General features: G+C 61.4%; 60 protein-coding genes, 1 tRNA gene and 1 pseudogene (2 of these 62 cut by a window edge). 42 read left to right on the top strand and 20 right to left on the bottom strand.

Translation table 11 applies throughout. From position 1 onward, the window contains the following. The 11 genes from ACILSR_RS03825 to ACILSR_RS03775 form a co-directional block, all read left to right on the top strand. A protein-coding gene (locus ACILSR_RS03825; protein ID WP_395748400.1) for an O-antigen ligase family protein crosses the window boundary here: on the top strand, positions 1-118 show its 3' end. The gene continues 2,471 nt to the left of window position 1, outside the view; only the last 118 of its 2,589 coding nucleotides appear in the window; its start codon lies beyond the left edge, outside the window; the stop codon is at positions 116-118. 631 nt (positions 119-749) lie between these two features. Continuing rightward, positions 750-926, top strand: coding sequence for a transposase (locus ACILSR_RS03820; protein ID WP_395748399.1), 177 nt, complete (start codon positions 750-752; stop codon positions 924-926). Between the two features lie 437 nt (positions 927-1,363). Beyond that, positions 1,364-1,669: an SMI1/KNR4 family protein gene (locus tag ACILSR_RS03815; protein WP_395748398.1), complete on the top strand. Its 306-nt coding sequence runs from the start codon at positions 1,364-1,366 to the stop codon at positions 1,667-1,669. A 157-nt stretch (positions 1,670-1,826) separates the two neighbouring features. Then, complete coding sequence (locus ACILSR_RS03810) at positions 1,827-2,033, top strand: hypothetical protein (protein ID WP_395748397.1); 207 nt, start codon at positions 1,827-1,829, stop codon at positions 2,031-2,033. 107 nt (positions 2,034-2,140) lie between these two features. Further along, a complete protein-coding gene (locus ACILSR_RS03805) occupies positions 2,141-2,605 on the top strand; it encodes a GNAT family N-acetyltransferase (RefSeq protein WP_395748396.1) in 465 nt (154 codons plus the stop codon). An 81-nt stretch (positions 2,606-2,686) separates the two neighbouring features. Then, positions 2,687-3,031 carry a hypothetical protein gene (locus ACILSR_RS03800; RefSeq protein WP_395748395.1) on the top strand — a complete coding sequence of 115 codons (345 nt, stop codon included), beginning with the start codon at positions 2,687-2,689 and terminating at the stop codon, positions 3,029-3,031. 7 nt (positions 3,032-3,038) lie between these two features. Beyond that, the gene (locus ACILSR_RS03795; RefSeq protein ID WP_395748394.1) at positions 3,039-4,667 is read left to right on the top strand and encodes a PrsW family glutamic-type intramembrane protease; all 1,629 of its coding nucleotides are present in this window, start codon (positions 3,039-3,041) and stop codon (positions 4,665-4,667) included. 60 nt (positions 4,668-4,727) lie between these two features. Beyond that, entirely contained in the window at positions 4,728-5,225 is a 498-nt protein-coding gene (locus tag ACILSR_RS03790) for a hypothetical protein (protein ID WP_395748393.1), read from the top strand. A gap of 355 nt (positions 5,226-5,580) precedes the next feature. Then, positions 5,581-7,026, top strand: coding sequence for a cardiolipin synthase (cls, locus tag ACILSR_RS03785; RefSeq protein ID WP_395748392.1), 1,446 nt, complete (start codon positions 5,581-5,583; stop codon positions 7,024-7,026). Between the two features lie 57 nt (positions 7,027-7,083). Further along, a complete protein-coding gene (locus tag ACILSR_RS03780) occupies positions 7,084-7,230 on the top strand; it encodes a hypothetical protein (RefSeq protein WP_395748391.1) in 147 nt (48 codons plus the stop codon). 103 nt (positions 7,231-7,333) lie between these two features. Further along, entirely contained in the window at positions 7,334-7,711 is a 378-nt protein-coding gene (locus tag ACILSR_RS03775) for a rhodanese-like domain-containing protein (protein ID WP_395748390.1), read from the top strand. Positions 7,712-8,117: 406 nt separating this feature from the next. Here ACILSR_RS03775 and ACILSR_RS03770 read toward each other — a convergent pair whose 3' ends face one another. Then, positions 8,118-9,254, bottom strand: coding sequence for an ROK family protein (locus ACILSR_RS03770; RefSeq protein WP_395748389.1), 1,137 nt, complete (start codon positions 9,252-9,254; stop codon positions 8,118-8,120). 68 nt (positions 9,255-9,322) lie between these two features. Between ACILSR_RS03770 and ACILSR_RS03765 the strand changes: the two genes are divergently transcribed. From ACILSR_RS03765 to ACILSR_RS03745, 5 genes are all read left to right on the top strand, one after another. Further along, positions 9,323-10,474 (top strand): LLM class flavin-dependent oxidoreductase, encoded by a 1,152-nt coding sequence (locus ACILSR_RS03765; RefSeq protein ID WP_395748388.1) that lies wholly within the window; start codon positions 9,323-9,325, stop codon positions 10,472-10,474. 79 nt (positions 10,475-10,553) lie between these two features. Further along, on the top strand, positions 10,554-11,597 hold the full coding sequence (locus ACILSR_RS03760) for a Gfo/Idh/MocA family protein (protein ID WP_395748387.1): 1,044 nt from the start codon (positions 10,554-10,556) through the stop codon (positions 11,595-11,597). A 112-nt stretch (positions 11,598-11,709) separates the two neighbouring features. Next, positions 11,710-12,501 (top strand): GxxExxY protein, encoded by a 792-nt coding sequence (locus ACILSR_RS03755; protein ID WP_395748386.1) that lies wholly within the window; start codon positions 11,710-11,712, stop codon positions 12,499-12,501. A gap of 159 nt (positions 12,502-12,660) precedes the next feature. After that, entirely contained in the window at positions 12,661-13,551 is an 891-nt protein-coding gene (locus ACILSR_RS03750) for a hypothetical protein (protein ID WP_395748385.1), read from the top strand. 376 nt (positions 13,552-13,927) lie between these two features. Further along, complete coding sequence (locus ACILSR_RS03745; RefSeq protein ID WP_395748384.1) at positions 13,928-15,160, top strand: PQQ-binding-like beta-propeller repeat protein; 1,233 nt, start codon at positions 13,928-13,930, stop codon at positions 15,158-15,160. Here the strand turns inward: ACILSR_RS03745 and ACILSR_RS03740 are convergent. Then, positions 15,131-16,165 carry a non-reducing end alpha-L-arabinofuranosidase family hydrolase gene (locus ACILSR_RS03740; protein WP_395748383.1) on the bottom strand — a complete coding sequence of 345 codons (1,035 nt, stop codon included), beginning with the start codon at positions 16,163-16,165 and terminating at the stop codon, positions 15,131-15,133. The genes ACILSR_RS03745 and ACILSR_RS03740 overlap by 30 nt on opposite strands. Positions 16,166-16,291: 126 nt before the next feature. Between ACILSR_RS03740 and ACILSR_RS03735 the strand changes: the two genes are divergently transcribed. The 14 genes and pseudogenes from ACILSR_RS03735 (at position 16,292) to ACILSR_RS03670 (ending at position 25,448) form a co-directional block, all read left to right on the top strand. Then, positions 16,292-16,921 carry a TetR/AcrR family transcriptional regulator gene (locus ACILSR_RS03735; protein ID WP_395748382.1) on the top strand — a complete coding sequence of 210 codons (630 nt, stop codon included), beginning with the start codon at positions 16,292-16,294 and terminating at the stop codon, positions 16,919-16,921. Between the two features lie 33 nt (positions 16,922-16,954). Then, positions 16,955-18,250 carry an RNA polymerase sigma factor gene (locus ACILSR_RS03730; protein WP_395748381.1) on the top strand — a complete coding sequence of 432 codons (1,296 nt, stop codon included), beginning with the start codon at positions 16,955-16,957 and terminating at the stop codon, positions 18,248-18,250. A 111-nt stretch (positions 18,251-18,361) separates the two neighbouring features. Then, positions 18,362-18,754 carry a YciI family protein gene (locus ACILSR_RS03725; RefSeq protein ID WP_395748380.1) on the top strand — a complete coding sequence of 131 codons (393 nt, stop codon included), beginning with the start codon at positions 18,362-18,364 and terminating at the stop codon, positions 18,752-18,754. Further along, positions 18,751-19,149 (top strand): YciI family protein, encoded by a 399-nt coding sequence (locus ACILSR_RS03720; RefSeq protein WP_395748379.1) that lies wholly within the window; start codon positions 18,751-18,753, stop codon positions 19,147-19,149. The genes ACILSR_RS03725 and ACILSR_RS03720 overlap by 4 nt, the downstream gene beginning before the upstream one ends. Positions 19,150-19,195: 46 nt before the next feature. Further along, complete coding sequence (locus ACILSR_RS03715; RefSeq protein WP_395748378.1) at positions 19,196-19,672, top strand: VOC family protein; 477 nt, start codon at positions 19,196-19,198, stop codon at positions 19,670-19,672. A 39-nt stretch (positions 19,673-19,711) separates the two neighbouring features. After that, on the top strand, positions 19,712-20,251 hold the full coding sequence (locus tag ACILSR_RS03710) for an SRPBCC family protein (RefSeq protein ID WP_395748377.1): 540 nt from the start codon (positions 19,712-19,714) through the stop codon (positions 20,249-20,251). Between the two features lie 31 nt (positions 20,252-20,282). Beyond that, positions 20,283-20,753: a GyrI-like domain-containing protein gene (locus ACILSR_RS03705; RefSeq protein WP_395748376.1), complete on the top strand. Its 471-nt coding sequence runs from the start codon at positions 20,283-20,285 to the stop codon at positions 20,751-20,753. Then, a complete protein-coding gene (locus tag ACILSR_RS03700) occupies positions 20,750-21,511 on the top strand; it encodes a DUF899 domain-containing protein (protein WP_395748375.1) in 762 nt (253 codons plus the stop codon). The genes ACILSR_RS03705 and ACILSR_RS03700 overlap by 4 nt, the downstream gene beginning before the upstream one ends. Before the next feature lie 55 nt (positions 21,512-21,566). Continuing rightward, positions 21,567-22,052 carry an SRPBCC family protein gene (locus tag ACILSR_RS03695; RefSeq protein WP_395748374.1) on the top strand — a complete coding sequence of 162 codons (486 nt, stop codon included), beginning with the start codon at positions 21,567-21,569 and terminating at the stop codon, positions 22,050-22,052. Between the two features lie 127 nt (positions 22,053-22,179). Next, a complete protein-coding gene (locus ACILSR_RS03690) occupies positions 22,180-22,632 on the top strand; it encodes a VOC family protein (RefSeq protein ID WP_395748373.1) in 453 nt (150 codons plus the stop codon). Between the two features lie 24 nt (positions 22,633-22,656). After that, a pseudogene (locus ACILSR_RS03685) lies at positions 22,657-23,142 on the top strand (VOC family protein); the annotation flags it as partial. Further along, positions 23,116-23,574: an SRPBCC family protein gene (locus ACILSR_RS03680; protein WP_395748526.1), complete on the top strand. Its 459-nt coding sequence runs from the start codon at positions 23,116-23,118 to the stop codon at positions 23,572-23,574. The pseudogene ACILSR_RS03685 and the gene ACILSR_RS03680, both read left to right, overlap by 27 nt. A 105-nt stretch (positions 23,575-23,679) precedes the next feature. Continuing rightward, the gene (locus tag ACILSR_RS03675) at positions 23,680-24,054 is read left to right on the top strand and encodes a hypothetical protein (RefSeq protein ID WP_395748372.1); all 375 of its coding nucleotides are present in this window, start codon (positions 23,680-23,682) and stop codon (positions 24,052-24,054) included. 122 nt (positions 24,055-24,176) lie between these two features. Further along, positions 24,177-25,448: a Gfo/Idh/MocA family protein gene (locus tag ACILSR_RS03670; RefSeq protein ID WP_395748371.1), complete on the top strand. Its 1,272-nt coding sequence runs from the start codon at positions 24,177-24,179 to the stop codon at positions 25,446-25,448. 72 nt (positions 25,449-25,520) lie between these two features. Here ACILSR_RS03670 and ACILSR_RS03665 read toward each other — a convergent pair whose 3' ends face one another. After that, positions 25,521-25,862: a YkgJ family cysteine cluster protein gene (locus tag ACILSR_RS03665; RefSeq protein ID WP_395748370.1), complete on the bottom strand. Its 342-nt coding sequence runs from the start codon at positions 25,860-25,862 to the stop codon at positions 25,521-25,523. Positions 25,863-26,037: 175 nt separating this feature from the next. On the opposite strand from ACILSR_RS03665, the gene arsD reads away from it, so the two are divergent. Both arsD and arsA read left to right on the top strand, forming a co-directional pair. Further along, positions 26,038-26,370 carry an arsenite efflux transporter metallochaperone ArsD gene (gene arsD / locus ACILSR_RS03660; RefSeq protein WP_395748369.1) on the top strand — a complete coding sequence of 111 codons (333 nt, stop codon included), beginning with the start codon at positions 26,038-26,040 and terminating at the stop codon, positions 26,368-26,370. Then, on the top strand, positions 26,367-28,196 hold the full coding sequence (gene arsA / locus ACILSR_RS03655) for an arsenical pump-driving ATPase (protein WP_395748368.1): 1,830 nt from the start codon (positions 26,367-26,369) through the stop codon (positions 28,194-28,196). Before arsD ends, arsA begins: the two co-directional genes overlap by 4 nt. On the opposite strand, the gene ACILSR_RS03650 is transcribed toward arsA, so the two are convergent. After that, entirely contained in the window at positions 28,177-28,776 is a 600-nt protein-coding gene (locus ACILSR_RS03650; RefSeq protein WP_395748367.1) for a class I SAM-dependent DNA methyltransferase, read from the bottom strand. The genes arsA and ACILSR_RS03650 overlap by 20 nt on opposite strands. A gap of 184 nt (positions 28,777-28,960) precedes the next feature. On the opposite strand from ACILSR_RS03650, the gene ACILSR_RS03645 reads away from it, so the two are divergent. The 5 genes from ACILSR_RS03645 to ACILSR_RS03625 all read left to right on the top strand — a co-directional run bounded on the left by ACILSR_RS03645 (position 28,961) and on the right by ACILSR_RS03625 (position 33,081). Continuing rightward, a complete protein-coding gene (locus ACILSR_RS03645; RefSeq protein ID WP_395748366.1) occupies positions 28,961-30,229 on the top strand; it encodes an MFS transporter in 1,269 nt (422 codons plus the stop codon). 115 nt (positions 30,230-30,344) lie between these two features. Further along, complete coding sequence (locus tag ACILSR_RS03640) at positions 30,345-31,082, top strand: alpha/beta hydrolase family protein (protein WP_395748365.1); 738 nt, start codon at positions 30,345-30,347, stop codon at positions 31,080-31,082. Further along, positions 31,079-31,621: a DUF3833 family protein gene (locus ACILSR_RS03635; protein ID WP_395748364.1), complete on the top strand. Its 543-nt coding sequence runs from the start codon at positions 31,079-31,081 to the stop codon at positions 31,619-31,621. The genes ACILSR_RS03640 and ACILSR_RS03635 overlap by 4 nt, the downstream gene beginning before the upstream one ends. A gap of 76 nt (positions 31,622-31,697) precedes the next feature. After that, positions 31,698-31,967, top strand: coding sequence for a MoaD/ThiS family protein (locus ACILSR_RS03630; RefSeq protein WP_395748363.1), 270 nt, complete (start codon positions 31,698-31,700; stop codon positions 31,965-31,967). Between the two features lie 7 nt (positions 31,968-31,974). After that, entirely contained in the window at positions 31,975-33,081 is a 1,107-nt protein-coding gene (locus ACILSR_RS03625; protein ID WP_395748362.1) for a WD40/YVTN/BNR-like repeat-containing protein, read from the top strand. 86 nt (positions 33,082-33,167) lie between these two features. On the opposite strand, the gene ACILSR_RS03620 is transcribed toward ACILSR_RS03625, so the two are convergent. From ACILSR_RS03620 to ACILSR_RS03585, 8 genes are all read right to left on the bottom strand, one after another. Next, positions 33,168-34,202: a hypothetical protein gene (locus ACILSR_RS03620; RefSeq protein WP_395748361.1), complete on the bottom strand. Its 1,035-nt coding sequence runs from the start codon at positions 34,200-34,202 to the stop codon at positions 33,168-33,170. Positions 34,203-34,228: 26 nt separating this feature from the next. Then, on the bottom strand, positions 34,229-37,000 hold the full coding sequence (gene fdhF / locus ACILSR_RS03615; RefSeq protein ID WP_395748360.1) for a formate dehydrogenase subunit alpha: 2,772 nt from the start codon (positions 36,998-37,000) through the stop codon (positions 34,229-34,231). Positions 37,001-37,141: 141 nt separating this feature from the next. Beyond that, complete coding sequence (locus ACILSR_RS03610) at positions 37,142-37,318, bottom strand: hypothetical protein (RefSeq protein WP_395748359.1); 177 nt, start codon at positions 37,316-37,318, stop codon at positions 37,142-37,144. 107 nt (positions 37,319-37,425) lie between these two features. After that, positions 37,426-37,968 (bottom strand): hypothetical protein, encoded by a 543-nt coding sequence (locus tag ACILSR_RS03605; protein ID WP_395748358.1) that lies wholly within the window; start codon positions 37,966-37,968, stop codon positions 37,426-37,428. After that, positions 37,965-39,635: an NADH-ubiquinone oxidoreductase-F iron-sulfur binding region domain-containing protein gene (locus tag ACILSR_RS03600; RefSeq protein ID WP_395748357.1), complete on the bottom strand. Its 1,671-nt coding sequence runs from the start codon at positions 39,633-39,635 to the stop codon at positions 37,965-37,967. Before ACILSR_RS03600 ends, ACILSR_RS03605 begins: the two co-directional genes overlap by 4 nt. Positions 39,636-39,760: 125 nt before the next feature. Further along, positions 39,761-40,030, bottom strand: coding sequence for a GlsB/YeaQ/YmgE family stress response membrane protein (locus ACILSR_RS03595; protein ID WP_395748356.1), 270 nt, complete (start codon positions 40,028-40,030; stop codon positions 39,761-39,763). A gap of 47 nt (positions 40,031-40,077) precedes the next feature. After that, the gene (locus ACILSR_RS03590) at positions 40,078-40,521 is read right to left on the bottom strand and encodes a rhodanese-like domain-containing protein (protein WP_395748355.1); all 444 of its coding nucleotides are present in this window, start codon (positions 40,519-40,521) and stop codon (positions 40,078-40,080) included. A 14-nt stretch (positions 40,522-40,535) separates the two neighbouring features. After that, positions 40,536-41,264 (bottom strand): DUF1573 domain-containing protein, encoded by a 729-nt coding sequence (locus ACILSR_RS03585; protein WP_395748354.1) that lies wholly within the window; start codon positions 41,262-41,264, stop codon positions 40,536-40,538. A gap of 79 nt (positions 41,265-41,343) precedes the next feature. Between ACILSR_RS03585 and ACILSR_RS03580 the strand changes: the two genes are divergently transcribed. The 3 genes from ACILSR_RS03580 to ACILSR_RS03570 all read left to right on the top strand — a co-directional run bounded on the left by ACILSR_RS03580 (position 41,344) and on the right by ACILSR_RS03570 (position 46,034). Further along, positions 41,344-42,159, top strand: coding sequence for a sugar phosphate isomerase/epimerase family protein (locus ACILSR_RS03580; RefSeq protein WP_395748353.1), 816 nt, complete (start codon positions 41,344-41,346; stop codon positions 42,157-42,159). A 129-nt stretch (positions 42,160-42,288) separates the two neighbouring features. After that, the gene (locus tag ACILSR_RS03575) at positions 42,289-44,571 is read left to right on the top strand and encodes a glycosyltransferase family 4 protein (RefSeq protein WP_395748525.1); all 2,283 of its coding nucleotides are present in this window, start codon (positions 42,289-42,291) and stop codon (positions 44,569-44,571) included. Continuing rightward, positions 44,568-46,034 (top strand): glycoside hydrolase family 130 protein, encoded by a 1,467-nt coding sequence (locus ACILSR_RS03570; RefSeq protein ID WP_395748352.1) that lies wholly within the window; start codon positions 44,568-44,570, stop codon positions 46,032-46,034. The genes ACILSR_RS03575 and ACILSR_RS03570 overlap by 4 nt, the downstream gene beginning before the upstream one ends. Before the next feature lie 87 nt (positions 46,035-46,121). On the opposite strand, the gene ACILSR_RS03565 is transcribed toward ACILSR_RS03570, so the two are convergent. From ACILSR_RS03565 to ACILSR_RS03545, 5 genes are all read right to left on the bottom strand, one after another. Then, entirely contained in the window at positions 46,122-46,946 is an 825-nt protein-coding gene (locus tag ACILSR_RS03565) for a hypothetical protein (protein ID WP_395748351.1), read from the bottom strand. Between the two features lie 82 nt (positions 46,947-47,028). After that, positions 47,029-48,357: a dipeptidase gene (locus ACILSR_RS03560; protein ID WP_395748350.1), complete on the bottom strand. Its 1,329-nt coding sequence runs from the start codon at positions 48,355-48,357 to the stop codon at positions 47,029-47,031. Positions 48,358-48,511: 154 nt separating this feature from the next. Continuing rightward, a complete protein-coding gene (locus ACILSR_RS03555) occupies positions 48,512-49,042 on the bottom strand; it encodes a hypothetical protein (RefSeq protein ID WP_395748349.1) in 531 nt (176 codons plus the stop codon). 82 nt (positions 49,043-49,124) lie between these two features. Further along, the gene (locus tag ACILSR_RS03550) at positions 49,125-49,760 is read right to left on the bottom strand and encodes a hypothetical protein (RefSeq protein WP_395748348.1); all 636 of its coding nucleotides are present in this window, start codon (positions 49,758-49,760) and stop codon (positions 49,125-49,127) included. 20 nt (positions 49,761-49,780) lie between these two features. Next, a complete protein-coding gene (locus tag ACILSR_RS03545; protein ID WP_395748347.1) occupies positions 49,781-51,016 on the bottom strand; it encodes a nucleoside permease in 1,236 nt (411 codons plus the stop codon). Positions 51,017-51,116: 100 nt separating this feature from the next. Between ACILSR_RS03545 and def the strand changes: the two genes are divergently transcribed. Beyond that, a complete protein-coding gene (gene def, locus ACILSR_RS03540) occupies positions 51,117-51,680 on the top strand; it encodes a peptide deformylase (RefSeq protein WP_395748346.1) in 564 nt (187 codons plus the stop codon). A gap of 246 nt (positions 51,681-51,926) precedes the next feature. Here def and ACILSR_RS03535 read toward each other — a convergent pair whose 3' ends face one another. Beyond that, positions 51,927-53,336 carry a DUF1501 domain-containing protein gene (locus ACILSR_RS03535; RefSeq protein WP_395748345.1) on the bottom strand — a complete coding sequence of 470 codons (1,410 nt, stop codon included), beginning with the start codon at positions 53,334-53,336 and terminating at the stop codon, positions 51,927-51,929. A 209-nt stretch (positions 53,337-53,545) separates the two neighbouring features. Further along, a tRNA-Thr gene (locus ACILSR_RS03530) sits at positions 53,546-53,620 on the bottom strand. Positions 53,621-53,712: 92 nt separating this feature from the next. On the opposite strand from ACILSR_RS03530, the gene ACILSR_RS03525 reads away from it, so the two are divergent. Continuing rightward, positions 53,713-54,483: a TrmH family RNA methyltransferase gene (locus ACILSR_RS03525; RefSeq protein WP_395748344.1), complete on the top strand. Its 771-nt coding sequence runs from the start codon at positions 53,713-53,715 to the stop codon at positions 54,481-54,483. A gap of 152 nt (positions 54,484-54,635) precedes the next feature. On the opposite strand, the gene ACILSR_RS03520 is transcribed toward ACILSR_RS03525, so the two are convergent. After that, on the bottom strand, positions 54,636-54,860 hold the 3' portion of the coding sequence (locus tag ACILSR_RS03520; protein ID WP_395748343.1) for a Gfo/Idh/MocA family protein. Its footprint extends 1,074 nt past the window's final position; the window shows 225 of its 1,299 coding nt (coding positions 1,075-1,299); its start codon lies off the right edge, out of view; its stop codon occupies positions 54,636-54,638.

Genomic DNA, 54,860 nt, shown 5'->3' with positions numbered 1-54,860 from the left:
CTCCAACGCCCCCGCCTACATCCGCCAGGAGGTCGCCTCCCTGTATATGATGAAGCAGGACTACCGCCGCGCCTGGGAAGCCATGCGCGAAGCCATCGAGGCGATGCAGAAGAGGTAGGGGCGGTGAGGTTAGACCAACTCTCAAAAATCTTGTCACATTGCCCGGGCGGCGGAGCGGCCCCATTGGCTGCGTTGGTCGCTTGCCTGTTATTTTCAAATAGCAGGCGGCGCTCCCGCCTTGCCACTGGGGCCGCTGCGCTCGCAGGTCAAAATGACAATCTTTTCGAGAACTGGTCTAGTTCTGCATTTCTCACACCACTGGGAATCTGCGAACAGCGTGTTGCAAGCTTGGATGTAGCTCGGTATTCCGATACCGAGTCGGCACCTTCGCGGAATCGGAATTGCCTTCGGCTGTCTGACGGCTCCGCGCTACATCGCCGCGTGTCAACGTTGGGAGTGTGAGAAGTGCAGGCTAGTTCTGCAGCATCTTTGTGACTGCGGTCATGCAAACACAGGGTCACGTATTGCCTCCCGGAGGGAGGACGGAAGGTAGCCGGTGGTGAAGGGAGCGTAGCGACCGGGAACCACCGGACCCGCCGAGCATCCCCCTCGCATCCGAAGGTTGCGCCCCGGCAGGGGCGCGAGAGGTTGTCCAATGCCCTCGACGCATCTTTCGCTGCACTACCCGTTCGTTTTCAGCACGAAAAACCGTGAGCCATGGCTGGCCCCATCCTCACGAAAGCGAGTTCATGAATACGTGGCAGGAAGGTTATGGCGCGTTCACGTTCGCAGCGCCGGATTTGGAGGCAGTCCGGGCGTATGTGCTCCATCAGGAAGAGCATCATCGTGTAAAGACATTTCAAGAGGAATACACGGCCATGTTGCGTCGCGGCAGGTTGGAATACGACGAACAGTTTCTGTGGTGAGCGGAAACGCTGCACCGTTCGGACCTTTCTCGCGCCCATCCAGGGCGCACCCTTCGGATACGAGGGACGTTTGTGTGACGCAAGTCCGGTGGTTCCCGGTCGCTACGCTCCCTCCACCACCGGCTAATATCTCTGCTCCCTCCGGGAGCCCGTGCGGCGTGCCAATGCTAGCGCCCGAAGTTGAGTGCCCTCTTAGACCAACTCTCAAAAATCTTGTCACATTGCCTGGACGGCGGAGCGGCCCCATTGGCTGCGTTAGTCGCTTGCCTGTTATTCTTCAATAGCAGGCAGCGCTCCCGCCTTGCCACTGGGGCCGCTGCGCTCGCCGGTTCAATATGACAATCTTTTCGAGAACTGGTCTAGTACCCAGCTCATGCTCGCTGGCCGCAATCCTTTGTCCTTGAGGACCGTCTGGCCGCGTTTTAGTGTTACACATCATGGATCTCCCTCCACAATACACAGGCTATTTTGCTGGTGTCGGGCCGAAGGAGGGGGGGCTGAGCGTCGAGCCTGGTTGGTTTCAGTTATGGCCGCCAGACGAGGTGCCTCAGTGGAATCACGAGTATCAGGTTCATGAGTTCGCCCCTGGATTTCTCGGCTTTGGATCAAGTGGTGGCGGAGAGTTGTTAGCCTTTGATTCAGAAAGCAGGATCGTGATGATTCCATTCATCGGCATGTCCGCTAAAGAAGCGAAGCCAGTGGCCGCTTCCTGGGGTGAATTTGTAGAAAAAATCGAACCATGACTGGCATGGCAAGAAGGCTCAATCATCTTCGAAACAGAGCCAGCGTAAGGCCATGAGCACATCGACCTCATTCATTCCATCCACGCCATCACCCGAGGTGCTCCGACTGCTGCAAGAAGCAGTTCATGAGCTCCGGCAATCTCCAAACGAAACCATCATGTCTTCCCGTTTTCAAACCTCCCATGACGTGGCCGATGACCTGGAGCGTCTCAGCCGCCAGTTGGTGGACGGAGACAGTGCCGCAGGGCGCGAACTTTATGCCGCCTTCTGCGCCACCAGCGTCTGGGACGAAGCCTGCGGTTCGCATTACCTGGGCAATCAGCTTTGTGAAGCACTGCAGCCCTATTGGCCAGGTGCCCGCTAAACGAGGCTGTCCGCACGGTCACCACCCCAAATAAATCAGGTTTTCCCTAAGCAAGCGTGGGCGCATCCTGCGTTGCCTTTGTTCATCAGCCCGTTATTCTACCGGCCATGTCCGCTCCTGACACCGAACCCCACATCGAACCTGCCACCATCGAAGACCTTCCACAGCTGGTGGAACTGCTCATGGCGCTGTTCAGTGAGGAGGAGGACTTCAAGCCGGACCGCGCCAAGCAGGAACACGGCCTGCGCCTCATTTTGGAGCAGCCGAACCGCGGCCGCATCTTTGTGCTGCGCACGGAGCACAAGGTCATCGGCATGATCAATCTGCTCTTCACCATCAGCACCGCGGAGGGCGGGCTGGTGCTCATCATGGAGGACGTCATCGTGCATCCGCAGCACCGGCGCCAGGGCTATGGCGGGCGGCTGCTGGAACACGCCATCGAGTTTGCAAAGGAGAAGCGCTTCCGCCGCATCACACTGCTGACGGACCGCATCAGCGCGGACTCGCAGGCCTTCTTCCAGCAGCACGGCTTCCAGTTCTCCAAGATGATCCCCATGCGCCTCGTCTTTTGACGCCCACGCAGGGAACGCACGACGCACGAAGCACGACACACCCGTTTCCACGTTCCACGCACGCCCCGCACGCTCGCTCTCATGCACACGCAGCTCCTCGTCCTGCTTCCCCGGCCCCAAGGCGATACGGCCCAGGTGCCGCGGCAGCTGCTGGAGGCCTCCGACTGGGCGGTGCTCTTCACCCTCGGCACGCTGCTCTTTCTGCTGGGCGCCTTTGCCATGTGGGCCTGGCTCATCTGGCGGCGCACCACCCGGCCGGAGCCGCATGTGAAGCTGCTCATGGAGCTGGAGGAAGAAGCAGCGGAGGCAGAGGAAACCGGACGCAGGGCCTCCACCTCGTCATCCGCACCTGAAGAGGAGTCCAGCCCCCCCAAGACAGCGCCCTGGGAGCAGTCCGCCGACTGGTGGAAGAAAGCGGACTCTTGATGCCTGCATGAGCGAGAATCCTTCTGTCTTTCACGGTCTGCGCGCACGCACGCACTACCTCACGCGCAACCGCCGCTTCCTGCTGCGCACCGCCGCATGCATCATCGCCATCGGCACCATCATCGCCAGTGCCATCGTCATCGGCAGTCCGCAGCGCGAGGAGTCGGACCTGCCGTTCATGGTCAGCGCTGTGCTGAACCACGTGCGGGAGGACTATCAGCACCTGGACCGCGAGACCTCCCCGCAGCCGCGCGAGCTCGCCGTCTGGCTGCGCATGCTCGTGGCGCAGATCCCGCATCTGGTCAAAAGTGGCGACGAGGCGGTTTATCAAGGCTTCGTGCAGAAAGGGCGGATCGGCAGCTATGACGTGGAGCACCTCATCCAGCGGCACGCCACCTCAGACGCGCCTGCGGGGCTGTTCCGCAGTTATCTGGCGGCCACGCTGGACGCGGATGCGGCGGCGTACCGCCAGCTGCAGCAGAAGGCCGCTGCCATGCCCCCGGAGATGCTCGCGGCGGAGCTGTTCGGCAGCGTGGAAAAACGACGCGACAATATCCCGGCGGCGATCCAGGCCTTTTACACCGAGGGCCTGCACTTCGCGGATGCCAGGTCCTCGCGCGAGGAGGCCCTGCACCAGGCGCTGATTCAGCGGGATCTGGACACGCTGCGAGCCATCGCCGCGCAGCCAGGCTGGATCGATGAAGCCCCCCCGCTGCTGCAGCATCTTGCAGGCGCGCTGCTGGGCGATGTGTGGATGCAGTGGCACGGCCTGCTGCGCCACCGGCTCGATGAGATCCCGTATGGCGTCCTCGCTCTGGCCCTCTTTGCCGCAGGGCTCTGGTATTTCATATTAGTGCTGCACAGCGACCACGAGCGCTGGCGCTGGGTGCGCCCGGTCGCCGCGCTCACGGCGGGCATCGCCAGCGTGTGGCCCACGCTCACCCTCGTGGCCTTTCAGGATTACCACCAGGGCATGTCCTCTGACGCCCCGTTTCCCTATGACGTGCTCTACTATGTGGGCGGCGTGGGGCTGCGAGAGGAGGGGTGCAAGCTGGCGCTGTTCTGCCTCTTTCTGCCCTGGCTGCTGTGGCGGCGCACCCCCGGCCTGGCCCTGCTCACGGGTGCCTTCGTGGGCCTGGGTTTCGCGATGGAGGAGAACATCGGCTACTATCAGGATCACCTCGGTGCCGTCGCGTGGACGCGCTTCGTGTCTGCGAATTTCCTGCACATTTCCCTCACCGGCATCTGCGCCCACAGTTTGTACCGCATGCTGCTCACCCGCTTCGCCCGCGCGGAGGAGTTTCTCGCCACCTTTGCCCTGGCCGTGGTGGCGCATGGCATGTATGACTACAAATGGGACGAAAAGGTCGATAACGTCGGATGGATTTCCTCCGTCATCCTCATCCTCACCGCCGCGCGCTTCATCGACCTCCTCTCCCAGGAGACGCGTCCGGCGCGGCTCACCATCTCGCCGCGTGCGGTCTTCATTTTTGGCGCCGCCACGCTGATCGCCATCTCCGTCGTCATCGGTGCCTGGACCACCCGCACCATGGCCGGTGTTGCGGAGGCAGGCGAAGGCTGCCTCAGCATGGTCCCCATCGCGATGCTGTACTGGCGGAAGTTTGAGAATGCGTAAAACGACCGCCTTGGCAAAACAGTGACAATAAAGGACGCACTCCCGCCGTCAAAAGCAGGCATGACCATGCTCCGATATGTGCTCCTTCTCCTCTGCGCCCTCGCGGCCACGCTCGCGCAGGCTGCGGAGCCGCTCACTGTATCCATGAAAGTCTCGGGCTGGTTTGCCAAAGGCTACTCATGGCAGCTCGCCCTCGCCGAGGACGGCGCGGCGAAGCTCACCGTGGAGAAACCCGGCGCTCCGGTGCATGACTCTCTGCAAATCCCGCCCGCCAAGCTCGAAGAACTCCGTGAGCTGCTGCAGCGCGAGCGCTTTTTCGACCTCGGCGCGAGCTACGGCGTTGTCGTTCCCGATTCCAGCACCACCACCCTCAGCGTTCGCGTGGGCAAGCGCACCCGCACCGTGGAGCTGCAGTACCTCCGCACCGATGACCCGCACATCGAGGAAATGCGCCGCGCTCTCCGAGTCTCCATCTTTCTCCGCGGCCTCTTTCAAAACCCCGACGCCGTGGACCTGCGCCGCTATGAAGAGGCGATGCTCAAGGATTCCGCCAAGTAGCCCCTGCCCCGCGTTCTAATACCACAGACCATTGAAAACAGGTCTTGGCCTGTCCTTGATGGGCTTGCACCAACACGAGACGCCGGGTGATCGCGCAGCGCTGAGGGATCAAGATGATCCCTCTCCTCCAAGGCATCCGCGCGGCGAAGCTCTGGCAGGAGCGGGACCATCTTGGTCCCGTAACGCTCCGCAAAGTCTGCCATTTTTATTCCTACCCGTAGCCTCAGCGGCAGTGAACGTCCAGACCTCTTTTCAACTGTTCGTGATCTAAAGCGAGAAGGATGATCTCTCCCCACGAGCCACTCCTCACCCTCGAAGCGCTTGGCAAGGTCCCCTGCCCTGCGCATGCTGTGGCATGAGCTGGTTCATACATTCCTTCTGGTCAGACACGCTCGCGCTCCTCTCCATCGTCGGGTCCATCACCGCGCTGCTGCATCTGTTTCTGCGGCACCGGGACTACCGCTCCGCGGCGTTTTGGACGGCCATGATCGTGCTGGAGCCGCTCTTCTCCCCGCTGCTGTACCTGCTGCTGGGCATCAACATCCTGCGGCGCAGCGGGCGGCGCTACCGCAGCGGCATCAATGAACCCTGGCGCGATCCCGTGCCGGACCAGCCGCTGCCGTTTTCTGACACGGACGGCTGCGCCGCGCAGGAGCATCAGCAGCTGGCGCGCACGCTGGACCGCATCTCCCGCTTCAGCCACACGCATGGGAACCGCCTCGAAATCCTGCACAACGGGGACGAAGCCATGCCGCGCATGCTGGAGGCCATCCGTGGCGCGAAGGAGAGCATCTCGCTGGCCAGCTACATCTTTGAGGCCACCGGCATCGGCGCGGACTTCGTGGCGGAGCTCTCCGCCGCCGTGAAGCGCGGCGTGCAGGTGCGCGTGATGGTGGACGACGCCGGCACCCGCTACTCCTGGCCGCCCGTGGTGGATGCCCTGGCCAAAGCCGGTGTGACCGTGCGGCGCTTCATGCCCAGCCGCATGATCCTGCGCATCATCACCATGAACCTGCGCAACCATCGCAAGATCCTCGTGGTGGACGGCCGCACCGCCTTCACCGGCGGCATGAACATCCGCGAGGGAAACATGGTCTCCCGCAAGCCCCCGCACGCGGTGCATGACCTCCACTTTGAAGTCACCGGCCCCTGCGTGGCGCAGATCCAGCGCGTCTTCGCGGAGGACTGGGCCTTTTGCACCAACGAGCTGCTGGAAGGTCCCCTGTGGTTCCCGGATCTCAGCGCCACCGGCACCACCACCGCCATCGGCATCGTGGACGGTCCGGACGAGGACATGGAAGTCATGCCCGCGGCGTTTTTTGCCGCGCTCAATGCCGCGCGTGAGGAGGTGAAAATCGTCACCCCTTACTTTCTCCCGAATGCCGTGCTCATGGCCGCGCTGCGCCTCTGCGCCGTGCGCGGCGTGAAGGTCACCATTCTCACCCCGGGGCAGAACAACATCCCCATCGTCGGCTGGGCCGCGCGCACGCTGTACCCGGAGCTGCTATCCGTGGGCTGCCGCATCTTTGAGTCCGCGCCGCCGTTTGACCACACCAAGATCTTCCTCATCGACGGCGTGTGGTCCTTCCTCGGCTCCACCAACTGGGACCCCCGCAGCCTGCGCCTGAACTTTGAGTTTAATCTGGCCTGCCACGATGCGGAGCTCTTCCAGCGGCTCTCCGCCGAAATGGACGCCAAGCTCGCTCACAGCAAGGAGATCACCCAGGAAATGCTGGAAAACGCGCCCCCTCTGCAGCGCATCCGCAACGGCTTTGTGCGCCTCTTCATTCCCGTGCTCTGAGAAAATTTGCAGCTTTGGCCAAATCAAAACGTATCTAGGGACGTTCCATTCCCTGCCATGATGCGCCCAGCCCCCTCCTCCATTTCCCGTACCAGCCGCGGCTGGCGTGGAGGCCTGCATGATTTTTCCTGGAATAAACCCGCCGCGTCGTGCGTCGTAATCGGGGCCAAGGCACAGACACCGGACGCCACCGACCCTCATTGACTTCTCAACCCTTTGCCCCGGAAGACGGGGCCGCTGCCGCGCACAGTCCCAACGCGCTCAACTCTACTCCACTCAACTCAACTCAAACAATCCTGACCCAATCATGAAGAAACTCATCGCACTCGCCTTCGCTCTCGTCGCCTCCGTCGGTTTCGCCGCCGAATTCCCGGACATCAGCATCGCCGACCTCAAGCAGGCCATCGCTGACAAGAAGGTCACCGTCATCGACGTGAACGGCGCAGCCTCCTACAAGGCCGGCCATGTCCCAGGCGCCATCGACTTCGCAAGCAACGGAGACAAGCTCGCCAGCGTGCTCCCAGCCGACAAGAACGCCCTCGTGGTGGCCTATTGCGGTGGTCCTGCCTGCAGCGCCTACAAGGCTGCCGCCAACGCCGCCAACAAGCTCGGCTACACCAACGTGAAGCACCTCTCCGCCGGCATCTCTGGCTGGAAGGCAGCCAAGGAATCTCTCGAGAAGTAATCCTTCCTCCGACTTCCACCCACCGGGTGCGCGGGCTTCATCCCCGCCACCCGGTTTTTTTGTGCCCGTAACTCAGCCTTCATGAATCCAGCAAGGCCAAAAGTTTTCCGCGCTCTGACCCTGAATTTTTTACCCACTTTCGAAAACAAACCGTCTCTGCACACGCACAGAAGACAGCGCTGGCTTGGACCCATGTTAGCGCCCCGGATGCCCGTGATGAGGGTAAAAAAATGAAGGGTAAAAAGATTTCTCCGATCCTCCGGATTCCGAATTTTTTTACCCTGAATTTTTTTACCCAATTCCGAAAACGATCAGTCTATGCAAACGCACAGACAGCGCTGGCTTGGACTCTGATCTGCGGCACAGACGGACCAGGCTAAGGGAAAAAGCCCCCCACACGCACCCATCACGCCGGAGCCCATGCTTCCATCGCCAGGCTCGCCGCGCCCAGGGCACCAGCATTGTCCCCCAGCGTGGAGGGCACCACCTTCATGCCCGTGCTGCGCAGCGCTGGCATGAGCGCGACCGCCTTCTCCACGATCGCCGAGCAGAAGCGCTCTCCCAGCACCGTCAGCGGACCGTGCAGGATGAACACACCGGTGTCTGTGATGAGCTGCAGCAGGCCGATCACCCGCGCAAAATCGGTGCACACCGCCTCCCATTCCGGACCTTCCGTCGCTGTCACGGCTGAAAGCCCTGCACGCAGATCTTCCGGCAAACTCGTCTGCGCTCCCACGCCGGCCAGCCGCCGCCACGTCGCGGGCGCGCTGAGCGCATGGTGCAGCTCCTGGCTCCGCCCGCCGGGTGCGTCCATCAGCGGCCACGGCCAGCGTCCCACCTCCCCGGCGGCATGGTGCGCGCCTTCGATCACTCTTCCATCCTGCACGATGGCGACGCCGAAGCCACTGCGAGGTCCCAAGATGACATAATCATTCAGCTCGTGCCCCAGGCCAAACCAGCGCTCCGCATGCGCGATCGCCCGCAGATTGTTCTGCAAAGTCACCGGCACCCGGAGCTGGGTGCTGATCTTCTCCACCACCGGCACCTGATTCCAGTCCGGGATGAACGCGTAATGAATGCCCACTCCGGCATGGGCGTCCACCAGCCCCGGCACGCCCAGCCCCACGGAAAACAGCGGCCCCTGCATCGTCGCAGCCAGCCGGGACACACAGCTCAGGATGGATTTGATCACCTGGTCTGCGATCACCTCCGCCGGCAGCGGCAGCTCCACCGAGGCCCGTACCTCGCCGGAAAAATCCACGCCCACAGCCTGGATGCGCTGCGCATTGAATTCCACCCCTGCAAACCACCCTGCCTCCGCCTGCGTGGTCAGCACACGCCGCGGCCGCCCCATCGGCCCTTGGTTCAGGCCGGATTCATTGAGGAATCCGTCAGCGATCAGCTGATCCACATACAGCCCGGTGGTGGACGGAGAAATGCCCAGCATCTTCGCCAGCGTGGTGCGCGATGTGGCCTTGCCGCTGCGGACGTGCAGTACTGCGGCTCCTAGGGTTTCACGTTGAAAAACAGGGTTTTTTCGCATTCGAATAAAAGACCTCTTGCTCCTTCATCTGTCCAGCAGGATCAATGCAGCCGCATCAACATTTTCTCATGAGTGAAATTTCCATCCGCACCCCGGGTCGCAAGTGTGAAGTCGCATGGTTCTCTGCTCTCTGTTCGGACGATTACGAATTTCTCGGCATCCCGGACGGCTCCATTCGCTCCAATTATGAGCACTGCGGCGACATCGTGAAAAAAGCCGACGCCCTCGGCTACCAGAACATCCTGCTGCCCTCGGGCTGGATCGCCGGGCAGGACGCGCTGGCCTTCGCCGCAGCCATGGCCCCGCAGACCGCGCAGATCAATCAGCTCGTCGCATTGCGCATGGGCGAAGTCTGGCCGCCCATGCTCGCCCGCGCGCTGGCCACCGTGGACCACATTGCCAAAGGCCGCCTCTGCATCAACATCATCTCCTCAGACATGCCCGGCATGAAGGAGAGCAACGAAGTGCGCTACGCCCGGGCCAGCGAGATCATCCAGATCCTGCAAGGCCTGTGGCGCACCGACGGTCCCTTTGAGTGGAAAGGCGACTTCTACAACATCAGCCTGCCCACCACCGAGCCCGCCAAGCCCTACCAGCAAAACGGCGGCCCCCTGCTCTACTTTGGCGGCATCTCCCCCGCCGCGCAGGATCTCTGCGCCAAGCACTGCGATGTCTTCCTCATGTGGCCGGAGACCGAGGACCGCATCGCCGAGACCATGCGCGTCATGTCCGAAAAAGCAGCCGCCCATGGCCGCAAGATCGACTTCGGCTTCCGCGCCCACGTCATCGTCCGCGAGACCGAAGCCGAAGCCCGCGCCGCCGCCGACCGCCTCATTTCGAAACTCACCGCCGAAAAAGGCGCCGAGATCAAAGCCCGCTCTCAGGACAGCCAGAGCGCCGGCGTGAAGCGCCAGGACGAACTCCGCGCGCAGAGCAGCGACCTCTACATTGAGCCCCACCTCTGGAGCGGCATCGGCCTCGCCCGCAGCGGCTGCGCCAGCGCCATCGTGGGAGACCCCGATCAAGTCCTCGCCAAACTCAACCGCTACATGGACCTCGGCATGCGCGCCTTCGTCCTCAGCGGCTACCCCCACCTGGAAGAGTGCGATCTCTTCGCCAAACACGTCCTGCCCAAACTTCCCACCTGCCGCTTGAATGAGTTGCAGGGAAGACTCGTGAAGGATCCCATAACACCACTCACCACTGCTCCGCGTCGGTAAACAGAGTCAACGGTCAAGCATGGTCAAGAATCGAGCCTTGACCAACTCTTGACCTCTCCCCTTCTCCTCATTCCTTCCTATGAATCCCGTCCGTTTCGCACTCGCCGGTTTCGGCGCCTGGGGCAAATTCCACGCCCAGTCCATCGCGCAAAATCCCGACGCCCAACTCGTCGCCATCTCAGCACCTTCAGAAGCCTCCCGCGCGGAAGCTCACCAGCTCTACCCCACCGCCCACATCTTCGCCGACAGCCTGGAGATGATCGCGCAGGCGGAGTTCGACATCATCGACATCGTCACCCCCAGCCACACGCATCGCGAGATCGCCCTCGCCGCCATGGCCAAAAAGAAGCACGTCCTTCTGGAAAAGCCCATGGCCATCACGCTTGACGACTGCAAAGCCATCGTCGCAGGCGCACGCGACCACGGCGTGCACCTCGCTGTCGGCCATGAGCTGCGCCTTTCCAGCCAGTGGGGCCGCATCAAGGAAATCATCGCCGCAGGCACCATCGGCGATCCGCAGTACGTCCTCGTCGAGCTCTCCCGCAAACCCTACCGCCTCGGTGCCAGCGGCTGGCGTTACGATCAAAACCGCGTCGGCTCCTGGGTGCTCGAAGAGCCCATCCACTTCTTCGACCTCGCCCGCTGGTACCTCGAAGGCAGCGGCGACCCCGTGGAACTCCACGCCTACGCCAACTCCCGCGATCCCCAGCGCCCCACGTTGTACGACAACTTCAGCGCCATGTTTAAATATACCAACGGCAGCTATGCCGTGGTATCCCAGACCCTCGCCGCCTTCGAGCACCATCAAACCGTCAAAGTCAGCGGCACCAAAGGCGCCCTCTGGGCCGCCTGGAGCGGCGCCCTGGACCGCACCCTGGAACCCGAGTACTTCTTGAAGGTCTTCGACGGCGAAACCCTCGAAACCGTGAAGCTCGAAAAGCACAGCGGCGAAGTCTTCGAACTCCGCGAAGAAATCGCCCAGTGCATCGCCATGGTCCGCACCGGCAAGCCCCCCATCGCCACCGGCCTCGACGGCCTCTGGTCCGCCGGCCTCTGCCTCGTCGCCGAAGAATCCATCCGCCAGAACAAACCCCTGCCCGTGGGTGAGATGCTGAGGTTTTAGAGATGACGGACTTTAAAGGTAGAAAGATTAGGGGTAGAAAAATTTTCCAGAGCTTCCCATTTTGAGATTCTGAAATCTTTCACCGCCTAATTATTCCACCTTTTTCCTCTCCATGCCTATCGAATGCCCAGTCCAATTTCACAGGCAAGATTACGAAGCCTTTCAGCGGCTGGACTATGAAGTCATGCGGCTGGTTTTCCAGGTTCATAACGAACTAGGAAAAAGCTGCGACGAAGAGATTTACCACAATGACCTCGCAGCACGGTTGAACGAAGCGGGCTTATCTCCGTCGCCAGTCGAAGCTCCTGTTCAAGTGCGTCACGGAAGTTTTGTGAAGGATTATAGAATCGATGTCATCGCTGCAGGACAGGCGATCTATGAGCTAAAGAAGGCCAGAAAGGTCACCACCGCTCATGAAGGCCAGACTATGAACTATCTTCTGCTGACAGGCTGCGAACACGGGAAAGTGGTGGCTTTTGGCGGAGCGTCTGTGGACTCTCGATTCGTCAACAACTCGGTGCCCCCCGCCGAGCGTTACCGGTTTGAAATCGAATCGACCGCTTGGAGAGGTCCTGACACCTTGCTCAAGGCGATGCTTCATTTTATTGAGGACATCGGGCTTTTCCTCGAGGCACCTCTGTACAATCAGGCCCTCGTCCATCATTTCGGTGGCGAGGAGCAGTCCTTGGAGCGTCGTTCGATGCATTTGGGAGACCGGGCTCTCGGCATGCAAACTTTCCAGATGTGCGCTCCTGACGAAGCCTTCCGCATCACCACGCTCGGCCAGCATACCAAAGCCCAGCGACTCAGCCTGGAAAAGCTCTTGTCTCTCACCGACCTCAAAGCCATGCACTGGATCAATCTCAACCGCCACCAGATCGAGTTCACGACCCTCCGCCGCTGAGATCAAAATTTCAAAACTTTGAAATCATCGGTTCGGAAAATTTTTCTACCCCTAATCTTTCTACCTTCATTCTCTGAAATCGGAAGCCCACCGGGAGGAAGGATTTCATCACTTCCGTGCTGAATTGCCCCTCCCTCCTCCGTTCTACCGGCACACTTCATGCAAGCCTCCCTCCTTCTCGCCGCCTTTAGTCTCTTCGCAACCATTGCTCGTGCGCAGGACCTCGTCCCACCGATCACAGAGGGGCAGCGGGTCGCCACGTGTGGGCACAGTTTCCATGTGTTCACCTACAAGCAGGTGGAGGACATCGCGAAGTCGGCAAAGCTCGCGCATCAACTCGTCGGGCTCTCCAGCATCGGCGGGTCCATGGTGCAAAAGCATTGGGATGTCCCCGAAGAAAAAAGCGCCGTCAAACAAGTGCTCAAAACCGGCAAGGTAGACGTCCTCACCCTCTCCCCCATCTGGCTGCCAGACCCTGCCATCGAGGAATTCGTCAAACTCGGCCTCGAGCACAATCCCGCGCTGCGCATCACCGTGCAGGAATACTGGATGCCGAATGACGAGTACAATCCCGTCTATCCCCTAGACGTCCGCAAGAAGGTGGACCACAACGCCACCGACATCGCCCAACTCCGCGATGCCACCCAGCGCTACGCCAAGGACATCGAGGACTATGTCAGCGGCATCAATCAGCGCCTCGGCAAGCAGTCCGTCTTCATCGTCCCCGTCGGCATGGCCGCCGTCACCCTTCGCGAAAAAATCCTCAAAGGCGAAGCCCCCGGCCTCAAAACCCAGGGCGAAATCTTCAAAGACACCTGGGGCCACGCGCTGGCACCACTGCAAATCCTCTCCAGCTACTGCCACTTCGCCGTCATCTACCGCCGCAGCCCCGCAGGCCTTCCCGTCCCAACCGCCTTCAAGGCCCTCAAAGACATCAGCGATGACGACAAAGCAAAGCTCAACGCGCTGCTCCAGCAAATCGCCTGGGACACCGTGAGCCACCACCCCATGGCCGGCGTGATGAAGCCTGCCAGCGTCACCGCCAAATAATGCGATTCACAACGCGCGGTGCATCTGCCATCCGCTTGCGTCTCTAGCCGTGTTTGGAAAATGACGCGGCGTGCGCTTTGCGCTTTGCGCTTTCGAACGTCCATCGGCCCACGGAAAGCTTCAAAAGACTGGAGAACTCCAGGACGCTCCGCGTTCTTTGGCAGGCTGCGTGCCGGAGACACTTCGAGCTTTTCAAGCATGGCCTGAGCACCCCAGGGCTGGTAGGGAACCGCTGTGTCGGGTCCGACTTTTCGGGTCTGTCATGGCGCAGGCAACCCAAGAGGGTCCGCCGTCCTTATCGTGCTCGATCACCAGGAGCGCATCGCCACTTCTTTTGACAGCGCCACCTCTTTCGCAGCGTATTGCAACGCCCCGCATGAAACTCCACGCCCTGCTGCTGACCTCCGCACTCTTCACCACGCCCCTCCTCGCGGCGGACTGGCCCGCATGGCGCGGCCCGACGATGGACGGACACGCCGCAGCAGGACAAAAGCTTCCGCTAAAGTGGAACGAAAATGAAAACATCCTGTGGAAGGCCGAGGTGCGCGGACGCGGCCACGGCTCGCCCATCGTCGTGGGAGATCACATCTACCTCGCCACGGCAGACATGGAGACCGAGGAGCAGCTCGTGCTCTGCTATGACCGCAGCACCGGCAAAAAACTTTGGGAATCCGTCGTGCATCGCGGCAATCTGAACACCAAGGGCCACAAGATTGCCTCCCAGGCCTCGTCCGATGTCGTGAGTGATGGCGAGCGCCTGTTCGTCAATTTCCTCAACAACGGCGCCATCTTCACCACCGCGCTCGATTTCTCCGGCAAACAGCTCTGGCAGCGCCGCGTGTGCGACTTCCAGGTGCATCAGGGCTTTGGCTCCTCGCCGGTCATTTACCAGTCCATCGTACTCGTCTCCGCAGACCATCGCGGCGGCGGCAAGATGTCCGGCCTCAACAAGCTCACCGGCGAAATCGTCTGGCAGCAGGACCGCCCACCCGTGGCCAACTACGCCTCCCCCGCCGTCGTCAACGCCGCCGGCAAAACGCAGGCCGTTCTCGCCGGCTGCAACAAGGTGGAAAGCTTTGATCCGCTCACCGGCAAAAAACTGTGGAGCATCGACGGCAGCACCGAAGAAACCGTCGTCACCGCCGTGACCGATGGCAGCCGCATCTTCCTCGGCGGCGGTTATCCGAAGAACCACACCATGGCCGTCGAGGCCGATGGCTCCGGCAAGATCGCCTGGGAAAACGTCACCCGCACCTACGTGCCGTCCATGATCGTAAAGAACGGCCACGTCTTCGCCGTGGGCGATGGCGGACGCGCCGCCTGCTGGAAATCTGCCACCGGCGAGGAGCTGTGGTCCGAGAAAGTAGACCGCGAATTCTATGGCTCTCCCGTCATGGCGGACTCGCGCATCTACGTCACCAGCAAAGGCGGCGTGACCTCCGTCTTCGAGGCCACCCCGGAGAAGTTCACCCTCCTCTCCCAAAACCAGCTCGGCGACGAGTCCTTCAGCACGCCCGCGATTTGCGACAACCGCATCTACCTCCGCTCCGCCAAGACCGGCCCTGTGCGTCAGGAATACCTATGGTGCGTCGGTGCGCCCGGAAAGTGAGCTCTTCAGCCTTTCCAGCAGCCCCACGCCGATCAAGCCGCGCAACGCTTTGTCATCCGCGCCTTTTCTCCCACCGTGGAAGATAAAGCCGCTGAAGTCTGCTTCGAGGATCTGGCGTTCATCACTGCCCTGCCGCAGCGGTTCGCCATGGTTGATGTCTCCCTGCCAGTTCGCATCGTCAAACTTCACATTGGCCCGGCCTGCGAAAGGGTTTCCCGCCGTGGCCGCCACGGGCCGCCACTCGGCATCCAGACGATCAGCCGCGTAGTTCTGCTGGTATGTCATACCATCCGAAGCACGGGCCGTGAGGGTCAGCAGATAGCGCTCCTTGCCATCGGCACCCTGGCGATAAACATGCGGCGCGTAGATGAAGTCTCCACGCAGGGCGATGACAGGTGCGGACCAGCCGTGCGGGTAGTTTGCCAAGGGCGTTTCAGAGCGCCAGAGGCGGCCGCCGTCTGAGGTGACAAAGAGATGCGCCTTCTGCGCGTCACAGATCACCCAGAAGTCGATCCATTGCTTCACCGGCTTCGCTTCGTCCTGCGGTGGCGGCACGTCGAGCACTTCCGGGGCAGACCAGCCCTGGGGCTGCGTGATGTCGGTATTGGTGCAGAGGCATGGGGCCATCTTCGGATAGCGCCCCGTTTTGTCCGGCATCATGCCGATGAGGTGCCAGCGCGATTGCGGCCGGTAAAAGAACACCTGCGGGACGAAGCACGAGCCGACCGGCAGCTTCACCACCGAAGGCGCGATGGGGCGCGTGTCGAAGTTTGACGCGGATGCATGCACCGTCCCTCCGTTCGCCGAGGCGAAGATGTGCCAGACTCCTTCATGCTTCACAATGCACGGATCCAGCAGTCTCACAGCCTTGCCCTCCAGCAGGGTCGTTTCATTCAGCAGAGGCGCACCAAGACGCCACTCTGGCTCATCCGCCTGCACCGTGCAGGCAGATGACCAGACGAAGACCAGAAGAGTGGTGTGAAAAACCGAACGAAAAAGGGACATGAGAGCGAGGGGTGGGCTGCAGGTTTCAGGCAAAGACTAGACCCGACACGCCGCTTCCGCAGAAACAAAAAGCCAAAAAAGAGCATTGACCCCATGCCTCCCATATTTACATACCGACCGGTTTGTATGTCCAAAAAAGCCACCAGCACGAAGCGCGAACGCGACCCTGCCGCCACCCGGCAGCGTCTCATCGACGCCACCGTTCGCCTCATGCTGCAGCAGGGCTTTTCCGCCACGTCGGTCGATCAGATCTGCAAAGAAGCGGGCATGACGAAGGGCGGCTTCTTCCACCACTTTGAAAACAAGGAAGCCCTCGGCCTAGCAGCCATTGACTGGTGGGGCCGCATGGGCACGGCACTTTATGAAGAAGCGTGGAAGGATGACTCCATCGATCCGCTCGCTCAGCTCCACCGCCTGCTCGAAATCATGTCTGGCTTCACCCGCCGCAGCGAGGATGCCGTGGTGTGCATGGTGGGCATGATGTCTCAGGAGATGTCCGCCACGAGCCCGGCCTTTCAGGCGGCATGCGCCAAAGAGCTGGACCTCTGGACTGAAAATGCCGCCAAGCTCCTCGCCGCCGCAAAGAAGAAGCACAAGACCAGGACCAAATTTGACCCCGTCAAAGTCGCTTGGTTTCTCAACAGCCTCTGGCAGGGCTCCATGCTCATCGGCAAGACCTGCCGCTCCCAGGAACTCATTCGTCACAATCTCAAACTGGCCCGCGACTACGTGGATGGTCTGTTTGAAGCGCGTTAACCCCACTTGGTGAATCTGCATAATCACGCGCTAATGACTGACGACTCCTCCAGCTCTACCACCACGGCCAGCGCGCAGTTTGCCACCGAGCATTTCTTCCGGCATGAATCCGCGCGTCTGGTCGCCACGCTGGCAGGGCAGTTCGGCGCACGGCGGCTGCAGTGGATCGAGGATGTGGTTCAGGAGGCCCTTGTGCGTGCCTTGCAGACCTGGCCTTATCGTGGTGTGCCGGAAAACCCCGCCGCATGGCTCACACAGACCGCACGCCATCTGGCGCTGGACCAGCTGCGCCGCGAGCAGCGCTGGAACGAGCGTGAAGAAGGCATCTCCGCCGAGCAGGCACGCTGGATGGCGGTGCCGGTGGAAGCAGCCGCGGAAGACGATGCCCACCTGCGCGATGACACCCTGCGCCTCATGTTTGTGTGCTGCCACCCGCAGCTCTCCGCGGAAGCGCAGATCGCGCTCGCATTGCGCACACTCTGCGGCCTCAGCCCCGCGGAGATCGCGGCGGCATTTGTCACCAGCGAGGCCACCATCTCCAAACGCCTCGTGCGCGCACGCCAGCGCATTCGCGAGCTGGAGCTGCCCTTTGAAATCCCAGCGGCGCATGAACTCCCGCAGCGCCTGCACGCCGTGCTGGCCTCCCTTTATCTTCTCTTCAATGAAGGCTACAAGGCCAGCAGCGGCCCGCACCTCGTGCGCGCGGATCTTTGCCATGAGGCCATCCGCCTTACCGAGCTGCTGGCCACGCATCAGCACACATGTTTGCCGCAGTGCCATGCGCTGCTCGCTCTCATGCTGCTGAGCGCCGCACGCCTGCCCGCCCGCACGGATGATGCCGGAGAAATCCTCCGCCTTCATGAGCAGGACCGCAGCCTGTGGGATCAGAGCCTCATTCATCGCGGCCTGCAGCATCTGCAGCTCTCCGCACGTGGAGACACGCTCACGGAGTATCATCTGGAGGCAGGCATTGCCGCATGCCACAGCACCGCTTCCAGCCATGCGGACACGGACTGGCCGCGCATTCTCGCCCTGTACGATCAGCTTGCTCAGCTTACCCCCTCCTCCGTGGTCGCGCTGAACCGCGCAATCGCCGTGGGGCGTGTGCATGGCGCACAAAGTGGCATGGAGGCGCTGGCCGCCGTGAAGGGCCTGGACGCCTACCTCCCCCTGCACGCAGCACGCGGTGCGTTCGCTTCGGAACTGGGCCAGACGCAGGACGCAGCTGCCCACTACCGCAGGGCACTGGCCCTCGCCACCCTGCCCTCCGAACGCAGCTTCTTTGAGCGCCTGCTCGCGGCCTGCGAAACTGCCAGGCCGGAAAAATAACACCCGCTCAAAAAAATCTTTGTCCCGATGTCCTTTTTCGCCCGGCCCGTTCGTCGTCCCTTTTGAAACCACGACATTTCCCATCACCCACGCCCCGCGCCAGCCACTCCCATGAACACTGACACACCTCCCCAGGACTACCTCGTGCTCTCGCGCGGCCATTGGGACAAAGACAAGACCAAGGAGCAGATCGATACCGCCATCACGGACTTTTACGACTGGCTGAATGAGCACATCGCCGCAGGCCGCATGCGCGCAGGCAGCCGCCTCGCCACGGACCGCGCCAATGTGTCCAAGGTCGGCGTCACCACCGACGGCCCCTTCGGCGAGGCCAAGGAAGTCGTGGGCGGCTACTGGTTCGTCAGCGCAGGGAGCCTGCGTGAAGCTGCGGAGCTGCTCTCCCACAGCCCCACCCTGACCTGCGGTCTTCATTACGAAGTCCGCCCGCTGGATGCCACGGTCTGCACCGCCTCCGAAATCACCAACGAAACGCCGCCCGCATGAATCCCCAAAACCCCACTGACGAATACCTCCTGCTCATTCGAGGCACCCACTGGAACCACGGCATGTCCCCCTCAGAACTCCAGCACGTCATGACCGACTTCTACGCCTGGGTGGACGGCCTCGGCAAAGCGGGCATCCACCGCGGCGCACAGCCCCTCATGGAGGAGGGCAAACTCGTCTCAGGCCCCAAAGGAGCCACCGTGACTGATGGCGTCTTCGCCGAGTCCAAGGAAGCCATCGCCGGATACTTCCGCATCGCTGTCAGCAGCATGGACGAGGCCGTGCGCATCGCCCAGCAGTGTCCCATTCTTCAATACGGAGCCACCATCGAAGTCCGCCCCATCGCCGATCTCTGCCGCCCCATGGCCGAAGTCAAATCCGCCGCCCAGCATTAAAATCCTCACGTCCCATTTCATTCAACAACCCCAATCCACAAACACCATGAGCACTCCATCCTACCCCGCCTTCAGCCCCTACATCACCGTCACCAACGCCGCCGAAGCCATCGCTTTCTATGAGAAAGCCTTCGGTGCCAAAGAGCGCTTCCGCCTCACCGACAAAGCCACCGGCAAGATCGGCCACGCAGAGCTGTCTCTGAATGACGGCCTGCTCATGCTTTCCGATGAAAATCCCGCGTGGAATAAATCGCCGCAGACACTCGGCGGCACACCGGTGAAGTTCTGCCTCATGGTGGAAAATGCGGACGCCGCCATTGCCAAGGCCGCCGCCGCAGGAGCCACGGTGCAGATGCCGGCCACAGACATGTTTTACGGCTTCCGCAGCGGCTGCGTGTGCGATCCCTACGGCCACATCTGGCTGCTGCAGCACGAGATCGAAAAAGTGTCTCCGGAAGAAATGCAAAAGCGCTGGGACAACATGACCGGCGAATGCCCCGCCTCCAAGGACGCAGCCAAGTAATCTCCCGCCACCGTTTTATCATCAACCACTACACACATCATGATCAAAAAGATCCTCCTCGGCCTCGTCGCCATCATCGCTGTCATCTGCATCCTCGCCTCCTTCCAGTCGGATGACATGAACGTCACCCGCAGCGCCACCACCACGGCCCCTCCTGCGACGGTCTTCAAAATCGTCAACGACTTCCGCCAGTGGGATGCGTGGTCCCCATGGGCCAAGAAAGACCCTGCGATGAAGAAGTCCCTCGAAGGTCCGCCCGAAGGCGTGGGTGCCATTTACAAGTGGAGCGGCAACAGTGAAGTGGGCGAAGGCAGCACCACGCTGGTGGAGAGCAAGCCGGATGAAAAGATCGGCATGAAGCTGGCCTTCGTGCGCCCCTTTGCCGGCACCAGCGATGTGCAGTTCACCTTCACCCCCGAAGGCAGCGGCACGAAGATCACCTGGGCCATGCAGAGCAAGAAACCCTTCATCGGCAAAATCATGAGCATGTTCATGGACTGCGAAAAAATGTGCGGCGACCAGTTCCTCGAAGGTCTCGCCAATCTGAAGACGCTCGCGGAAGCCGCACCCAAAGCCTGAGCAAGCTAGCAACCAACCACCGTCACCCGCCATGCTCGACGATCCTTCAGCCCCCATCACCACCACGGCACAACCTGCCGCGATCATCCACATCACCGTGCCGCGAGATCAGATCCAGGAGGTGATGGGCCCGGCCATTCAGGAAGTCATCGCCGCAGCCACCGCACAGGGCATCGGGCCGAAGGGACCGGTATTCGCCAATCACTTCGGCATGACGCCCGGCATCTTCAATTTCGATGTCGGCGTGCCGGTCTCCGGCGCCGTGCAGTCCACCGAGCGCGTCATCCCGGGAGAGATCCCCGCCGCCACCATCATCCGCACGGTTTACACCGGCCCCTATGAAGGTCTCGGCGAGGCCTGGGGAGATTTTCAGGACATCATCGAAGGCCAGGGCCACACGCTCGGCCCCAGCCTGTGGGAGCGCTACCTCTCCGGCCCCGAGTGCGGCGGAGACTCCTCCACCTTCCGCACCGAGCTGAATCAAACCATCATCCCGTCATGACATCTCATACCACAGTCTCCCAGGAAGAGGCGCTGCAGGCACGCCGTGCCTTGCTGGCCAAAGAGAAAGCCCACATGGCCGCCGGCGATGAACTGGCACGCCAGCGCCGCGAGCTTCCCTGGGTGAAAATCACCAAGCCCTACGTCTTCGACACGCCCACCGGTCAGCAGGTGACGCTGCCGGATCTCTTTGATGGTCGCAGCCAGCTCTTTCTCTACCACTTCATGTTTGGCCCGGACTGGGAGGAAGGCTGCACCGGCTGCTCATTCCTGTGCGATCACGTGGATGCTGCGCGCCAGCACTTCGAGCATCACGATCTCTCCTTCGTCGCCGTCTCGCGCGGCCCAATCGGGAAAATTGAGGCCTATCGCCAGCGCATGGGCTGGAAGTTCCGCTGGGTCTCCGCTGCGCACACGGACTTCAATCAGGACTTCCACGTCTCCTTCCCGCCGGAAACCGTGAAGGATGGCAAGATCACCTACAACTTCACCGAGCAGGACTACAGTGCCGACTGCGAAGAGCTCCCCGGCTTCAGCGTCTTCTTCAAAGACGAGGACGGCCAGATCTACCACACCTACTCCTCCTTCAGCCGCGGCGGCGAATCCTTGCTCGGCGCCTACCAGTTCATCGATCAAACTCCCAAAGGCCGCATGGAAAACGTGAACGGCAACCTCATGGACTGGGTGAAGCGCCACGACCGCTACGAAAACGACGGCCGCACCGCCGAAAAGAAATGCTGCGGCTGCAGCAGCACCTAAGTCCCATCACACTCCGGCTTTTCATCTTCATCATTCATCCTTCATCCTTCCCTTTATGCCCCTCTCAGCCCCCATCGACTCCCCGCTCTCGGAACGCGAACTCGTCCTTGTCCGTGAGACAGACGTTCCTGCCGCCAAACTCTACGCCGGCTGGACCTCACCTGAACTCTATCCTCAATGGTTCTGCCCGAAGCCGTGGTATGTGACCGATGTCGAAATGGATCTCCGCCCCGGAGGTTTCAGCCGCATGACCATGTGTGGCCCGGATGGCGAGCGCTTCCCCAATGCAGGCGTCTATCTCGAAATCGTGCCGAATGAAAAGATCGTCTTCACCGATGCCTACTCCGCCAATTGGGAGCCGAACCCCAATCACTTCTTCACCGCCATCGTCACCTTCGAGACCCTGCCTTCCGGCAAAACCCGCTACACCGCCCGCGCCCGCCACTGGACCAAGGAAGCCTGCGAAAAACACGCCGCCATGGGCTTCATGGACGGCTGGGGCAAGGCCTTCGACCAGCTTGTGGAACTGATGAGCAAGTAATTCAAAATGACGAATCTCGAATGCAGAACGACGAGCACCTGAGTTGCCGGCTGTGACTCTACGCTTCCCCGATCTGCAATTTCCCACTCAAATCCATCTTCACCCTTCACACCCCCACGCCCCTCTTATGTCCTCCTCCTTCATCCAACCCTACCTCTTCTTCGGCGGCCGCTGCGAAGAAGCACTCGAGTTCTACAAAACCGCCATCGGCGCAGAGACCCAGATGCTCATGCGTTACAGCGACAGCCCCGATCCCATGCCGCCTGGCATGCTCCCAGAGGGTTATGAGAGCAAAGTCATGCATGCCAGCTTCAAGGTCGGCAGCAGCGTCATCCTCGCCTCAGACGGCTGCGGTGGCGAGGAGAGCAAAGGCTTCCGCGCCTTCTCCCTCTCGCTCGCCCTGCCCGATGCCGCCGCGACCGACCGTGTCTTCAGTGCCCTCGCTGAAGGCGGCTCGGTGAACATGCCCCTTGGCGAGACCTTCTGGTCCTCACGCTTCGGCATGCTGCAGGACAAGTTCGGCATGGGCTGGATGATCACCATCGATCCCGGCGCGGACCCCAAATACAAAAACGCCTGATTCAAACCTTCACCGCTGCGCGCCATGCAAAAGATCAGCCCCTTCCTGTGGTTCAATGACAATGCCGAAGAGGCCGTGCGCTTCTACCTCGGCGTCTTCGAAGACGGCCGCATCCTCCGCACCACCCGCTACGCGGAGGTGCCCGAGGAGGAGAGGCCGCCCTGCCCTCCCGCAGGCACCATCATGTCCATCGAGTTCGAGCTCTTTGGCCAGACCTACACCGCTCTCAATGGCGGCCCCATCTTCACCTTCAATGAAGCCATCTCCCTGGTCGTCTCCTGCCAGACGCAGGAGGAAATCGACCGCTACTGGGATGCTCTCACCGCGGATGGTGGCAAGGCCGTGCAATGCGGCTGGCTGAAGGACAAGTTCGGCGTCTCCTGGCAGATCGTCCCCGCCATCCTCGCTGACCTCAATGCCTCCGGCGATCCCGCCGTCGCCTCACGGGTTACCCGGGCCATGCTCAAAATGATCAAGCTGGACATCGCCGCGCTTCAGCAGGCCGCCTCGTCTCCGCCGGATCACTCCAGCGAGATCATCAGTACCCGCCTCTTCTCCGCCAGCCGCGAGCGCATTTTCGCGGCCTTCAGCGATCCCACCCAGCTCGCCCGCTGGTGGGGGCCTAAGGGCTTTACGAACACCTTTGAATTCTTCGACTTCCGCGCAAGCGGCGACTGGATCTTCACCATGCACGGCCCCGATGGCAAGAACTACCCCAATCACGCCCGCTTCATCGAGATCATTCCTGCCGAGCGCATCGTCTATGAGCACGTCGCGCCGCATTTCCGCATGACCATCACCCTCGCAGATGCCGGCGGCGGCACCCACATGACCTGGTGCATGCAGTTCCCCAGCGCCGAAATTTGCGAACGCTTCAAGCCCATCTGCGTCCCGGCAAACGAAGAGAATTTTGACCGGCTTGAAGCTGAACTCGCGAATTAGAAAAAGCAGTCAACGGTCAAGAGTCGTCAAAAGTCGTGCCTTGACCACTCCTTGACCCCTTGACCACTCCCTGACCACTTTCCCCTCCTCCACCCCATCCCTCCCATGAAATACGCCACACTCGCCGCCTCCATCATGCTCGGACTGTTGTTCGTCACGTTCTCCAGCATCTTCTTCTTCGGCACTATGCCCGAGCAGAAGCTGAACCCCGAGGAGACCCACTTCATGGCCGCCTTTGGCCCCACGGGCTACATGAAGTTTGTGAAGGTATTTGAGATGCTTGGCGGCATCCTGCTGCTAGTGCCCAAGACACGCAATCTCGGGCTGCTCTGCGTCGGGCCGGTCATCGTCAACATCCTGGCCTACCATCAGCTGGTAAAAGGAGACGGCATTTTCAATCCCATCCTCATCGTCATCTGCGCCCTCTCCCTCTTCCTGCTCTGGGCAGAGCGCAAGGCCTGGGCCGGTCTGGTAAAGTGATGCGGGCACTCCTGCCCGCAGGAGCGGACGTCCCGGCACCTGTGTTTACGCACAGAAGCCGCAAACCATGAAAGGTCCCGTGCTCCCGCGCGGTTCAGGGTTGTTGCCTCATCCCAACCGCCATGACCTCACGCCGCACCTTCCTTGCCACCACCGCCATGACCGCCGCCACGCATGCGTTTGCGGCGCCAAAGGACCAAGACATCAAGATCGCCCTCATCGGCTGCGGCGGGCGCGGCACGGGGGCTTGCAATCAGGCGCTCTCCGCCGGCTCCACCATCAAGCTCGTCGCTGTGGTCGATCCCCTGGAGGGCAAGGCCCAGGCCGCGCTGGACATCCTGAAGGAAAAACACGAGGGCCAGGTGGATGTGCCGCCAGACCAGGTGTTTACGAATTTCGAAGACTACACCAAGGCCTTCGCACTCGCCGATGTGGTGCTCATCACCACGCCACCCGGCCCGCGCCCCTTCCTCTTTGAGCAGGCGGTCAAAGCCGGAAAGCATGTCTTCATGGAGAAACCCGTGGCTGTGGATGCCGCCGGCGTGCGCCGCGTGCTGGCCGCCTCCGAGGAGGCGAAAAAGAAGAAGCTCAATGTCACCGTGGGCTTTCAGCGCCGCTACCAGCCCAGCTACATCGAAATGATCCAGCGCATTCACAATGGCGAGATCGGCGATCTCATCTTTGGCCGCGTGTACTGGAACGGCACCTCGCGCCCTGGATTTGAGCGCCTGCCGGGCGAGAGCGAGATGCACTACCAGATCCGCAACTGGTACTTCTTCACCTGGATGAGCGGAGACCACATCCTCGAGCAGCATTGCCATAATCTCGACGTGGCCAACTGGGTCATGAAAGGCGAGATGCCCATCAAGGCCGTGGGCCAGGGCGGGCGCCAGGTGCGCCGTGGAAAGGAAAACGGCACCATCTTTGACCACCACACCGTCGAGTTTGAATACGAGAGCGGCATGCGCATCCTCAGCCAGTGCTGCCAGATCGGCGGCAAATGCGCGCGCGATGTCAGCGAGCACTTCCACGGCACCAAAGGCGCCGCCGATCTCGCCAACAGCGGCAAGTTCCTCATCAACAACCTGCCCCCCGGCGGCAAGCGCACCCGCAACAAGGAAGACCCCTACCAGCTGGAGCACGACGCACTCTTTGAAAACATCCGCACCGGCAAAGTCCGCAACGACGCCGACTACGCCGCACATTCCACCCTGATGGGCGTCATGGGCCGCATGGCCACCTACACCGGCCAGGTCATCTCGTGGAATCAGGCCATGGAATCCCAGGAAAACCTCGTCCCGGACAACCTCACCTGGGCCACTGAGCCGCCGGTGAAACCAGATGCCGAAGGCTGGTATCCCGTGGCGATTCCGGGCACGACGATGCCGATTTAAAAGGGTAAAAAAATTGAGGGTAAAAAGATTTCTCCAATCCCAGATTCTGAAATTTTTTTACCCGAAATCTTTTTACCCTAATCCTTTCATGCCAGCGCCGCCCAGCCCATGCGCCTTCCGTGCCTGCAGACACTTTTCATCTCCGATCTCCACACTGCGGCACGGCGTTGTACGCTGCTCGTAGATGCGGCATGAGACACAAGAGCCGATTTCACCTTCCAGGTTCACACACCGCACCGGTTTCTGCTCCGTCCCTTTGAAACACACCTGCCACGGACTCACCTGCACCAGCATGCTTTCATCCAGCCCCCGCTGCCCGGCCTCCTGCCAGTAGAAGGAGACGCGGTAGTGCGCGCAGCAGGCGCCGCAAGTCTGGCAGGGGGAGGCTGAGTCTGGCTGCGTCATGAAGGCCATGGGATTGGAAAGAGAATATCGGAGTGATACCAGAGAAAGGACAAACTGCGGGCTCAAAAGATAGCAATCTTTGCATACTACCGGGCATTTACTTGGCTGTTTTGCCAAATAGTCTGGTCTCAGGAAAAAGAGCACCCGCCGCTGCGGGCGCCACCACTCACCTTCCCCTCCTCCCATGAAAACGATCCAGGTGTATGATCCGCCCATGTGCTGCTCCACCGGCATCTGCGGCCCGAATGTCGATCCCGATCTCATCAACTTCGCCGCCATGCTCTCCCAGCTGGTCGGGCAAGGGGTGAAAGTGGAACGCCAGAATCTCGGACAGCAGCCCATGGCCTTCGCGCAAAACCCCGTGGTCAAAGACGCGCTGCAAAAGGAAGGCACCGCCGTGCTGCCGCTGATCTTCCTGGATGGAGACATCTATATGAAAGGCCGCTATCCCACGCGTGACGAACGTCCGGCCTTCTTCCGCGCCGCACTGGGCATCAAAGAGGAGGCCGCAGCATGAAGCTCCCGCCTTATGTGCCAGATCCCGCCACCGCCACCCGCTTTCTCTTTTTCACCGGCAAGGGCGGTGTGGGTAAAACCTCCCTGTCATGCGCGGCGGCATTGAAGCTTGCCGAGGCTGGCAGGCGTGTGCTGCTGGTGAGCACTGACCCCGCCTCCAATCTCGATGAAGTTCTGGAGACCCGCCTGACCAATCACCCCACTGCCATTGCTGGAGCGTCCGGACTGGAGGCGATGAACATCAATCCCGTCGAGGCCGCAGCAGCCTATCGCGAGCGCCTGATCGGCCCCATGCGCGGACTTCTGCCCGAGGCGGCGCTACGCAGCATGGAGGAGCAGCTCTCCGGCTCGTGCACCGTGGAGATCGCGGCCTTTGACGAATTCTCCGGTCTCATTGGAAATCCGGAGGCTGTGCAGGCCTATGACCACGTCATCTTTGACACCGCTCCCACCGGCCACACGCTGCGTCTCATGAGCCTGGCCAAGGCCTGGGATCAGTTTTTGGAAAACAACACCAGCGGCACCTCCTGCCTGGGCCCGCTGGCGGGTCTGGAAAAGCAGCGCGTCATCTACGAGGCCACGGTCCGGACGCTGGCAGACGCTGCAGCCACCACGCTCGTGCTCGTCAGCCGCCCTCAGATTGCCGCTCTGCGCGAGGCAGAACGTACCTCCAAAGAGCTGCGCGCAATCGGTGTTGGCAATCAATGCCTCATCATCAATGGCACTTTTGAAACGCAGTGTGCAAAGGATCCGACGGCGCAGGCCATGCAGCAGCGCGGCATGGCTGCTCTGGAGGCGGCGGGCGGCTTCATCCGCAGCATGCCCAGCTTCATCGTTCCCCTGCGTGCCATCAATATTCTCGGCATCGCCGGCCTGCGCGTACTGCTCAGTGGCGATGCCCCCGGCAGTCTTACGCCTCAGACGGCGGAAAGCTGGACTCCACCCAAAATGGAAAGCCTGGCAGATCTCGTCAGCACCATGGAGCAGCAGGGCCATGGCGTGATCATGACCATGGGCAAAGGCGGTGTGGGCAAGACCACCGTGGCCGCAGCCATCGCCGTCATGCTGGCCCGCCGCGGCCACTCCGTGCATCTCAGCACCACCGATCCCGCAGCACACGTGGCCCAGACACTGCATGGCCGGGTGGAGGGCCTCACGCTGAGCAAAATCGACCCGGCGGCGGAGACGGCCTCTTATCAAAACGAAGTGATGCAGGCCCAGGGCGGCGCGATGGATGACGCAGGCCGTGCCTTGCTGGAGGAAGATCTGCGCTCCCCATGCACGGAGGAGATCGCGGTGTTTCGCGCTTTTGCCCGCGAAGTCGGCCAGGGAGCCAGCCGCTTTGTGGTGCTCGACACCGCCCCCACGGGCCACACGCTGCTGCTGCTGGATGCCAGCGAGGCCTACCACCGCGAGCTGGAGCGCCAGGCCCGCAGCACCCAGCCCGAGCAGGTGCTCAGGCTTCTCGATCATCTGCGCGATCCCAATTATACCCGCATCCTGCTCGTCACGTTGCCAGAGGCCACGCCCGTGCATGAGGCCGCCGCTTTGCAGGCAGACCTGCGGCGCGCACGGATCGAACCCTTCGCCTGGGTCATCAATCAAAGCCTGCTGCACAGCGGCACCTGCGATCCGCTGCTGCAAAGCCGCGAAGCCTCCGAGCACCGTTACCTGCTGGAAGTGGTGGAAAAACAGGCGCACCGCACCGCGTGGCTGCCCTGGCAGCCGGAGGAGCCCGTGGGGCCGGATGCTCTCGCCCACCTGGCATCCTCATCCCTGCAGAGCGCCCGGGACACGTCTGAGCCTGTCAGCTCTTCTGCGCGATGATGAACACATGCAGCTCGGGGTGCTGATCGTATTCCAAGTGGCGAAGGATGCATCCCGCTGAGGCGAGCACCTGCAGTGTCTGCGGAATGCCAGGGGTGCTGTAGTGCATGGGCGGGCCCATGCTGCAGTCCTGCTTCTCCCCCGGAGAGTCCAGTCCGCCGAGCGTGAAGATGATGACGCCGCCCGGGGCCAGTGCGCCGCACAGCCGTGCGAGCACCTCCGCGCTCTGCGCCAGCGGCAGGTGCCAGATGCTGTCCCAGGCAGTGATGAAATCATACGTCCTCTCCGGATGCCACTGGCCCACATCCGCCTGATGAAAAACCACCCCCGGATGCCGCTGCCGTGCCAGCTCCACCATTCGCGCAGAGATATCCAGCCCCTCGGGGACATATCCGTGCTGCATCAGCAGCCGGATGAAACGCCCGTGGCAGCCGCAGCCCACATCCAGCGCAGGCCCGCCCTGCTGTGCACGGAACTTCAGCGCATGCTCGTGCTGGCGCATGCCGTTTGTTTCCAGGTGCGGCTCCAGCCACTGGTGTGCGATCTCATCGTAACTGCGGGCGACTTCTGCGGGTTGCATGGGAGGAAGGCAGAATCATGGCGGATCATTCGGTCCGCAAGCAATGCCATGCGGCCACCGCATTCTCCTCTTGTGCATCAGCAGGCGCTTTGAGTAAAACCGCAAACCTGATGAAATGTGGCTCCGCTCCGGCACGTGACTCATGCGCGCCATCACCGGCCTTCCTCATTCTTCATCTCCCGCCATGTCTTCCTCCTCCCCCAAATGGTACTCCACCGTCACCCGCTACCAGTGGCTGGTGCTCCTCGTCGCCTCGCTCGGCTGGGTGTTTGATGCGTTTGAAGGGCAGATCTTTAACATCACCCGCAAGTCGATGCTGGCGGAGATATTCATGCAGTCGCCCGACTCTGCGGATGTAAAGGCATGGGGGGACATCGTTCTCGGCTTCTTTCTGGTCGGTGGCACACTCGGCGGCTGGTTGTTCGGCATGCTCGCAGATCGCTGGGGCCGGAATCCGACCATGATCGTCACCATCCTCTTCTATTCGATCTTTTCGGGCCTGACCTACTTCGCCACCGAACTCTGGCATGTCTGCACGCTGCGCTTTCTGGTGGCGATGGGCGTGGGCGGTGAATGGGCGGTGGCCGCGGCGCTGGTGGCTGAAGTTTTCCCCAAAGAAGCCCGTGCACGCGCTTCCGGCATTTTCCATTCCACCAGTGTGCTGGCCACCTGGCTCGCAGGCATCACGGGCATGTGGGTCGGTGCCAGCTGGCGCTATGGCTACCTCATCGGTGTTGTTCCAGCATTGCTCACCTTGTGGGTGCGTGCCTCGATCCGAGAACCGGAGCGCTTGCAATCCGCGCAGAAGTCCATGGGAGATCGCGTGGGGAGTTTTCGCGAGCTGTTCAGTCATCCGGTGTGGCGGGTGCGCGCGCTTTGCGGCATGACGCTCGCCGCCGTGGGGCTCGGCACTTTCTGGGGCGTCACCGTCGCGGGGCAGGACTTGATGAGCCATCTCCTCACCAAACTCGGCTGGGCGAAGGATGTGGTTGAATCAGAATCCAAATTTGCCTACGGCATCGTGCAGGCCACTGGCGGCGGCTTGGGCATGCTGGCCTTCGGGCCGATATGCGAGCGCATCGGACGCAGGCGCACTTTTTTCATGATGCAGCTGCTCTCACTCATTGTGATTCCCATCGTCTGCTTTCTCCCGCAAAACTACTGGCAGATGCTCATTGCGCTGCCGGTCATGGGATTTGTCACGTTAAGCATTCATGCTGGGTTCGCCGTCTATTTCCCCGAGCTTTTCCCCGATCACCTCCGCGCCACAGGAGCTAGTTTTTGCTTCAACACCGGGCGCCTGCTCGCCGCGCCCATTCTTTTCACATCGGGAAAAATCAAGGCCGCCTATGATCCTCCCGTCGCCATCACGATGCTTTCAGGGTTGTTTCTCATCGGCCTTCTCGTGCTGAAGTTCCTTCCAGAGACCAAGGGCAAAGAACTGCCGGAATGACCCGCAAGCACCTGCCACCACGAGGCAGGTTCAGCGGGCATTCCGCGCCATCGTACTCAGCCATGTGGTGAATGGTTACAACCGTCCTTCCCGCCATGCCCGAATGCTGAGTGTGATGAAAACTCTCCGGCTCCTGGCTCTTCTCTCCGCTGTGCTGGCGGCTTCCTGCGCCCATACGGCCAAAGTTCGCGGAGTTCAGGAAGCCACCACCTCCTACCTCAGCGGCGGAAAAAAGATCGTGGTGGAAACCTATCTGCCAGCGTCGCCGGGGCGGCATCCGGCGGTGGCCGTGCTGTATGGTTCGGGAGGACTCATCAATGGCAAAGGAGACATGGTGGCCTTCGCGCGGCTGCTGGCCCAGCGCGGCATGGCGGCCTACCTGATCCATTACTTTGACCGCACCGGCACCCTGATCGCCGGAGACAAATCCATCGCCGCGGATTCGAAGATCTGGCAGGCCACCGTGAAAGACGGCATCGATTTCATCTCACAGCAGCCGGAGGTGAATCCGCGGGCGATCGGCCTGTATGGCTACTCCCTTGGCGCGTTTCTCAGCGTTGGCGCAGCCACCACGGACGCACGGATCGTGGCGGCAGCAGAGCTTTCGGGCGGATTGTTTCAGGGCTTGAAGGGACACACGCGCCGCTTCCCACCCATGCTCATCCTGCATGGCAGCGATGACCAGCGCGTGCGTATCAAGTTTGCCGAGGAGCTGCTGCTGGAGGCGCGGCGCATGCATGCGCGGCCCGCAGTGCACATCTACCCCGGAGAAGGCCACTCCCTCTCCACCTCCGCCGCGGCGGACGCCACCACGCGCGCCCTGATTTTTTTGCAGCTCCACCTGCACCCATGACCTCCATGTTTCCCGCCCTGGACCGTCTAGCTCTCGGCCTGTGCCTCTGTCTCACGCTGGCCTGCTGCTCCGTTCCCCATGCGCGTGACTTTGCAGGCAAGAAGCCCCCGCTGGACCCCAAGGCATACTTCACCGGCCACCTCAGCTCCCAAGGCACCGTCAAGGGTCCCGGCGGCAGGGTGCAGGACCATTTTACCACCCGGCTGCACGGCGTGCCAAACCGGCGTGGCCTCCTGCTCATCCAGGACTTCGACTTCCAAAGCGGCCGCAAGGTGCACCGCGTATGGGACATTCGTGTGGTGGACGAGCATCACTTCGAAGGTCATGCCAGCGACGGCGTGGGCATCGCCCACGGCGAGGCATGGGGCAATGCCTTTGAGTGGAACTACACCCTCGCCGTGCCGGTGAAAGGCCATCCCGTCAAAGTGCACTTCCATCAGATCATGGAGCTGCAGCCTGACGGGCTGCTCTACAACCGCGTGCAGTTCCGCAAGTTTGGACTGCGCCTGGGCACTGTCCTGGAGACTTTTCGAAAGTGAAGTCGCAGGGCTGATGTCTGCTTGCCGAAACGAAAAGCTGCGGCACGAGTGACCGCAGCCGTCTCACTCGCGCCGCATGCCCACGGTCCACTTCACTGCCAATCTCGCACGCCAGACCGCAGCCCCAGTCTGTGAGGTGGCAGGGGCGACAGTGCGCGAGGCGCTGCAGGCGGTCTTTGCACGGCATCCCGCGCTGCGCAGTTATGTCTTGGACGATCAGGGTGCTGTGAGACAGCATGTCGTGGTATTTGTGGACGGCACGGCCATAGCCGACCGCCGGCAGCAGGCCGATGTGCTGAAGCCGGATTCTGAAGTTTTCGTCATGCAGTCACTTTCAGGAGGATGAACCAACCATGAGCCAAAAATTGTATCTCGGGACACGCAAAGGACTCATTGAAGCCGAACGCAGCAAAGAAGGCTGGCGCATCACGCGCTGCTCATTCCTCGGCGTGCAGGTGCCCATGCTGCTGCCGCATGCCGAAGAGGGCGTGGTGTACGCCGCCGTGGAGCACGGGCATTTCGGCACCAAGTTTCATGCCTCCAAAGATGCGGGCGCCACGTGGGAGGAGCGCTCCTGCCCGGCCTACCCGCCCAAGCCGGAAGATGCGCCGGAGGTCATCAATCCCGCGAGCCAGCAGGCCATTCCCTGGGACCTGAAAAAAGTCTGGGCCCTGGAGGCCGGCGCAGCACCGGGAGAGCTGTGGTGCGGCACGCTCCCAGGCGGCTTGTTTCATTCCACGGATGCCGGCGCCTCCTGGCATCTCGTCGAAAGCCTGTGGAATGATCCGGGCCGTGCCAAGTGGATGGGCGGCGGCGCCGAGTGGCCGGGCATCCACACCATCCTCGTCGATCCGCGCAACCGCCACCGCCTGCTCATCGCCATCTCCTGCGGCGGTGTGTGGGAGTCTGTGGACAATGGCGCGAGCTGGAAAAACATCGGCTCTGGCGTTCGCGCCGAGTTCATGCCGCCGGAGCTCGCCTTTGATCCCGGCATTCAGGATCCGCACCGCATCGCCTGGAGCGCAGCGGACCCGGACACGATCTGGATGCAGCACCACAACGGCATCTTCCACTCCACCGATGGCGGTCAAAACTGGCGTGAGATTCTGAATGCCAATCCGTCCAATTTCGGTTTCGCCGTGGCCATGCATCCGCGGGATCCGCAGACCGCCTGGTTCGTTCCCGGCATCAAAGACGAACTGCGTGTGGCCTGCGACGGCGCCCTCTGCGTGGTGCGCACCCGCGACGGCGGCCAGACCTTTGAGCCACTGCGCCACGGCCTGCCGCAGGAGCACGCCTATCATCTGGTCTATCGCCACTGTCTCGATGTCTCCGGAGATGGCAGCACCCTCGCCTTCGGCAGCACCACCGGCTCCGTCTGGATCAGCGAAGACGGCGGCGACTCCTGGGACCGCCTCAGCGCCGATCTGCCTCCCATTTACTGCGTGCGGTTTGGGTGATGCTGGGTCCATTCAGGACGTGACGTGTCTCCCGATCTTCAGGCAGCCTGCGAGAGCACATTGCAGAGTTGGAAGAGCCCATGGCCCTACTCGCTCTTTTTCTCCGCCATCCACTCAATGCTCCCCAGCGCCTGAATCGCCGCGAGGAAGTCCGCATCCTTCCCATCATCGGCAAAGACGGTCACGGTGCCCAGCACATCTGGCTGAGGCGCCACCAAGCCGGTGCAGATCACCTTCGCGTTACCGGGTTCGACCGGCTTCTCCGCCAGCGCGGCATCGGTAAACACGGCCTGGCAGCCCACACCCTGCTTGAGCTTGATCGCCTCCATCTTCGCCGCTCCTTCCACCGAGCGCGCGGCAGCGGCCTGCTGCACCGTTTGCGCGGTCATCTCGATGTCCTTCTGCGTTTTGTAGTGCATGGAGCTGTTGAAGAAAGTCATCTTCCAGGTCTTGTTGGGGTCCGTTGGGGAGAAGAGCGCAAGCGTGTGCTGCTCGGCGGTGCCGATGCCCGTGGTCACACAGTGATTCCCCAGCTGCCATGCCGCAGGCACCACAAAACGCAGACGCCCCATGGCGCCCATCTCAAACTCCTGCGGCTCGCTTTTGGGCCGGGCAAAGGTGCAATAGATGAGAGACTCGCCCAGCTTCTTCAGCATGCGCGTGTCCTCGTCTGTCGGTGCAATGACCGAGGCATGCACATCCACCCATTTGCCCAGCATCTCGAAGCAGCAGTTGATGTTCGCCAGCGTCTGCTTCTCGCCCAGGCTCTCGTCCACGGTCACATACTCCACGCATTCACAAAGGGGCGCACTCCATTGCTTCACGCTGTCCTTTTGCACCATCGGATTCTGCGCGGCCTTCTGCCAGAAGTAATCGCGGCAGGCCTTGCTCTCGCCGCCCCCCTTGGGCTGATTCTCCACGTAAGCCGACACATTGAACCGCCCTGCATTGCCGCGATAGATCAGTCCATCGGCATCGAAATGCTGGCTTTCCACGGCAAGCACCGGCCCCTCAAATTTGATCCGCCAGCCCTGGCCGACCACGGGAATGACCAGCGTCTCAGCATGCAGCAAAGCGCTGCCGATCATACTGACCAGCAGCGCCGAGATAAATTGCCTCATGCCTCTGTAGATCGTTGCCGGAATGTTCACACCATCGCAGGCGCGAAGCCGTCCTTCTGTTTCTTCTTCAGCTTGCCCATGCGCACCAGTTCCACATCTGCCGCCACGACTTTGTACTCGGGGCACATTGTGTCGCCGTCGCAGCCCTGGCCGGTGACGTTGTTCACCATGGCTTCGGGGAAATGGAAGGTCGTGTAGAGCACGCCGGGCTTCACCTCATCCGTGACACGGGCTTCCAGTTCCACCTCGCCACGCGCGCTGAACAGGCGGGTGATGTCTCCGGTGCGGATGCCTTTGCGTTTGGCGTCCTCCGGATTGATGGACAGGAAGTCCTGGCCGACGATGTCGCTGTTGCCCGTGCGGCGCGTCATGGTGCCGCAGTTGTAATGCTCCAGAATGCGTCCGGTGGTGAGGATGAAGGGGAACTCCGCCCCGTTCGTCTTCAGCTCGGTGGATTCCTTCCACGAGAAGAAATGGAAGTGTCCTTTGCCACGGGTGAACTGCTCCTGATGCATGATCTGGGTGTCCACGCCGCCTTCCTTCACCGGCCATTGCAAGCCGTTCACACTCAGGTTCTCCCAGGTGATGCCTTTGAAAAAGGGCACGATTTGCGCGATCTCCGCCAGCACGCCATCCGGCGTGTAGTCCGCCTGGGCCACGCCAAAGCGCTGCAAGACTTCGCACATGATCTGCCCGTCCGGCTTAGTGCCTGCGAGCGGCTTCACGGCGGCATTCACCCGCTGCACACGGCGTTCGGCATTGGTAAAGGTGCCGCTCTTTTCCAGGAAGGACGAGGCAGGCAGGATGACGTCGGCATACTTGGCCGTCTCGGTCATGAAAATCTCCTGCACCACGAGAAACTCCAGGCTCTCCATGGCATGGCGCACGTGGTGGGCATCCGGGTCCGTCTGCACCACATCCTCGCCCATGAGCCACAGCGCCTTCAGCTTGCCCTCGATGGCGGCGTCAAACATCTGCGGAATCTTCCAGCCCGGCTCCGTCGGCGAAGGCACACCGTAGAAGGCTTCATAGCGCTTCTGCACCTCCACATCGGCCATCTCATAATAGCCCGCGCCCTGGTGCGGCTGGCAGCCCATGTCCGCGGCCCCCTGCACATTGTTCTGTCCGCGCAGAGGATTCACGCCCACGCCAGGACGTCCGATATTACCCGTCATCATCGCGAGATTCGAGATCAGCATCACCGTCTTGGCACCCTGCTCATGCTCCGTCACACCGAGGCCATGGAAGCTCATGGCGGCCTCCGCAGAGGCGTATTCGATGGCGGCGGCACGCACGAGATCAAGGCTCACTCCGGTGATCTTTTCCAGCTCTGTCAGATCGAGCGCACGCAGGCCGGTTTCAAACTCCTCCCAGTTTTCGCAGCGCTTCTTCACGAACTCCGTCTTCACCAGACCGGCATCGAGAATGCAGCGCGCAAACATGTTCAGCAGCGCCACATTGGTGCCCGGACGAAGCTGCAAGTGGTGCTTCGCATACGGCACGAGCTCGATCTTGCGCGGATCGATCACGATCAGCGGCGTGCCTTTCATGATGTGCTGCTTCAGCCGCGCACCTGTCACCGGATGTCCTTCGGTCGGATTCGCCCCGATGACCATCACGCAGCGCGTGTGCTCGATGTCTTCATACGAATTCGTCGCCGCACCCGTGCCAAAACTCTTCTGCATGCCCCACGCGGTGGGCGAGTGGCACACGCGCGCGCAGCAGTCGATGTTGTTGGTGCCCATCACATTGCGAATGAACTTCTGCATGAGGTAGTTCTCCTCATTGGTGCAGCGCGCCGAAGAGATGCCCGCCACAGACTGCCCGCCGTTCTCGGCCTTGATGCGCGTCAGATTGGTGAAGATGTGGTCATACGCCTCCTCCCACGTGGACTCCTTGAACTGCCCATCCGGCTGCTTGATCAGCGGCTTGCGCAGGCGGTCTTTGTGATTGTAGAACTTGAAGGCAAAGCGGCCCTTCAGGCAGGTGTGCGCATGGTTCACCTCCGCATCCACGGGGGCCTGAACACTCAGCACCTGATCGCCCTTCGTCGCCACATTCAGATTGCAGCCCACACCGCAGTAGGTGCAGATCGTGCGGGTCTTCTTCGTCGCTTCGATGGACTTGGAGAAAAACACATCGCTGATCGCCGAAGTCGGACAGGCCTGCGAGCACGCACCGCAGGACACACACTCGGAATCCGCAAACGACTCATCCAGTCCCTTGATGATCTTCGCATTGAAGCCACGACCATGCATGGAGAGCACATGCTGCCCTTGGATTTCATCGCAGGCACGCACGCAGCGGGAGCAGTTAATGCACTTCGCCAGCTCGGAAGTCATGTAGGCGTGCGAGTGGTCCTTCTTGCGGTCCAGATGGTTCGCCCCGGCCGGATAGCGCACCTTGCGGATGCCCACCTTCGCCGCCACGGTCTGCAACTCGCAGTTGCCACTGACTTCGCAGGTCAGGCAGTCCAGCGGATGATCCGTCAGCACCAGCTCCACGATGTTCTTGCGCAGCCTGCGCACCTTCGGCGATTCCGTAAAGACATGCATGCCCGCCGTCAACGGCGTATGGCAGGACGCCACCACCCGGCGCGGTCCATCAGGCTGCAAAGCCACCTCCACCGAGCACACACGGCACGCACCATACGGCTCAAGCTGCGGCGCATCACAAAGCGTCGGCACATGCCCCCGCCCGCAATGCCGGTCGATGAAATTGAGAAGCGTGTCGCCTTCATTGAACTGGCAGGCTTCGCCGTCGATGAATGCGGTAAGAGTGGAGAGATCCTTGACCATGGTTGCGCGCGTGGATGGTGGGGGCAGAAGTTTGGGAACAGTTTACTGATAAGAACCGCCTTCGGGAAGGTGTTTTCGCAGGAAATTGATGGGATTTTCAGGCATGAGGGATGGCCTGAAAAGTCCTGCTGCGGGTGTTTACTACGCCCTTGATGCCGCAAGAGATTCCTCGCGATCAGCCCTGACAGCCATGATGACGTCTACCGCATCAAAAGGCTCGGTGCCAGTGAAGACGAGAAAGCCGTCCCGGTCCACAAGCTGCGCGGGCGTCGGCTGGGGAACGCCTTGATCAGGCTCAATGGTCAAAGTGGCATTCATGTACATACCCGAGTCGAACTCAAAGGCACGAGCCACCGCCCGGCAGACGCTTACGCAAGAAATTCATGCGCTTTTCCAAGGGCATGGCGAGCCGGCGACGGATGAGATCAGTGAGGTGCTGATCGCTTTCGGCTTTGAGCGCGTCGAGGACCTCCCGCCGAGTCGGACGGCGGCTTTGAGGGCGACTGGTGCTTGGTTTGCTCATAGAGGGTACGTTGAAGAACTTCCATCACCGCCGCGTCCCGAGGGCGGGCAGCGGCTTGCTTGCTGCCGATAATATCCGCCAGCGAGGCGACAATCAACGGAGCGTTTTCGAGGGTCAGGCGGACGGCGCGCGAGCGGAGACTGCTGAAAGATTTCACACCATCCACCACTGGCATGAAATCAACTTGAAGGCCCAGATCATCATCCACCATGCGATAGAGCCTGGACACCGGGTAGTAGGGACGCAGGATGACGGCCTTCAGCTCTTTCGCCACAGCCTTGAGCTTTCGCATGTTGACCGGCGTGTCACGAAACATGAAATCAAAGTCGAGCGTCGTCACCGGTGCCCCGTGAATGGCCGCGCCCGCATTGCCTATGAGAATGGCCTCAAGCCCATGCTTCTGCATGGCCAGCAGGACTGCTCTTAGCAAGGGCGTTGCGGTCATGGACTCGTCTCAAAATACCCCTTCAGCTCCCCGTCAAAATGCTGCAGCGCATTCTTGATCGGCAGCGGCACACCACCACCGAGGGCGCAGAGGCTGGTCTGCTCCATCGTATCGAGCAGGTCGGTGATGAGTTCGCGGTCGATCTTGAAGTTTGAGTCGGCACGGGCCTTGGCCACGAGTTCCTTGCCGCGCGTGCTGCCGAGGCGGCAGGGGAAGCATTTGCCGCAGCTTTCGTCCGCCGTGAACTGGAACATGTGCTGGATGTATTCGATCATCGGCATGCTTTCCGGGATGCTGACGACGCCAGCGTGGCCGAGGAGGAAGCCGGCTTTTTTGAAGCTTTCAAAATCCACCGTGAGCTCGCCAATGTGAGACATAGGCACGATGCCCCCCAGCGGGCCACCGATCTGCACGGCCTTGATCTTGGTTTTGAAGCCGCCCGCAAGATCGAAGACGGTCTGCAGCGGCGTGCCCATGGCGACTTCGTAGATGCCGGGCTTCACAAAATGCGAATCCAGCGAGAGCAGCTTCGGCCCGGTGGACTGAGGTGTGCCGATCTGTGCATAGGCTTTCCCGCCCATGGTCAAAATGGCGCGGAGATTGGCGAAGGTCTCCACATTGTTGACGATCGTCGGCTTGCGGAAAAGGCCTTCGATGGTGGGAAACGGCGGCCGTGTGCGGACTTCGGGCCGCTGGCCTTCGATGCTTGCGAGCAGCGCGGTCTCCTCTCCGCAGATGTACGCGCCCGCGCCCTTGATGGTCTTGAGCATGTAGTTGAAGCCCGTGCCGAGGATGTTCTTCCCCAGCAGGCCCGCAGCGCGCAGGTCTTCGATGGCTTCGTTGACGATGGTCACTGAATCCGGGTACTCCGCGCGGATGTAGAGGATTCCATTCTCCGCACCGGCATACCAGCCTGCCACCATCATGCCCAGCAGCACGCTGTGCGGCTGCTTTTCCATGAGGTATTTGTCGATATAGGCACCGGGATCTCCCTCGTCGGCATTGCAGACGATGTACTTCACCGCGCCCTCTGCGGCACGGCAGCTGGCCCACTTGAAATGCATCGGGAAGCCCGCACCGCCTCGGCCACGCAGGCCGCTGTCCTTGAGCTCGGCGTTGAGCGCATCACGATTTCCCTCGGTGATCAGCTTCTTGAAGGGCGCATAGTAATCCTCGATGCCTTTGAACTCCGCCGTGAGAATCGCGGGCTGCAGGTGCGAGACCACCGCGTAGCGATCCTCCGCGTCCCCCTTCCCTGTCTTTACCAGGTCCGCCACGGCATCATCGCTCTGGCCGGAGTAATTCTTCCCCTGATACTGAAAAGCGCCGCCCTCATGGCAGCGGCCGAGGCAGCAGATGTGGCCGATCTCCTCCGGCTTGAAATGCGTCTCCAGCGTGTGGTGCAGCTTGTCCTGGGTGCCGGCGCAGAGGCAGGCGCTGCCGTTGCAGAGGAAGATCTTTTTGCCTTCGTTTTCCTTTTTCAGGAAATCGTAGAAGGACACCGCACCCAGCGTGATGGCATCGCCAAAAAGATGGTCCTGGCCCATCTGGTGCACCACCTCGTTCTTTTCAGCCGTGCCCGCCTTTTCGGCGGCATCGACCATGCGTTCAAAGACGTTTTTTTCGACACCTTTGCGAAAAGAGAGGGCACTGAGATTTTTGGACATGCGTTGGTTGGGAAAGATTAACGGTCAAATCCTGCGAATGCATTCTCAAAAATTGAGATTCCACCGCTCTCGCCATGGTCTTTCCCACCCAGGTCCCCTGCCGCTACCGGCCGGGCCGCCGCCCGTCAGCGCTTTTTGCCAAACAGCAAACGCCAGGCATACATGAAGATCAAAGCTCCCGCCACGGCGGTCGCGATTCCCTTCAGGCTGAAGCTTCCAGTCATGTCATGAAATCCCAGCTTATGGCCCAGGTAACCGCCAACGATGCTGCCGATGATCCCGAGCAGCACCGTCGTGATGGGATTGATGCCCTGCCTGCCCGGCATGATGATTTTAGCCAAAACGCCCGCCACCAAACCGAGTGCGGACCAGATGAGGAGTGCTTCCAGTGTCATAAGTGCGCCCATGCTAGCGGCTCGCCCCATCCGGCTCAATTCCATTCCTATCTCTTCTTTGCAACCTCCTGCCAGGCGCTCCAGCCGCCCTTCAGCACAAACGCATTTTCAATGGGCAGCGTCTGCTTGAGGCGTTCCAGGATCTTGCGGCTGGCATCGCATTTGGCCGCGTTGCAATAGACGATGATGGGCTTCTTGTTCGTCTGCAAAGTGTCCAGAAGCCCAAATAACTGATCTTCAAAATGCTGCTCATTCAGCAGCACCGCACCGGGCACATGCCCGGCTTCATACTGCTCCTGGATGCGCGCATCGATCCACAGCACCTGGCCGCCCCAGCGCTCCTGGATGACCTTCATGGACACCTCATCATTCCGCAGCGGCTCCTGCACGAGATACAGCGCGGGAGCACGCGGGTGCCAGACATGGGTGGCCCAGGCCGCCGCAGAGGCGAGAAGCAGCAAAAACGTGGCCTGAAGAATCGCGCGAAGCATGGGCAGCGAGATGATCAGGGCTTGGAAGTCGCGGCGGCAGACGCAGGCGCTGGAGCCCCCTCAGCGGCCGGAGGAGGCTGCGGCTCGGGCTTCTGGGTGATGGTGAAAAAGGCCAGCTGGTTTCGGTACTTGGGGATGCTGCTGTTCGTCTCGATCTTCAGCGCCCCGATGGTGGTTTCCTGCGTGCTGTCAGGCGTCACATTGATGAGGTACTCGCGCCCCTCCTTGATCTCCTTCATCTCAAACTTCACGTTCTGCCGGGTGGGCGTGATTTTGATGATCTTCATCGGCTCTGGTCCGACGATCTTCACCAGACAACCCTTTTTCACCGGCTCATCGCCGATCCACCACTGAAGGTTTTTCGGAATGATGTCCACCACGGCGGGCACATCGAGGATGAAATTGATCTGCCAGTCGGGATTCTTGGGGTCGTCCGTGTTCACCGTCACGAATTTCTCGTGCCTTCCCACAAAGGTGGAAACCTTGAAGGAGGCATGCCCCGTGCCCACCTCCCCGGGCTGATACTCCGCCTTGTCCAGCGTGGCGCTCAGGCAGCTGCAGGCGCTTTCCAGCCCCAAGACCTTCACCACCTTGTCCCCTTTGTTGCGGAATTTGAACGTGGTCTCCACCTCCTCGTCCTCCGGCTTCGGTTTCAGCTCGATCGCAGGCACGTCGAGCGCCAGTTCGGCGTGCACGCAGGCGGTGAACGCAAACAGGAGGAGGGAGAGGCGGCTGGCTGTCATGGAGAAATATAGCACATCCCGCCCCCCCGAATGCAAGGGCTGTTGACGTCCGGGGGCATCCGCGCACTCTGCCCGCCCTATGCGCTTCGCCATCTGCAACGAGACCTACCAGAACTGGACCTTTGAAAAAATGTGCGAGGACGCCGCCGCCGCAGGCTACCACGCAATCGAGCTGGCCCCCTTCACCCTTAAGGAAGACCCGCGCGAACTCACGGTGGAAGAAGCCCTCACGCTCTGCGCCAAGGCCAAGTCCTTCGGCCTGGAAATCCTGGGCCTGCACTGGCTGCTGACGAAGCCCTCATGGTTTCACATCACCACGCCCGATGCGCTCCAGCGCAGGGAAACCGTCAAATTTGGCCGCCATCTCGCGCAGTTCTGCGCTGCCACCGGAGGCCGCATCATGGTCTGGGGCAGCCCGAAGGCCCGCACCACCCTGCCTGAATGGAACTATGAAGACGCCTTCAACCGCGCCGCCGAATGCGTGCGCGGCGTGGCGGAGGAATGCGGCAAATACGGCGTCACCATCGCCATGGAGCCGCTCGCCCGCACCGAGACCAACTTCCTGAATACCGCCGAGGAAACCATCCGCCTCTGCAAGCTCGTGGACCACCCCTCCTGCAAACTGCACCTCGATGTGAAAGCCATGAGCGATGAGTCCAAGTCCATCCCCGACATCATTCGCGACAGCAAGGAATGGACCGTCCACTTCCACACCAACGACGCCAACCTCCGCGGCCCCGGCCAGGGCGCGATCAAGTACGAGCCCATCATCGCCGCCCTCCGTGAGACGAACTACAACGGCTACCTTTCCGTCGAAGTCTTCGACTACACTCCGGATGCACCGACGATTGCACGGCAGAGCATCGCGTATTTGAAGCAGGTGATGGGCCAGTAGCCCCTTCCGCCCCCGCATATCCTGCTCCTCAGACTCAGGCACCGCATCCGGCGATTTGTGAAACGCCGGGTTGCTTAACCCACCTGAGGCTGTCTGCTGTGTCATGTCGCAGCATTTGAGAGGATATTCCTGACCACCCCCATTCTGCCACAACGCATCGCCTTTCTTGGCGACTACCTTCCACGCCTTTGCGGCATCGCCACCTTCACGCACGATCTCAGTGAAGCCATTGCCGCCGCCGCCCCCGCAACCGACTGCTTCGTCGGTGCCGTCAATGACCGCCCGGAGCGCTACGACTACCCGCCACGCGTGCGCTTTGAGATGCAGGAGAAGGATCTCGACTCCTACCGGCGCGCAGCGGATTTTCTGAACTTCAGCAACGCAGACGTCCTCTGCGTGCAGCACGAGTTTGGCATCTACGGCGGCCAGGCGGGAAGTCACTTGCTCGCGCTGCTCAAAGAAGTGCGCATGCCCGTGGTCACCACCCTGCACACCGTCCTGCGCGAGCCCAATGCCGCCCAGCGCAAGGTCATGGAGGAGCTCGTGCGCCGCAGCGACCGCGTGGTCGTCATGGCGCACAAAGGCGCGGAGATCTTGCGCGAGACCTATCAGGTGCCGGACTCCAAGGTGGACATCATCGCCCACGGCATCCCGGACATGCCTTTCGTGGACTCCAGCTGCTACAAGGCGCAATTCGGCGTGGAAGGGCGCAAGGTTCTTCTCACCTTCGGCCTTCTCGGCCCCGGAAAGGGCATTGAGCATGTCATCGAAGCCCTGCCCGAAATCGTGCGTCAGCACCCGAACGTCGTGTATCTCATTCTCGGCGCCACGCATCCGCATCTGATCGCCCATGAGGGGGAGCGCTACCGCCTCAGCCTCGAACGCCTCGCCGAGGACCGTGGTGTCAAAGAGCACGTCATCTTTTACAACCGCTTTGTGTCCCTTGATGACCTCAAGGAATTCATCGGCGCCACGGACATCTACCTCACTCCTTATCTCAATGAAGCGCAGGTGACCTCCGGCACACTCGCGTATGTGTTTGGCGCAGGCAAAGCCGTCGTCTCCACTCCCTACTGGCACGCGCAGGAGCTGCTGGCAGATGAGCGCGGTGTGCTCGTGCCCTTCCGCAATCCCGCCGCCATTTCCTCAGCCGTCTGCGGCCTGCTCGATGATCCGGCACGCATGGAAAAAATCCGCCACGATGCCCATGCCATGGGCCGCGAGATGATCTGGCCCGCCGTGGCCCATCGCTACCTGGAATCCTTCCAGCATGCACGCGCGGACCGCAAAGCCATACCGCGCACCGCCTTTGCCGGATGGACCCTGGAAAACCGACCGTACGAACTGCCACCGCTGCGCCTCGACCACGTCATCCGCATGAGCGATGGCACCGGGATCTTCCAGCACGCCATCTTCAATGTGCCGAATTTCCACGAAGGCTACTGCACCGACGACAACGCCCGCGCCTTCATCCTCTGCAGCATGCTCGATGAACTCGGCGGCCAGCCACCTGCGGAAAATCTCGGCAGGCTCGCCACCAGCTACCTCGCCTTCCTCGCCGCCGCGCTCGACTATAAGACCGGGCGCTTTCGCAATTTCATGAGCCATGGCCGCCAGTGGCTCGAAGCCGCCGGCAGCGAAGACAGCCACGCCCGCGCCCTGTGGGCGGCTGGCATCGGCGCTGGCCGCTCGCGCAATGACGGCCACAGCCGCCTCTCCGCCCAGTTGTTTGAGCGCGGCCTTGCGGCGGTGACAGACTTCACCTCCCCGCGCGCCTGGAGTTTCACCCTCCTCGGCATTCACGAATTCCTGCGCCGCTTCCCCAGCAACACCGCCATCAGCGCCATGCGCGTCACCCTCACCGGCCGCCTCGTCGCTCTTTGGAATGCCTGCTCCACCGAGCACTGGCCCTGGTTTGAAGACAGCGTCACGTATGAAAACGCACGCTTCTGCCAGGCGCTCATCTTCAGCGGCCAGTGGCTGCCAGATCCCGCGGCGCTGGAGATCGGCCTCAAGTCCCTGCGCTGGCTCGTTTCCATCCAGAAGACCCAGTCCGGATGCTTCCGCCCCATCGGCAGCAATGGCTTCTATCAGCGCGATGGCGCGCGTGCCGACTTCGATCAGCAGCCGCTCGAAGCCCAGGCCATGGTCGCCGCCTGCAATGAAGCCTTCCGCGCCACCCAGGACAGTTCCTGGACCCGCGAGGCCCGCCGCGCCTTCGAATGGTTTCTCGGCCGCAATGACCTCGGCCTGCCGCTTTATGATTTCACCACCGGTGGCTGCGGCGATGGCTTGCACCACGACCGCGTGAATGAAAACCAGGGAGCCGAGTCCACCCTCGCCTTCCACCTTGCCCTCGCAGAGATGAACTGTGCCGAGCACCTGACCACACCGCCGCCACACAATTCATGAGTTCCGTCCGCATCCTACGTCACGACATCGCCCTTCTCCCGGAGTGCGGACGCGTCATCATCCGCCCCTTCATTCCCGGCAAGCCGGAGATCAAGGCCAACATCCTCGCCCGCGCCCTCGCTTTGAACGAAGCTGAGGCCGACCTCCAGCTGCAGGAGATTCTTGTCGAATTCGCCTCCCGCCATTTCGACATCGAGTCCCTCCTGCTCTCCCATTACGAAAAGGTGCGCCACAATATCGAAGGTCAGCCCACCCTCTCCCGCGTACGCCAGCTTCTCATCGGCGCCCTCTTCTCCGGCGAATACTCGCTGGAGTCCGCCGCCCTCTTCAATCCCTCCATGGTTCCGCACCCGGATCAGAGCGGTGTCATGGCCGGCGGCATGCGTTTCATCATGAGCCTGCGCGCCACCGGCGAAGGCCACATCTCCTCCATCGAGTTCCGCACCGGCATCATCGCTCCGGAAGGAAACATCAGCATCGAGCCCGTCTCCCGCTTTGTCTCCCTTCCAGAAGTGGTCCCCAATCCCACCTACAAGAAATCGCGCTTCATCACCAAACTCCAGGAGATGGGCTTCACGGGCATCCACGCCGCCGCCGTCATGGAGCCTCTGGCCGAAGCCTTTACCCTCCATGAGCTCGATGCCAGCATGCAGCGCGTGCGCCGCGAAACCAAAACGGCCGGCCCCGAACTCCGCCGCGCCCTCGAGTGCTTCCGCTGGCTGGCCGACTCCAACTACGAGCTGAACTTCTCCTCCAAGCTCGCCCTCAGCGAACGCATCATCTTCCCCGTCTCCCCCAATGAGACCAACGGCATCGAAGACGCCCGCTTCGTCCGCTTCATCGAAGACGATGGCTCGGTGATGTACTACGCCACCTACACCGCCTACAACGGCCGCGCCATCCTGCCCCAGCTCATCGAGACCCAGGACTTCCTGCACTTCCGCGTCCTCACCCTCAATGGCACGGCCGTGCAAAACAAAGGCATGGCCCTCTTCCCACGCCGCATCGGCGGCCGCTACGCCATGCTCTCACGCCAGGATGACGAAAACCTCTTCATCATGTTCTCCGACAGCCCTCATCATTGGAGCGATCCCCAGGTCATCCTGCGCCCCTCCCAGATGTGGGAATCCGTCAAAATCGGCAACTGCGGTTCTCCCATCGAAACATCCGCAGGCTGGCTCGTCATCACCCACGGCGTCGGCCCCATGCGCAAATACTGCATCGGCGCGGTGCTCCTTGATCTCAACGATCCCACTCAGGTCATCGGCCGCCTGCGCGAGCCCCTCCTCTCCCCGGAAGGTCATGAACGCGAAGGCTACGTGCCCAACGTCGTATACAGCTGCGGCTCCATGCTCCACGGCCCCGAGTTGATTCTTCCCTACGCCATGAGCGACAAGGCCTCTGCCATCGCCACCATTCAGCTGGACGAACTGCTGGCAGCACTGAAAGCAAGCGGGAGCTGATCGCCCCGCCCCTCCCTTCACCCAAAAAAAGCGGGATGACCTTTCGGCCATCCCGCGTGTGTTTGAAATCAACTGACCCCGGCCGCCTTATTCCTTCGGCTTGTCAGGAGCCGGTGCTGGAGGAGCAGGTGGCGGAGCCGGGGCATCGCCTTCGGCTGGAGGACGACGGAAGCCGCCCTGACCTTCTCCGGGAGGGCCGCCTGCACCGCCAGGGGCGCCGCCGCCTTCACCGGGACGGCCCATGCCACCGCGGTTGCGCATCATTTCGCGCATTTTTTCCATAGCCTTGATGTACTCGTCTTCGGAGATGCTGCCGTTGCCGTCCGCATCCATGCGTTTGAAGTTTTCCTTGGGATCTCCAAACATGCCGCCACCGCGCTGGCCGCCTTCACCGCCGGGGCGCACGCCCTGGCCTGGCTGGCCGCCAGGAGGTCCGCCGGGGCTGCCGCCTTCGCCACCTGGTGGACGACGGAAGCCGCTGCCGCCGCCTTCACCACCGGGAGGTCCGCCTTCCGGACGGCGCATGCCCTGTCCGCCTGGGCCGCCCTGACCACCCTGCCCGCCTTGGCGCATCATCTGGGTCATCTTGCCGATCTCGTCCTGGTCCACAAAGCCGTCCTTGTTGCCGTCCATGCGGCCAAAGCGCTCTTCGCTCTCCTTCTTGCCGAGGGCGTCGAATTCTTCCTTGCTGATCTTGCCGTCACTGTTGGCATCTGCGCGTTTGATGAATTCCGCGATGCGTGCACCGGGATCGCCACCACCACCGCCGGGGCCGCCAGGGCCGCCCTGAGGCCTGCCGCCGGGAGGAGGACCACCTTCAGGTGGTGGTCCTTTGGGAGCGTCCTGAGCGCTGGAGAGGCAGGTCAGGCTCAGAATGCTGAACCCGTAGAGGAATGTTTTTTTAAGTTTCATGTCGTGCGTTTGTTTGGTTAGTGAGAGCACCACGGCTCAAACAGACCCCCGTCAGATTGGTTGCAAAGTTTGCAGAAAAAAATTACGCCAGTTCCGCCAGCAGCGCCTGGTTCAGGCTCACACCCGCGATGAAATTCTCGATCGGGAAGTTCTCATTCGGCGCGTGCGCCTGGCAGTCCGGCAGCGCCAGTCCCAGCAGCAGGGTGTCCGCATTCAGCACGTCTTTGAATGCCTGCACGATGGGGATGCTGCCGCCTTCACGGATGAGGGCGGTCTTGTCTCCAAACACCTTTTTCAGCGCACGCTGGGCTGCGGTGCCGAGGGGGGAATGCGGGTCCATGAGGTACGGCATTCCCGTGTGCCCGGGCTTGATCTCAATGCGGACGCCCTTCGGCAGATGCGCGTGGAGGTGCGCGGAGACACGCTGCAAGATCACATCCGGCTGCTGGTCAGGGACGAGGCGGCAGGAGAGCTTCACAAATGCCTCGCGGCCGATCACCGTCTTCGAGCCTTCCCCCTGATAGCCACCGCCGATGCCGTTCACCTCCGCCGTGGGCCGTGCCCAGCGGCGCTCGCGCTCCGTGTAGCCCGGCTCGCCAAACAGCGCGGGTGAGCCGGTGAGCTCCAGCATTTCGGCATCGCCATCGCCCAGATCCGCCCAGGCCTTCCGCTCCCAGTCGGCGATCGGGCGCACCCCGTCGTAGAAGCCTTCAATCATCACCCGGCCCTCGGCATCGTGCAGCGTGGCGGTGAGCCGCGCGATGGCCGTCACCGGATTGGCGATGGCCCCACCGAAGATGCCGCTGTGCAGATCGATCGACGGCCCGTAAATCTTGGCCTCCAGGCACGCGATGCCGCGCAGTCCGTACGTAAATGTGCCCACCCCCGGCGCCACCATGCCTGTGTCTGAAATGGCCACCACATCGCACTTCAGCAGGTCCTGATTTTGCTGTAAAAACGGCTTCAAATTCGGGCTACCGATTTCCTCTTCTCCTTCAAAGAGAATCGTCAGATTCACCGGTAGGTCCGCATGCTGCGCCAGCGTTTCCGCCAGGCCCTGCATGTGCGCCATCAGCTGCCCTTTGTTGTCCGTGGCTCCGCGGCAAAAGATGCGGCCATCACGGATCGTCGGCTCAAACGCCGGAGACTTCCACTCTCCCAGCGGCTCCGCGGGCTGCACATCGTAGTGCCCATACAGCAGCACCGTGCGGCGTCCGGCAATGTGCTTGTTCTTCGCCACGAGCACCGGATGTCCCGGCGTTTCATGCAAATCTCCCACCAGCCCCATCTCCCGCACCTTGCTCAGCAGCCACTCCGCGCAGGCCCGCGTGTCAGCGCGGCGGGTGGAGTCAGTGGAGACGGAGGGGAATCGGAGGCAGGTAAGGAGGTTGTCGAGGCCGGGAGGGTTCATGGGTAAGGAGCAATGACGAACGCAGTCCACAGTAGGTCAAGCTCTGCCATCAAAGCAAATTCGTCCTCGTCCTCAATTCGGCGGCATCTCAAAATCGAAACGATGCCTCTCCCTGGCTGCCCTCCGTCAGCAGGCCGCCACAGGCCCGGCGGGTTCAGGGCTTGGCCTCCTTGAAGTTGCTCGGCCATGCGCCACCTGCGATGTCGTAACTCACATTTTCAGTTTTGTTTCGTTTCCACCATTCACTCAGGCTGTCCTTCGGTCCATTGAGATGAACGGTTCCCGGCTGCCTGCATTCCACCAGTTCTGAGACCTGCTCGTCCGCAACAACGCAGCCCATCATGGCTGGAACTTTGAGTGTGGAGGCACTGTAGCGGGCAACGCCCAGTTTGAATGCTGCTTGATCAGTAAACCAAAGCCCGCACAGCGCATACAACTGCCCAGGCAGTGTCGCCTCCTGCAATAGAACCTTGAAAGCCGCGTCTGCATCTTCCTCCTTCAGCAAGATTTGAAATGAGCGAACAACCTCGGGGGTCGTTCCCGCAAATCCCACGGCAGAATCATAGAACTTGTCAGCCTCCTTCAAGACCCGAAATGCTTTTTGTCCCCGGCTGGTCAGCCCAGGTGCGGAGTCTGTGCAAGCTGTAAGCGTCAACAGCCAGATGAGCAGAAGAAGCTTTTTCATAGGATCGTCTCAATCTTTTTTACATCCCTTCAACGGCTACAAGTTCGAGAAGGCGCGAACACGCCCACACAGCCCCACATCCTCACTTCAGCTTCTTCACCTCAATCTCCCCCACACTCCCCTTCCCTCCATAGAGGTTCAGCAGGATCCCGGCTTTCGGGCCCTGGGTGAGTTCGGTTTTAAGCTCGATCACGGCTTTGTCATTCACCATGACGGTGAGCTTGTCCCCTTTGGATTCAAAGGCCACGCGCTGCCATTCTTTGGCGGCATCCACGCGGGTGTTGGCGGCTTTGAGATTGGTCTGGCTTTCCACATCGCGCACGGCAACCACGCCGGTCGGCGTCACAGCGATGTTGATCTTGCGCTGCGCCCCGGGACGTTCTCCAGGCGTGTAAAAGCCGAAAGCGATCCATGAGCAGGCCCAGGGCTTGACCAGCAGCTGGATGGAGGCGTCCTCGACCGGGGCATCAAAGGCACGCCAGATCACCGCGCCCTTGGCGGCCGCCTGATCCATGACGAGCGCACCGGTGGCTGTCTCAAACTTTGCCGCTTCCTCGCCTTTGGGAAAGATCCACTTCTCATCCAGCTTCTCCGCCTTGAAGTCATCGGCCAGGATGACATCCCCCTTCAGCCTCATGGCCTTCGGCGGCTTCTTCTCCGCCGCATGCGCGGCGGTGGTGGCGGCAAGCAGCAGGCAGAGAAAGAGGCGGAGTTTCATGGCTGGCGGAGGTCTTGAAGTTAGTGCTTCACCTCTCCTTCCGGACCATGCGTGGGCGGGCGGAAAAAGAGAAGCAGCAGCACGATGCCCGCCAGCGCCATGCCGGTCGGCACCAGGAAAAGCTTGTGGTAGTCCACAACGCCGTCCTGCGTGTAGCTGGCGATCAGCTGGGGGAAAAGCTTGCTGGCCACCACCATGCCGATGCCAAGGATCAGCAGATTGAAAAGCCCCTGTGCGCTGGAGCGGATGTCCTTCGGAAACACGGCGTCCACAAAGATGTACACCGTCACAAAGAAGAAGGCGTAGCAGATGCCGTGCAGCACCTGCACCGCAATGATGAGCCACTGATTCTCCGGCGTACCGAAGAAGGCAAAGATCCCAAAGCGCACCGCGTGGCCGATGATGCCGATGATCAGCGTGGGCTTCCAGCCAAGCTTCTTGAGCACCGTGCCGAGAACCAGCATCGTCAGAATTTCCGCCACCTGACCGATGCTGCTCACCACCATGCTCATGTTCGCAGAGATGCCGACCTTTTGCAGGAATCCGTCGATCACCACGAAGTAGCCGTTGTGGATGGTCGAGTCGATGAAAGTGACGATGAAAAGGATCAGCACGAAAGGATTGCCCAGCAGCTTCAGCGCCTTGAGCCAGGCCACCTTGTCCTCTTCACCCGCAGCCTTGCGCGGCGGTGTGTGCGGCAGAGTCAGGCTGAACGCCGCCAGCACCAGCGAGATGATGCCCGCCACGATGAACACCCACTTCGTCTCCGAAGCGCCTGCCTTCTCGCTGAGCAGAAAGATGAAGGGCCAGCTCACGATGATCCAGCCGATGGTGCCGCCCATGCGCACAAAGCCAAAGTCCTTGGCCGGGTCCTTGAGATTGGCGAAGGCCAGAGAATTCGTGACGGAAATCGTGGGGACATACAGAAGGCAGTAGATGACGAAGCAGGCGAAGAAGGGCCAGAAGCTGGTCTGAAACGCCGTGGCGATGAGTGCAAGGCCGCCGATCACATGGCTGAAGGCCAGAAAGCGCTCGGCGGAAAAGTTGCGGTCGGCAAACTGGTTGCTGAAGAAGATGCCCACGATGGAGGCGATGCCGAAGGAGCTGCCCACCAGCCACTGCTGATCCGGCGTAAAACCCAGCATCCCCATATAAGAGAAGATCTTGATCTGCCACGCCCCCCAGATCGCGATTTCAAGGATCATCATGAGGAACAGCTTGAACTTGATGGACGATTGCGCGGCGGAGTCAGTCATAAAAGAGTGGCCGCGAGGCTAGGGAGAGCGCCACATCTTGGCAAGGACAAAACCACTCCCAGCTTGAGCCGGGCAAATCCCGGTGATATTTAGAAAGATTATGGTCCGCAAAATCGTCCGCTATCCAGAACCCGTCCTCCGCGCCAAGTGCCGTCCCGTGACCGAAGTCACGCCCGAAATCCGCACTCTGGCCGCTGACATGCTGGAAACGATGAAGGACGCCAACGGCGTCGGCCTGGCCGCCCCCCAGGTGGCCGAGGACATCCAGCTCGCCGTCATCGACGTCTCCCACAATCCCGACTGCATCACCTTCATGAAGGTCAATGGCCAGGAAGTGGACATGGTGACGCACATGCCCGTCATCTTTATCAATCCCCAGCTCGATCTCGGCAAGGACAAGGAAGTCGGCGAAGAAGGCTGCCTCAGCTTCCCCCGCCTGCGCGGAGACGTCCGCCGCTCCAGCGAGATCAAGGTCACCTACACCGACCTCGACGGCAAAACCGTCACCGTGGAAACCGACGGCCTCCTCGCCCGCGCCTTTCAGCACGAGATCGACCACCTCAACGGCATCCTCTTCATCGACCGCCTCAACGCCGTCGCCAAAGTCGGCATGAAGCGCAGGCTCGCCCGCCTCATGCAGGAGTGGGAAGAGGACGACGAATAGGCATTGCAGCAAAACTCCAGGCAGCATGTGCGGGAGCTGCCTGGCCGCATGCACGGAAGCACTGCATCCCAGAGCATGGTTTTGTTGGTTTCAGCCTTGAAACGGAAACGCATGGAACGGCGCTCCCACCTCACCCTCTTTGACATGAGCTTTTCTCAACCTCCGTGCAGAGTGTGAACTCGGGAGCCGAAAGTTTCGCAGCTTTTCCCCAGTTGCTACCAAGGCTCCTCGGCGGTCTGCAGCAGACTACCCGAACAACCCCATCACCGGCTTGCCGGTGGAGAATGGCGGACGGGAAAGGCCGGTATTCATGGTGAGATCATTCAAAGGCACTCCCAGCGCATGGAGCACGGTGGCATGCAGATCCTGGACCGTGACGGGATTGCTCACAGGCGCGGAGGCGGTCTTGTCGGACTCGCCGTAAACCGCGCCGCCGCGGATGCCACAGCCGGCCACGATGGCGGAAAAGCACTTGGGCCAGTGCTGGCGTCCGGGCGGCCCTTGAGTGAGGATGATCGGTGTGCGTCCGAATTCACCCACCGCCACGACCAGCGTGTCATCGAGCAGGCCGCGCTGCTTGAGATCAGTGAGAAGCGCGGACAGCGCCTGGTCAAGGCGCGGCAGGCAGAAGTTCATGCCATAGGACCCGCCGCCAAAGGCATTTCCCATGCCCATGTTTCCGCCGTGCATGTCCCAGCTGGAGCTCGGCGGACCGCCGCCTTTTTCATTGGGCGCTGCACCCACCCAGCCATTGACAGTGATGAAGCGCACACCCGCCTCCACCATGCGCCGTGCCAGCAGCAGATTCTGCCCCAGCGGGTGCATGCCATAGCGTTCGCGCACGGCCAGCGGCTCGCTTTTCAAATCAAAAGCCTGTCGGCCTTCCGGACGCGTCATGGAGTCATAGGCCTTCTCCCGGAGTTCATTCCAGTCCTTTCCCTGCGGATTGTCCGCGAGGAGCTTGGACTCGAGATCGGCCAGCAGCTTGCGCCGTTCCCACAGGCGTTCGGGATCACCCATGTCGTAAATCTCAGGCGCCTTGAAATTTGGCATGGCAGGGTGGTTGTCCGCCGAGCCGACAAACACCGGCGCGTGCGCAGAGCCCAGGTAGCCGCCGGAGCCGATGTTCGGCGCGCAAAAAACCGGCGGCCCCACGCATTTGATGAGCCAGGCATTGGAGACAAGGTTTTCTTCACTCGGCAGATGCTTTGCCACCACCGAGCCGAGATAGGGCAGGCCGTCTGGCTCGCCCTGCTTCACGCGCTCGATCAACTGCCCGCTGAGCAGGTTGTGCATGGCGTCGAAGTGATTGTTGATCGGCCCCGGGTGCGTCATGGAGCGGATGAGGCAAAAATGATCGGTCACCTTCGCGAGCATCGGGTGCAGCTCGCTCAGGTGCATGCCCGGCACCTTGGTGCGGATGGGCTTGTACGGCCCGCGGATCTCAGACGGAGCGTCCGGCTTGAGGTCCCACGTGTCGAGCTGGCTCGGGCCGCCGCACAGCAGGAGAAAGATGCAGCGCTTCTTCGAAGCCACCGCTTTGCCCGAGGCATCCAGCTTGTCCTTCCCCACGACCAATCCAGGGATGGCGAGATTCAGAGCGCCGATGCCACCGGCTTGAAGAAACCGGCGCCGCGAGGTCGGGAGGATATTCATAAACAGAGGCTGTTTGAAACAAACGCGATATTGCCGCTGGCAACATGCCCCGTGCAGACCCCGGGGTTGAATAGCTACGGCACCACACGCCTGGATTTCTCATCTTCGGGACGGAAACCCCCATCAGGAAGGCATAGATCGGCTCTCGGCAGTATCTGCCTCTCCTCACAAACTCCTCTGTTTGGCAGGGGTGATTAATAGTTTTCGAATGGAGCCAGCAGTCGGGGTCGAACCGACGACCTGCGGTTTACAAAACCGCTGCTCTACCACTGAGCTATGCAGGCACATTCGTGAGGGGCCATGATCATAAACGACTGCGTTCATTCGGCAAATGGATTTACAACCGGATTAGCCGGGGAATGATCACCCTTGCCGCATGCTCATCACCAGCTCCTCCAACGAACGCATCAAACACGCCCGCCGCGTCCGCGAAGGGCGTGAGCGCGATCTCATTTTCATCGAAGGCGAGCGCCTCGTGGCCGAGTGTGTCTCCTCCGGCCTCAAACTGCACGCCTGCTTCACCGCCGAGGCCCCTTCCCCTTCTCAGCAGGCCCTGCTGGAGCGCATCTCCTGCTCCGTCTTCCAGCTTTCCGAATCCGTCCTCGAATCCCTCAGCGATACCACCTCCACCCAGGGCATCATCGTCATCGCCGAGCGCCCCTTCCCCGCGCTGGACAGTTTCTTTGCGGCTGACGCCCCACTCATTCTCGGCCTCGACCGCATCCAGGACCCGGGCAATCTCGGCACCCTCGTCCGCACCGCCGAGTCCGCCGGCGTCAGCGGCCTCTTTTCCTTCGCCGGTTCTGCAGACGCCTTTTCTCCCAAAACGCTCCGCAGCTCCATGGGTTCCGCCTTCCGCCTGCCAATTCTGCCAGACGTCTCCGGCCTCGGCACCATCGAAACCTGCCGCGCTCGTGGCATCAAATCCGTCGTCGCCACCGGCGAGGCCGACCTCCTCCACTACGACTACGACTGGCGCCAGCCCACCCTCCTCATCCTCGGCAACGAAGGCCGCGGTGCCAGCCCCGAAATCATGCAGGCCTGCGATGCCCGCGTGCGCATCCCGCTGCACGCGCCGGTGGAATCACTGAACGTGGCAGCGGCAGGCGCTGCGATCTTGTTTGAGGCCGTCAGGCAGCGCCGGTAGCAGAACGTAGGATGGGCGTGGCGACAGCCCGCCCGTCTGTGAGCGTGCTGCAAACACACCGGCGTACGAACACCCTCGCAGTCGGGCGGTTTGGCGGAGGAGCATGAAGGTGATTGCGCACACCCTCGACGCCAAACACGCCCAACCTACACTCACCCAATCTCCGGTAGCTTCCACTCCCCACGGAACGGCCGCGCATTCATGAGCGCATTCGCCGCCTCGTCATTCGTGAAGTTCTCCGCCTTCGGGTCCCACACCAGCTTGCGCTTGGCCTTCAGCGCCATCGCCGTGAGCTGAGGCAGCGTGTCTGAGCGCACAGCGGTCTCGATGTCACAAATCGCCCGCTGCTTGTTCTTGATCGCATCCACAAAATTGCG

Origin of the sequence: Prosthecobacter sp., assembly GCF_044222565.1 — a bacterium.
GTDB lineage: Bacteria > Verrucomicrobiota > Verrucomicrobiia > Verrucomicrobiales > Verrucomicrobiaceae > Prosthecobacter.
The sequence above is the reverse complement of the archived record's forward strand: the minus strand, read 5'-3'. Positions and strand labels throughout refer to the sequence as shown.

Coding starts and splice junctions, on each gene's coding strand:
- ACILSR_RS03820 (WP_395748399.1), top strand. CDS start 750: ATGAATACGTGGCAGGAAGGTTATGGCGCGTTCACGTTCGCAGCGCCG.
- ACILSR_RS03815 (WP_395748398.1), top strand. CDS start 1,364: ATGGATCTCCCTCCACAATACACAGGCTATTTTGCTGGTGTCGGGCCG.
- ACILSR_RS03810 (WP_395748397.1), top strand. CDS start 1,827: ATGTCTTCCCGTTTTCAAACCTCCCATGACGTGGCCGATGACCTGGAG.
- ACILSR_RS03805 (WP_395748396.1), top strand. CDS start 2,141: ATGTCCGCTCCTGACACCGAACCCCACATCGAACCTGCCACCATCGAA.
- ACILSR_RS03800 (WP_395748395.1), top strand. CDS start 2,687: ATGCACACGCAGCTCCTCGTCCTGCTTCCCCGGCCCCAAGGCGATACG.
- ACILSR_RS03795 (WP_395748394.1), top strand. CDS start 3,039: ATGAGCGAGAATCCTTCTGTCTTTCACGGTCTGCGCGCACGCACGCAC.
- ACILSR_RS03790 (WP_395748393.1), top strand. CDS start 4,728: ATGACCATGCTCCGATATGTGCTCCTTCTCCTCTGCGCCCTCGCGGCC.
- cls (WP_395748392.1), top strand. CDS start 5,581: ATGAGCTGGTTCATACATTCCTTCTGGTCAGACACGCTCGCGCTCCTC.
- ACILSR_RS03780 (WP_395748391.1), top strand. CDS start 7,084: ATGATGCGCCCAGCCCCCTCCTCCATTTCCCGTACCAGCCGCGGCTGG.
- ACILSR_RS03775 (WP_395748390.1), top strand. CDS start 7,334: ATGAAGAAACTCATCGCACTCGCCTTCGCTCTCGTCGCCTCCGTCGGT.
- ACILSR_RS03770 (WP_395748389.1), bottom strand. CDS start 9,254: ATGCGAAAAAACCCTGTTTTTCAACGTGAAACCCTAGGAGCCGCAGTA.
- ACILSR_RS03765 (WP_395748388.1), top strand. CDS start 9,323: ATGAGTGAAATTTCCATCCGCACCCCGGGTCGCAAGTGTGAAGTCGCA.
- ACILSR_RS03760 (WP_395748387.1), top strand. CDS start 10,554: ATGAATCCCGTCCGTTTCGCACTCGCCGGTTTCGGCGCCTGGGGCAAA.
- ACILSR_RS03755 (WP_395748386.1), top strand. CDS start 11,710: ATGCCTATCGAATGCCCAGTCCAATTTCACAGGCAAGATTACGAAGCC.
- ACILSR_RS03750 (WP_395748385.1), top strand. CDS start 12,661: ATGCAAGCCTCCCTCCTTCTCGCCGCCTTTAGTCTCTTCGCAACCATT.
- ACILSR_RS03745 (WP_395748384.1), top strand. CDS start 13,928: ATGAAACTCCACGCCCTGCTGCTGACCTCCGCACTCTTCACCACGCCC.
- ACILSR_RS03740 (WP_395748383.1), bottom strand. CDS start 16,165: ATGTCCCTTTTTCGTTCGGTTTTTCACACCACTCTTCTGGTCTTCGTC.
- ACILSR_RS03735 (WP_395748382.1), top strand. CDS start 16,292: ATGTCCAAAAAAGCCACCAGCACGAAGCGCGAACGCGACCCTGCCGCC.
- ACILSR_RS03730 (WP_395748381.1), top strand. CDS start 16,955: ATGACTGACGACTCCTCCAGCTCTACCACCACGGCCAGCGCGCAGTTT.
- ACILSR_RS03725 (WP_395748380.1), top strand. CDS start 18,362: ATGAACACTGACACACCTCCCCAGGACTACCTCGTGCTCTCGCGCGGC.
- ACILSR_RS03720 (WP_395748379.1), top strand. CDS start 18,751: ATGAATCCCCAAAACCCCACTGACGAATACCTCCTGCTCATTCGAGGC.
- ACILSR_RS03715 (WP_395748378.1), top strand. CDS start 19,196: ATGAGCACTCCATCCTACCCCGCCTTCAGCCCCTACATCACCGTCACC.
- ACILSR_RS03710 (WP_395748377.1), top strand. CDS start 19,712: ATGATCAAAAAGATCCTCCTCGGCCTCGTCGCCATCATCGCTGTCATC.
- ACILSR_RS03705 (WP_395748376.1), top strand. CDS start 20,283: ATGCTCGACGATCCTTCAGCCCCCATCACCACCACGGCACAACCTGCC.
- ACILSR_RS03700 (WP_395748375.1), top strand. CDS start 20,750: ATGACATCTCATACCACAGTCTCCCAGGAAGAGGCGCTGCAGGCACGC.
- ACILSR_RS03695 (WP_395748374.1), top strand. CDS start 21,567: ATGCCCCTCTCAGCCCCCATCGACTCCCCGCTCTCGGAACGCGAACTC.
- ACILSR_RS03690 (WP_395748373.1), top strand. CDS start 22,180: ATGTCCTCCTCCTTCATCCAACCCTACCTCTTCTTCGGCGGCCGCTGC.
- ACILSR_RS03675 (WP_395748372.1), top strand. CDS start 23,680: ATGAAATACGCCACACTCGCCGCCTCCATCATGCTCGGACTGTTGTTC.
- ACILSR_RS03670 (WP_395748371.1), top strand. CDS start 24,177: ATGACCTCACGCCGCACCTTCCTTGCCACCACCGCCATGACCGCCGCC.
- ACILSR_RS03665 (WP_395748370.1), bottom strand. CDS start 25,862: ATGGCCTTCATGACGCAGCCAGACTCAGCCTCCCCCTGCCAGACTTGC.
- arsD (WP_395748369.1), top strand. CDS start 26,038: ATGAAAACGATCCAGGTGTATGATCCGCCCATGTGCTGCTCCACCGGC.
- arsA (WP_395748368.1), top strand. CDS start 26,367: ATGAAGCTCCCGCCTTATGTGCCAGATCCCGCCACCGCCACCCGCTTT.
- ACILSR_RS03650 (WP_395748367.1), bottom strand. CDS start 28,776: ATGCAACCCGCAGAAGTCGCCCGCAGTTACGATGAGATCGCACACCAG.
- ACILSR_RS03645 (WP_395748366.1), top strand. CDS start 28,961: ATGTCTTCCTCCTCCCCCAAATGGTACTCCACCGTCACCCGCTACCAG.
- ACILSR_RS03640 (WP_395748365.1), top strand. CDS start 30,345: ATGAAAACTCTCCGGCTCCTGGCTCTTCTCTCCGCTGTGCTGGCGGCT.
- ACILSR_RS03635 (WP_395748364.1), top strand. CDS start 31,079: ATGACCTCCATGTTTCCCGCCCTGGACCGTCTAGCTCTCGGCCTGTGC.
- ACILSR_RS03630 (WP_395748363.1), top strand. CDS start 31,698: ATGCCCACGGTCCACTTCACTGCCAATCTCGCACGCCAGACCGCAGCC.
- ACILSR_RS03625 (WP_395748362.1), top strand. CDS start 31,975: ATGAGCCAAAAATTGTATCTCGGGACACGCAAAGGACTCATTGAAGCC.
- ACILSR_RS03620 (WP_395748361.1), bottom strand. CDS start 34,202: ATGAGGCAATTTATCTCGGCGCTGCTGGTCAGTATGATCGGCAGCGCT.
- fdhF (WP_395748360.1), bottom strand. CDS start 37,000: ATGGTCAAGGATCTCTCCACTCTTACCGCATTCATCGACGGCGAAGCC.
- ACILSR_RS03610 (WP_395748359.1), bottom strand. CDS start 37,318: ATGAATGCCACTTTGACCATTGAGCCTGATCAAGGCGTTCCCCAGCCG.
- ACILSR_RS03605 (WP_395748358.1), bottom strand. CDS start 37,968: ATGACCGCAACGCCCTTGCTAAGAGCAGTCCTGCTGGCCATGCAGAAG.
- ACILSR_RS03600 (WP_395748357.1), bottom strand. CDS start 39,635: ATGTCCAAAAATCTCAGTGCCCTCTCTTTTCGCAAAGGTGTCGAAAAA.
- ACILSR_RS03595 (WP_395748356.1), bottom strand. CDS start 40,030: ATGACACTGGAAGCACTCCTCATCTGGTCCGCACTCGGTTTGGTGGCG.
- ACILSR_RS03590 (WP_395748355.1), bottom strand. CDS start 40,521: ATGCTTCGCGCGATTCTTCAGGCCACGTTTTTGCTGCTTCTCGCCTCT.
- ACILSR_RS03585 (WP_395748354.1), bottom strand. CDS start 41,264: ATGACAGCCAGCCGCCTCTCCCTCCTCCTGTTTGCGTTCACCGCCTGC.
- ACILSR_RS03580 (WP_395748353.1), top strand. CDS start 41,344: ATGCGCTTCGCCATCTGCAACGAGACCTACCAGAACTGGACCTTTGAA.
- ACILSR_RS03570 (WP_395748352.1), top strand. CDS start 44,568: ATGAGTTCCGTCCGCATCCTACGTCACGACATCGCCCTTCTCCCGGAG.
- ACILSR_RS03565 (WP_395748351.1), bottom strand. CDS start 46,946: ATGAAACTTAAAAAAACATTCCTCTACGGGTTCAGCATTCTGAGCCTG.
- ACILSR_RS03560 (WP_395748350.1), bottom strand. CDS start 48,357: ATGAACCCTCCCGGCCTCGACAACCTCCTTACCTGCCTCCGATTCCCC.
- ACILSR_RS03555 (WP_395748349.1), bottom strand. CDS start 49,042: ATGAAAAAGCTTCTTCTGCTCATCTGGCTGTTGACGCTTACAGCTTGC.
- ACILSR_RS03550 (WP_395748348.1), bottom strand. CDS start 49,760: ATGAAACTCCGCCTCTTTCTCTGCCTGCTGCTTGCCGCCACCACCGCC.
- ACILSR_RS03545 (WP_395748347.1), bottom strand. CDS start 51,016: ATGACTGACTCCGCCGCGCAATCGTCCATCAAGTTCAAGCTGTTCCTC.
- def (WP_395748346.1), top strand. CDS start 51,117: ATGGTCCGCAAAATCGTCCGCTATCCAGAACCCGTCCTCCGCGCCAAG.
- ACILSR_RS03535 (WP_395748345.1), bottom strand. CDS start 53,336: ATGAATATCCTCCCGACCTCGCGGCGCCGGTTTCTTCAAGCCGGTGGC.
- ACILSR_RS03525 (WP_395748344.1), top strand. CDS start 53,713: ATGCTCATCACCAGCTCCTCCAACGAACGCATCAAACACGCCCGCCGC.